Source organism: Hydrogenoanaerobacterium saccharovorans (genome assembly GCF_016901815.1).
Classification (GTDB): Bacteria; Bacillota; Clostridia; order Oscillospirales; family Ruminococcaceae; genus Avimicrobium; species Avimicrobium caecorum.
The window spans coordinates 56,924-114,594 of record NZ_JACSNR010000002.1 but is presented as its reverse complement, the minus strand read 5'-3'; the positions used below and the strand labels follow the sequence as shown (position 1 = coordinate 114,594).

53 protein-coding genes (2 of these 53 running past the window's edge) are annotated in these 57,671 nt (G+C 58.7%); 41 read left to right on the top strand and 12 right to left on the bottom strand.

The window, feature by feature from the left end:
• Window positions 1-559, top strand: partial view of a hypothetical protein gene (locus H9X81_RS02850; RefSeq protein ID WP_204719673.1) — the 3' portion only. It extends 404 nt beyond the left edge of the window; 559 of the gene's 963 nt are visible here — the last part of the coding sequence; its start codon lies off the left edge, out of view; the stop codon is at window positions 557-559.
• 78 nt (window positions 560-637) lie between these two features.
• Here H9X81_RS02850 and H9X81_RS02845 read toward each other — a convergent pair whose 3' ends face one another.
• Entirely contained in the window at window positions 638-1,594 is a 957-nt protein-coding gene (locus H9X81_RS02845) for an MATE family efflux transporter (protein WP_204719670.1), read from the bottom strand.
• A gap of 522 nt (window positions 1,595-2,116) precedes the next feature.
• On the opposite strand from H9X81_RS02845, the gene H9X81_RS02840 reads away from it, so the two are divergent.
• From H9X81_RS02840 to carB, 13 genes are all read left to right on the top strand, one after another.
• Entirely contained in the window at window positions 2,117-3,202 is a 1,086-nt protein-coding gene (locus tag H9X81_RS02840) for a PucR family transcriptional regulator (RefSeq protein ID WP_191393042.1), read from the top strand.
• An 86-nt stretch (window positions 3,203-3,288) separates the two neighbouring features.
• On the top strand, window positions 3,289-3,978 hold the full coding sequence (gene ftsE, locus H9X81_RS02835) for a cell division ATP-binding protein FtsE (RefSeq protein WP_177502563.1): 690 nt from the start codon (window positions 3,289-3,291) through the stop codon (window positions 3,976-3,978).
• Complete coding sequence (ftsX, locus tag H9X81_RS02830; RefSeq protein WP_204719668.1) at window positions 3,965-4,882, top strand: permease-like cell division protein FtsX; 918 nt, start codon at window positions 3,965-3,967, stop codon at window positions 4,880-4,882. Before ftsE ends, ftsX begins: the two co-directional genes overlap by 14 nt.
• 46 nt (window positions 4,883-4,928) lie before the next feature.
• The gene (locus tag H9X81_RS02825) at window positions 4,929-6,137 is read left to right on the top strand and encodes a murein hydrolase activator EnvC family protein (RefSeq protein ID WP_204719666.1); all 1,209 of its coding nucleotides are present in this window, start codon (window positions 4,929-4,931) and stop codon (window positions 6,135-6,137) included.
• A 204-nt stretch (window positions 6,138-6,341) separates the two neighbouring features.
• Window positions 6,342-7,688 carry a S41 family peptidase gene (locus H9X81_RS02820; protein WP_204719664.1) on the top strand — a complete coding sequence of 449 codons (1,347 nt, stop codon included), beginning with the start codon at window positions 6,342-6,344 and terminating at the stop codon, window positions 7,686-7,688.
• 198 nt (window positions 7,689-7,886) lie between these two features.
• Window positions 7,887-8,363, top strand: a complete 477-nt coding sequence (greA, locus tag H9X81_RS02815) for a transcription elongation factor GreA (RefSeq protein ID WP_177502569.1) — start codon at window positions 7,887-7,889, stop codon at window positions 8,361-8,363.
• Between the two features lie 142 nt (window positions 8,364-8,505).
• Window positions 8,506-10,476: a lysine--tRNA ligase gene (gene lysS / locus H9X81_RS02810; protein WP_204719662.1), complete on the top strand. Its 1,971-nt coding sequence runs from the start codon at window positions 8,506-8,508 to the stop codon at window positions 10,474-10,476.
• A 210-nt stretch (window positions 10,477-10,686) separates the two neighbouring features.
• Window positions 10,687-12,021: a putative ABC transporter permease gene (locus H9X81_RS02805; protein ID WP_204719660.1), complete on the top strand. Its 1,335-nt coding sequence runs from the start codon at window positions 10,687-10,689 to the stop codon at window positions 12,019-12,021.
• A gap of 307 nt (window positions 12,022-12,328) precedes the next feature.
• Window positions 12,329-12,853 carry a bifunctional pyr operon transcriptional regulator/uracil phosphoribosyltransferase PyrR gene (pyrR, locus tag H9X81_RS02800; RefSeq protein WP_177503128.1) on the top strand — a complete coding sequence of 175 codons (525 nt, stop codon included), beginning with the start codon at window positions 12,329-12,331 and terminating at the stop codon, window positions 12,851-12,853.
• 14 nt (window positions 12,854-12,867) lie between these two features.
• Entirely contained in the window at window positions 12,868-14,142 is a 1,275-nt protein-coding gene (locus H9X81_RS02795; protein WP_243423953.1) for a dihydroorotase, read from the top strand.
• 55 nt (window positions 14,143-14,197) lie between these two features.
• Window positions 14,198-15,127 carry an orotidine-5'-phosphate decarboxylase gene (pyrF, locus tag H9X81_RS02790; protein ID WP_191393048.1) on the top strand — a complete coding sequence of 310 codons (930 nt, stop codon included), beginning with the start codon at window positions 14,198-14,200 and terminating at the stop codon, window positions 15,125-15,127.
• Window positions 15,128-15,154: 27 nt separating this feature from the next.
• Window positions 15,155-16,246 (top strand): carbamoyl phosphate synthase small subunit, encoded by a 1,092-nt coding sequence (locus tag H9X81_RS02785; RefSeq protein ID WP_177502712.1) that lies wholly within the window; start codon window positions 15,155-15,157, stop codon window positions 16,244-16,246.
• 5 nt (window positions 16,247-16,251) lie between these two features.
• The gene (gene carB / locus H9X81_RS02780) at window positions 16,252-19,446 is read left to right on the top strand and encodes a carbamoyl-phosphate synthase large subunit (RefSeq protein WP_204719658.1); all 3,195 of its coding nucleotides are present in this window, start codon (window positions 16,252-16,254) and stop codon (window positions 19,444-19,446) included.
• 498 nt (window positions 19,447-19,944) lie between these two features.
• Here the strand turns inward: carB and trpS are convergent, their stop codons facing one another.
• Entirely contained in the window at window positions 19,945-20,955 is a 1,011-nt protein-coding gene (trpS, locus tag H9X81_RS02775; protein WP_204719656.1) for a tryptophan--tRNA ligase, read from the bottom strand.
• Between the two features lie 30 nt (window positions 20,956-20,985).
• Window positions 20,986-22,170, bottom strand: coding sequence for a PLP-dependent aminotransferase family protein (locus H9X81_RS02770; RefSeq protein ID WP_204719654.1), 1,185 nt, complete (start codon window positions 22,168-22,170; stop codon window positions 20,986-20,988).
• 195 nt (window positions 22,171-22,365) lie between these two features.
• On the opposite strand from H9X81_RS02770, the gene H9X81_RS02765 reads away from it, so the two are divergent.
• Both H9X81_RS02765 and H9X81_RS02760 read left to right on the top strand, forming a co-directional pair.
• Window positions 22,366-22,686 carry a hypothetical protein gene (locus H9X81_RS02765; RefSeq protein ID WP_204719652.1) on the top strand — a complete coding sequence of 107 codons (321 nt, stop codon included), beginning with the start codon at window positions 22,366-22,368 and terminating at the stop codon, window positions 22,684-22,686.
• Window positions 22,687-22,688: 2 nt separating this feature from the next.
• A complete protein-coding gene (locus H9X81_RS02760) occupies window positions 22,689-22,895 on the top strand; it encodes a helix-turn-helix transcriptional regulator (protein WP_177502707.1) in 207 nt (68 codons plus the stop codon).
• A gap of 44 nt (window positions 22,896-22,939) precedes the next feature.
• Here the strand turns inward: H9X81_RS02760 and gltX are convergent, their stop codons facing one another.
• On the bottom strand, window positions 22,940-24,400 hold the full coding sequence (gltX, locus tag H9X81_RS02755; protein ID WP_177502706.1) for a glutamate--tRNA ligase: 1,461 nt from the start codon (window positions 24,398-24,400) through the stop codon (window positions 22,940-22,942).
• 283 nt (window positions 24,401-24,683) lie between these two features.
• On the opposite strand from gltX, the gene H9X81_RS02750 reads away from it, so the two are divergent.
• A complete protein-coding gene (locus H9X81_RS02750; RefSeq protein ID WP_204719650.1) occupies window positions 24,684-27,008 on the top strand; it encodes a serine/threonine-protein phosphatase in 2,325 nt (774 codons plus the stop codon).
• Window positions 27,009-27,111: 103 nt separating this feature from the next.
• On the opposite strand, the gene H9X81_RS02745 is transcribed toward H9X81_RS02750, so the two are convergent.
• Entirely contained in the window at window positions 27,112-28,440 is a 1,329-nt protein-coding gene (locus H9X81_RS02745; protein ID WP_177503970.1) for a D-alanyl-D-alanine carboxypeptidase family protein, read from the bottom strand.
• A 355-nt stretch (window positions 28,441-28,795) separates the two neighbouring features.
• On the opposite strand from H9X81_RS02745, the gene H9X81_RS02740 reads away from it, so the two are divergent.
• Window positions 28,796-29,464 carry a metallophosphoesterase gene (locus H9X81_RS02740; protein WP_204719648.1) on the top strand — a complete coding sequence of 223 codons (669 nt, stop codon included), beginning with the start codon at window positions 28,796-28,798 and terminating at the stop codon, window positions 29,462-29,464.
• 122 nt (window positions 29,465-29,586) lie between these two features.
• On the opposite strand, the gene H9X81_RS02735 is transcribed toward H9X81_RS02740, so the two are convergent.
• From H9X81_RS02735 to H9X81_RS02720, 4 genes are all read right to left on the bottom strand, one after another.
• Complete coding sequence (locus H9X81_RS02735; protein ID WP_177502556.1) at window positions 29,587-29,997, bottom strand: hypothetical protein; 411 nt, start codon at window positions 29,995-29,997, stop codon at window positions 29,587-29,589.
• Between the two features lie 67 nt (window positions 29,998-30,064).
• Window positions 30,065-31,357, bottom strand: a complete 1,293-nt coding sequence (locus tag H9X81_RS02730) for a glucose-6-phosphate isomerase (RefSeq protein ID WP_204719647.1) — start codon at window positions 31,355-31,357, stop codon at window positions 30,065-30,067.
• Between the two features lie 112 nt (window positions 31,358-31,469).
• The gene (locus H9X81_RS02725) at window positions 31,470-32,639 is read right to left on the bottom strand and encodes a D-alanyl-D-alanine carboxypeptidase family protein (protein ID WP_204719644.1); all 1,170 of its coding nucleotides are present in this window, start codon (window positions 32,637-32,639) and stop codon (window positions 31,470-31,472) included.
• A 135-nt stretch (window positions 32,640-32,774) separates the two neighbouring features.
• Entirely contained in the window at window positions 32,775-33,338 is a 564-nt protein-coding gene (locus H9X81_RS02720; protein ID WP_204719642.1) for a pyruvate kinase alpha/beta domain-containing protein, read from the bottom strand.
• A 265-nt stretch (window positions 33,339-33,603) separates the two neighbouring features.
• Here H9X81_RS02720 and mtaB point away from each other — a divergent pair, with 265 nt between their 5' ends.
• Together mtaB and H9X81_RS02710 are read left to right on the top strand one after the other, a co-directional pair.
• Window positions 33,604-34,896, top strand: a complete 1,293-nt coding sequence (gene mtaB / locus H9X81_RS02715; RefSeq protein WP_204719640.1) for a tRNA (N(6)-L-threonylcarbamoyladenosine(37)-C(2))-methylthiotransferase MtaB — start codon at window positions 33,604-33,606, stop codon at window positions 34,894-34,896.
• A gap of 111 nt (window positions 34,897-35,007) precedes the next feature.
• Complete coding sequence (locus tag H9X81_RS02710) at window positions 35,008-38,712, top strand: phosphoribosylformylglycinamidine synthase (protein ID WP_204719638.1); 3,705 nt, start codon at window positions 35,008-35,010, stop codon at window positions 38,710-38,712.
• Here H9X81_RS02710 and H9X81_RS02705 read toward each other — a convergent pair.
• Complete coding sequence (locus H9X81_RS02705; RefSeq protein WP_204719636.1) at window positions 38,684-39,562, bottom strand: ATP-binding protein; 879 nt, start codon at window positions 39,560-39,562, stop codon at window positions 38,684-38,686. The genes H9X81_RS02710 and H9X81_RS02705 overlap by 29 nt on opposite strands.
• Window positions 39,563-39,709: 147 nt before the next feature.
• Here H9X81_RS02705 and H9X81_RS02700 point away from each other — a divergent pair, with 147 nt between their 5' ends.
• The 6 genes from H9X81_RS02700 to H9X81_RS02675 all read left to right on the top strand — a co-directional run bounded on the left by H9X81_RS02700 (window position 39,710) and on the right by H9X81_RS02675 (window position 44,994).
• The gene (locus H9X81_RS02700) at window positions 39,710-40,774 is read left to right on the top strand and encodes an efflux RND transporter permease subunit (RefSeq protein ID WP_204719634.1); all 1,065 of its coding nucleotides are present in this window, start codon (window positions 39,710-39,712) and stop codon (window positions 40,772-40,774) included.
• Between the two features lie 188 nt (window positions 40,775-40,962).
• Complete coding sequence (locus H9X81_RS02695) at window positions 40,963-41,472, top strand: YceD family protein (RefSeq protein ID WP_177502818.1); 510 nt, start codon at window positions 40,963-40,965, stop codon at window positions 41,470-41,472.
• Between the two features lie 31 nt (window positions 41,473-41,503).
• Window positions 41,504-41,698, top strand: coding sequence for a 50S ribosomal protein L32 (rpmF, locus tag H9X81_RS02690; RefSeq protein WP_204719631.1), 195 nt, complete (start codon window positions 41,504-41,506; stop codon window positions 41,696-41,698).
• A 229-nt stretch (window positions 41,699-41,927) separates the two neighbouring features.
• Complete coding sequence (gene der, locus H9X81_RS02685; RefSeq protein WP_177502820.1) at window positions 41,928-43,256, top strand: ribosome biogenesis GTPase Der; 1,329 nt, start codon at window positions 41,928-41,930, stop codon at window positions 43,254-43,256.
• 33 nt (window positions 43,257-43,289) lie between these two features.
• The gene (gene plsY / locus H9X81_RS02680; protein ID WP_191393062.1) at window positions 43,290-43,937 is read left to right on the top strand and encodes a glycerol-3-phosphate 1-O-acyltransferase PlsY; all 648 of its coding nucleotides are present in this window, start codon (window positions 43,290-43,292) and stop codon (window positions 43,935-43,937) included.
• Window positions 43,938-43,968: 31 nt separating this feature from the next.
• The gene (locus H9X81_RS02675; protein ID WP_204719629.1) at window positions 43,969-44,994 is read left to right on the top strand and encodes an NAD(P)H-dependent glycerol-3-phosphate dehydrogenase; all 1,026 of its coding nucleotides are present in this window, start codon (window positions 43,969-43,971) and stop codon (window positions 44,992-44,994) included.
• A gap of 146 nt (window positions 44,995-45,140) precedes the next feature.
• Here H9X81_RS02675 and rpmB read toward each other — a convergent pair whose 3' ends face one another.
• Together rpmB and H9X81_RS02665 are read right to left on the bottom strand one after the other, a co-directional pair.
• Window positions 45,141-45,329 (bottom strand): 50S ribosomal protein L28, encoded by a 189-nt coding sequence (gene rpmB / locus H9X81_RS02670; RefSeq protein ID WP_177502823.1) that lies wholly within the window; start codon window positions 45,327-45,329, stop codon window positions 45,141-45,143.
• 87 nt (window positions 45,330-45,416) lie between these two features.
• Window positions 45,417-45,860 (bottom strand): hypothetical protein, encoded by a 444-nt coding sequence (locus tag H9X81_RS02665; protein ID WP_204719627.1) that lies wholly within the window; start codon window positions 45,858-45,860, stop codon window positions 45,417-45,419.
• Window positions 45,861-46,028: 168 nt separating this feature from the next.
• Here H9X81_RS02665 and H9X81_RS02660 point away from each other — a divergent pair, with 168 nt between their 5' ends.
• The 15 genes from H9X81_RS02660 to def all read left to right on the top strand — a co-directional run.
• The gene (locus H9X81_RS02660) at window positions 46,029-46,919 is read left to right on the top strand and encodes a hypothetical protein (RefSeq protein WP_204719625.1); all 891 of its coding nucleotides are present in this window, start codon (window positions 46,029-46,031) and stop codon (window positions 46,917-46,919) included.
• Window positions 46,920-47,124: 205 nt separating this feature from the next.
• A complete protein-coding gene (locus H9X81_RS02655; RefSeq protein ID WP_204719623.1) occupies window positions 47,125-47,793 on the top strand; it encodes a site-2 protease family protein in 669 nt (222 codons plus the stop codon).
• 10 nt (window positions 47,794-47,803) lie between these two features.
• Window positions 47,804-48,601 (top strand): segregation and condensation protein A, encoded by a 798-nt coding sequence (locus tag H9X81_RS02650; protein ID WP_204719621.1) that lies wholly within the window; start codon window positions 47,804-47,806, stop codon window positions 48,599-48,601.
• Window positions 48,573-49,169, top strand: coding sequence for an SMC-Scp complex subunit ScpB (scpB, locus tag H9X81_RS02645; RefSeq protein ID WP_204719620.1), 597 nt, complete (start codon window positions 48,573-48,575; stop codon window positions 49,167-49,169). Before H9X81_RS02650 ends, scpB begins: the two co-directional genes overlap by 29 nt.
• Window positions 49,166-49,810: a DUF2953 domain-containing protein gene (locus H9X81_RS02640; RefSeq protein WP_204719618.1), complete on the top strand. Its 645-nt coding sequence runs from the start codon at window positions 49,166-49,168 to the stop codon at window positions 49,808-49,810. The genes scpB and H9X81_RS02640 overlap by 4 nt, the downstream gene beginning before the upstream one ends.
• 3 nt (window positions 49,811-49,813) lie before the next feature.
• Entirely contained in the window at window positions 49,814-50,221 is a 408-nt protein-coding gene (ytfJ, locus tag H9X81_RS02635) for a GerW family sporulation protein (RefSeq protein ID WP_204719616.1), read from the top strand.
• A gap of 64 nt (window positions 50,222-50,285) precedes the next feature.
• Window positions 50,286-51,437: a serine hydrolase gene (locus tag H9X81_RS02630; protein ID WP_204719614.1), complete on the top strand. Its 1,152-nt coding sequence runs from the start codon at window positions 50,286-50,288 to the stop codon at window positions 51,435-51,437.
• A 36-nt stretch (window positions 51,438-51,473) separates the two neighbouring features.
• Entirely contained in the window at window positions 51,474-52,328 is an 855-nt protein-coding gene (locus H9X81_RS02625) for a pseudouridine synthase (RefSeq protein ID WP_177502832.1), read from the top strand.
• Between the two features lie 4 nt (window positions 52,329-52,332).
• Entirely contained in the window at window positions 52,333-52,677 is a 345-nt protein-coding gene (locus H9X81_RS02620) for a hypothetical protein (RefSeq protein ID WP_191393070.1), read from the top strand.
• Between the two features lie 116 nt (window positions 52,678-52,793).
• Entirely contained in the window at window positions 52,794-53,672 is an 879-nt protein-coding gene (locus H9X81_RS02615) for a YicC/YloC family endoribonuclease (protein WP_177502834.1), read from the top strand.
• Window positions 53,673-53,687: 15 nt separating this feature from the next.
• Window positions 53,688-53,945, top strand: coding sequence for an extracellular matrix/biofilm regulator RemA (remA, locus tag H9X81_RS02610; protein WP_204719611.1), 258 nt, complete (start codon window positions 53,688-53,690; stop codon window positions 53,943-53,945).
• Window positions 53,938-54,552, top strand: a complete 615-nt coding sequence (gene gmk, locus H9X81_RS02605) for a guanylate kinase (protein ID WP_177502836.1) — start codon at window positions 53,938-53,940, stop codon at window positions 54,550-54,552. The genes remA and gmk overlap by 8 nt, the downstream gene beginning before the upstream one ends.
• A gap of 7 nt (window positions 54,553-54,559) precedes the next feature.
• Window positions 54,560-54,760: a DNA-directed RNA polymerase subunit omega gene (locus H9X81_RS02600; protein WP_243423951.1), complete on the top strand. Its 201-nt coding sequence runs from the start codon at window positions 54,560-54,562 to the stop codon at window positions 54,758-54,760.
• 92 nt (window positions 54,761-54,852) lie between these two features.
• Entirely contained in the window at window positions 54,853-57,252 is a 2,400-nt protein-coding gene (priA, locus tag H9X81_RS02595) for a replication restart helicase PriA (protein WP_204719609.1), read from the top strand.
• A 124-nt stretch (window positions 57,253-57,376) separates the two neighbouring features.
• Window positions 57,377-57,671 carry the 5' portion of a peptide deformylase gene (gene def / locus H9X81_RS02590; RefSeq protein WP_191393072.1) on the top strand. Its footprint extends 167 nt past the window's final position, so the window shows 295 of its 462 coding nt (coding positions 1-295); it begins with the start codon at window positions 57,377-57,379; its stop codon lies off the right edge, out of view.

Sequence of the window (57,671 nt, the reverse complement as noted above, 5' to 3'; positions counted from 1 at the left end):
GTGCTGTGTGGCAGGCGCCTATGAGCACCTCTGCCCGGACTGCTATGCAGCCCTCCAGCAGAGCAGAAACCAGGAGTCCATGCGGCAGGCCGGCAAGGGCGAGAACATCACCGGCGGTCTGGTGGGCGCCCTGCTCGGCAGTCTGGTGGGCGTGGTGAGCATCATCATCTTCAGCCAGCTGGGCTATGTGGCGGCCCTCTCGGGCGTGATCATGGCAGTCTGCACCCTCAAGGGCTATGAAATGCTCGGCGGAAACCTCTCCCGCAAGGGTGTGGCACTCTGCGTGGTGCTCATGCTGGCGATGACCTTCGTGGGCGACCGTCTGGACTGGGCGATCCTGGTGTCCCGGGAGCTGGGATACAGCTTCCTGACCTCCTTCCGCCTGATCCCCGCGCTCATTGAGGCAGACATCATCGAGGCCTCCTCCTACTGGACCAACCTGGTGATGCTCTATCTCTTCCTGCTGCTGGGCATGGTTCCCACTGTGCGCAATTCGCTGGTGTCCCGTGCCAACGCAAGCCGCATCTACCGTCTGGAAAAGTCCGGCACCCGGATGTAACCATCTGCCGGTGCAGTAAAAAATCCCCTTCCCGTGATTCCGGGAAGGGGATTTTTGGTTTATGGCAAGGGCCGGGGCTCAGCGCAGGGCGGGACGGACACGGTCATACCGTCCGGCGCCGTAGCTGGTGCTGAGGATGGGCTGGGCAGCCTGGGCCATGCCGTTGAAGACGCCCTTGCCCACATAGGCGATGTTGGAGAGCACCGAGAAGATGGCCACAGCCGCTTCGCCGCTGACCCGGAGCAGGGCGATGTTGAAAAGCAGGACGATGAGCCCGGCGGAGAGTTCCAGAATGCTGGAGCCGATGCCGTTCCGGAGCACCCGGACACAGGCGGCGGGGTCAAAGAAGTTCCGGGTCAGGTGCAGGTGGTTCTGGTGCAGGGCAAAGTGGAGCAGGTAGAACAGCACAGCCACACAGTGTCCGAGGATGGTTGCCAGACCGGCGCCGAACATGCCCATGCCCAGCTTCATGGTAAAGACATAGTCCAGCACGATATTGCAGATATTGCCGGTGGTGCCGGCGATCATCACCAGACGGGGGTTGCCGTCCGCCCGGATGATGACGCCCAGGGCGCCGGAGAAGATATAGGCAAAGGCGAGCAGGTTGATGGGACGCATATAGTCCACCACTTCGGTGAGGATGCGGTCAGTGGCGCCGAATACCCGGGCCAGCGGCACAATGAACACCGAGGTGAGCAGGGTCAGGGTCAGGCCCACAACTGCCAGCAGTACCATCGACTGGGTAAAGACCCGGTTGGTCTGCTGGGTCTGTCCCTGTCCGGTGAGGATGGAGGCAGTGGTGGCAGTACCGACGCCCACCATCAGGCTGAAAGCGGAAAAGAGGGTGAATACCGGCAAGGCCACATTCAGGGCAGCCAGGCCGTCGCTGCCCACAGCCGCCCCCACAAAGAACACATCTGCCATACAGTAGAAGGAATGGGCGATCTGTCCGATGAGGGTGGGGAGCAGATAGCGGAAGTAATCACTCTGCACCTCCCGGCGCACGGCCGGATCGATGGACACAGAAGCAGTCATGGAGCAAAAGACCTCTCTTTTTTCTGAAAATAGGGAGGCAGAAGAAGCCTTCCACGCCCGCACCCGAGATTCTACCACGGGGCAGACGAAAAAGAAAGTGGGATACCGGACGAAAAAATCCGGGGAAATACCGCCTATTTTGCCGGTCTGCACAAGCAGCCGGGGAAAATGCAGGGAGGCCGGGGGATAGCGTCAAATTGCACAAAGCATTCCCAGCACCTGCCCGTTCTGGAAAAAATTCTCTGCAATAATATCTAAAAAATCCTGCACAGTATAGTGGAATCTGTCAGAAGAAAGGGGGGAGTTTTGGGAACCTAAGCTTTGTGCTTCAATACAAAATCCAGGGAAATCCAGGCGCAAAATAGGCAATCTGCCGGAAAGTTAGCAAAAAATAGACAAAAACTTGCAACTTTTATCGTGGTTTCTATTGCAAAACAGGCGGGTTTTATGTACAATAGTGTGTGTATTGGCTATACTGACGAAAGTTTGCACTGAAATCATAGCGAAGAGGGGTAAAGAATTATGTCTAACCGGTTATTCCAGGGCATTATCCACCAGATGCGGGATTCCATCGACCGTGTGATCGGCGTTGTGGACGATACTGCTACCGTTATCTCCTGCAGCGATCTCACCCGCATCGGGGAGACCAGTGAATATCTCATGCTGGACATGGGGGAAAATCAGGATCTGTTTGTGCGGGATGGATATACCTACAAGCCGTTCGGTTCCAAGTCCAAGCCGGAGTTTGCGGTCTTTGTGGAGGGCTCGGACGAAATGGCTGCCCGGTACTGCGGCATTCTGGCTGTGGCATTGTCCGGCATCAAGCAGTATTATGACGAGAAGTATGACCGCAACAACTTCATCAAGAATGTAATCCTCGACAACATCCTGCCCGGCGACATCTATGTCAAGGCCCGGGAAATGCACTTCAATTCGGATGTGAGCCGGGTGGTTCTGCTGGTGCGGATCGTCTCCTCCAATGATATCTCCGCCTTCGATGTGATCCAGAACCTGTTCCCCAACAAGCAGAAGGACTTTGTCTTCAATATCAGCGAGAGTGACATCGTGCTGGTCAAGGAGATCAAGGCCGGCATCGATTCCAAGGACCTGGAAAAGCTGGCCCGTTCCATTGTGGATACTCTGGGCGGCGAGTTCTATACCAAGGTTGTTGTGGGCATCGGCACCACTGTTGTGGGCGTCAAGGATCTGGCCAAGAGCTTCAAGGAAGCACAGGTCGCGCTGGAAGTGGGCAAGGTATTCGATACCGAAAAGGCCATTGTCAGCTATGATAACCTGGGCATCGCCCGTCTGATCTATCAGCTTCCCACCACCCTGTGTGAAATGTTCCTCAAGGAAGTATTCAAGAAGGGTTCCATCGAGAGCCTGGATCAGGAGACTCTGTTCACCATCCAGAAGTTCTTTGAAAACAATCTGAATGTATCGGAAACTTCCAGAAAGCTGTTCGTACACCGCAATACCCTGGTTTACCGGCTGGAGAAGATCAAGAAGCTCACCGGTCTGGATCTGCGGGAGTTCGATCACGCCATCATCTTCAAGGTTGCCCTGATGGTCAAGAAGTATCTGACAGCCAATCCCGTCAAGTATTGATCCCGCTGCGGGAACCAGCACCTGACAGTTCTGAAAAAGACCGTATAATCCCAAATGAGTCATTGTCTGCAAGGCGGTAATTGAGTGTGATTAAACTGACAAATGTATCCAAGCGGTACCCTTCCGGAAATCTGGCACTCGACAATGTGAGTTTGGATATCGATAAAGGCGAATTTGTGTTTATTGTCGGCTCTTCGGGAGCGGGCAAGAGTACGCTGATGCGCCTTTTGCTTCGGGAAGAAACTCCCACTTCCGGCCGTGTGATTGTAAATGGTCGGAATGTAGGGGAGATGAAGCGGCGTGATATCCCCTATTTCCGGCGGACGCTCGGCGTGGTGTTTCAGGATTTCCGCCTGATTCCCACAATGAATGTGTATGACAATGTGGCCTTTGCCCTGCGTGCCACCAATGTATCCAATAAGGATATCCGGCAGCGTGTGCCCTATATTCTCAATCTGGTGGGCCTGCAGGGAAAAGCCCGCAGCATGCCGGAGCAGATCTCCGGCGGCGAACAGCAGCGTGTGGCCCTGGCCCGGGCGCTGGTCAACAATCCGGATCTCATCCTGGCGGACGAGCCCACCGGCAATATCGACCCGGAACTCTCCTATGAGATCGTGGAACTGCTCACCGAGATCAATAAAGTGGGTACCACCATTGTGATGGTCACCCATGAACATGAACTGGTTGCGCAGTTCGATCATCGCATCATTCAGATCGAAAAGGGCCGCCTGGTGGCGGATACCGGCAAAATAGGAGGTCACAATGGGAGGAAGTAGTATCGGGTACCTTCTGCGGGAAGGCGCCCGGAATATCTATGCAAACAAACAGATGTCGGTGGCAGCCATCGGTGTACTGGTGGCCTGTATGCTGCTGATCGGTGCTTCCATTGTGTTCAGCTTCAATGCCAACAGCTTTGTAGGCTATGTGGAAGCACAGAATGAAGTAGTGGTGTTCCTCAAGGATAACCTGAGTGACGACCGCATTTCCGAAGTGGAACAGCAGCTGAAGAATACCGAGAATGTATCGGCAGTCCGGTTCATCAGCAAGGAAGAGGGTCTGAACAGCTGGGTACAGTCCATGAGCGGTGTGGCTGAAAACAGCGAGGAGCTGTTTGCCCCCCTCTATGAGGACAATATCATGCCCGATTCCTTCAGCGTGACCATCCGGGATCTTTCCCAGCTGGACGCCACCGTACAGGTGCTGTCCGATTACGATGATGTGGACTATGTCCGGGCGCCGGAACAGGTGGCCCAGACCATCACCATCATCAAGCATGCTGTCAACCTGGGCGGCGCAGCCATTGTGCTGCTGCTCATCGGCGTGGCATCGATGATCATTGCCAACACCATCAAGATCACCGTATTCAACCGCCGCAAGGAAATCAGCATCATGAAGTATGTGGGCGCAACGGATATGTTTATCCGCCTGCCCTTTATTGTGGAAGGGCTTCTGCTCGGCCTGCTCTCCGCTTCGGTGGCCTTCCTGCTGATCTGGGGGCTCTATTCCCTGCTGGTACACTGGCTGGCAGGCGAGGGTGTGGGCTGGCTGACCTTCCTCACCGAGAACCTGGTGCCCTTCGGCTCTATGGCACTGCCGCTCATGGGCTGCTTCCTGTTTGTGGGAGTTGCCATCGGCACCCTGGGCAGCATAATCTTTGTGCGTAAATACCTGAAAGTATAACGGCGGCCATTCCCCCGGGGATGGACAGAAAAAGAGGCGATACCCCATGCATCAGACATACAGACGGCTGATCGCGCTGACACTCTGTGCCGGCCTGATCACCACAGCATTCAGTACACAGTCGGAGAAGCTCTGGCAGGTGAGCTATGCGGACACCACCGTGAGCTCGGATGACCAGGCGCAGATCGACGACCTGAACAACCAGTATGAAGAACTGGAGGAACATCAGAAGGAGATCCAGGCGCAGATCGACGCAGCCAAGAGTGAAAAGGACAAGTATCTGGCAGAGAAGAATCAGCTCAATGGTCAGATCGACAATACCCAGGCGCAGATCAATGTGCTCACCGACAAGATCACCCTGCTGGACAATATGATCGCGGAGAACAACGCAAGCATTGCGGATCTGGAAGAGGAGATCGACAAGGATTATGAGATCTTCCGTCAGCGGGCCCGGGCTTCCTATATGTCCGGGGACAGCAGCACCATCAGCCTGCTGCTGGGTGCTGACAGCTTTTCCGACTTCCTGATGAAGGCGGACATCACCGCCCGGGTAGCGGAAAATGACCGGGAGATCATTGCCGGCCTGGAAGCCAACATTGCGGAGCTGGAAAAGCTCCAGGAGGAAAATGAGGCCAACAAGGCGGATCTCAACGAGTCCAAGGGTACCCTGGACGAGAAGAAGCAGCAGCTCAATGGTCAGGTGAGCCAGATCCAGGGGCAGATCGAGGACATCGATGCCCTGCAGAAGCAGTATGAGGCCAACAAGGCAGAGATCGACAAGATGATGGCGCAGGTACAGAGCGAAATCAACGACATCTATGCCTCCTATGAGTCCCAGGGCGAATATACCGGCGGCGTCATGACCTGGCCTGTACCCGGTTACACCGGCATCACCAGTTACTATGGCTGGCGCTTCAACAACACCGACTTCCACACCGGCATTGATATTTCCGGCTCCAATATCTACGGACAGAATATCGTGGCGGCAGCGGACGGCGTTGTCATCAAGGCCCAGGAGACCTATGTCCAGGGCGTAGGCTATGGACGGTACCTCATCATCGACCATGGCGGCAATATCTCCACCCTGTATGGTCATACCAGCCAGCTGCTGGTATCCGAGGGCGATCATGTCACCCGCGGACAGGCCATTGCCAAGGTGGGTTCCACCGGCTGGAGTACCGGCCCGCATCTGCACTTCGAGGTGCGTGAAAACGGTACCGCTGTCAATCCGCTCAGCGGCTATCTCAAGCCCTGATCACACAGAACAGCATGTTCAGACAGGCTGCGGCTTTCCCCGTGGGAGGCGGCAGCCTGTTTTTCATGGGAAAATCCCGGGTGTTCACAGAATTTTTACCTTCGGGGCACAGATTCTGTCCCCAAGGCTGTGGAAACTGTGTTATACTATACCGGTAGATCTCTGCCGTCCCATGCGGCAGAACCAGAGGCAGGAGTTGAATCAATGAACAGAAAAATTTCACTGGGCGTCGCCATTGCGCTGATGTCCCTGGCAGCGGCGGTAGCCATTGTCATTACGGCAGGCTACTCCATGTACGACTTCAACGGCCGGATGCAAAGCCTGCGGGAAAGTGAAGTCATGTACAGCAAACTCAATGAGATCGACGGATATGTCCGTCAGAACTTTTATGGGGATATTGATGAGGAAGAACTGATGAATGCCGTAGCCAAGGGCTATGTCAGCGGCCTGGGCGACAAGTATGCCCGGTATATGACCCCCGAGGAATATCAGGCACAGATGGAAGCCTATGAGAGCCAGAAGGCCTCCATCGGCGTCAGCGTTGTCATGGACCCCAGCGGTTATATGAAGGTCATCGAGGTCTTTGCCGATTCCCCGGCAGAGGAAGCCGGCATTGAAGTGGGCGACCTCATCGTGGAAGTGGAAGGCACCATGGTCACTGCCGATAACTATTCGGAACTGAGCACCTCCATGGGCGGCGAGGAAGGCTCCACCCTGAATCTGGTGGTCCGCCGGGACAGCCAGGACGATGATGTGGAGATCGTCCGCCGGAATATCGAAGTGCCCATGGTCACCTGGGAACAGTACGGCGATGTGGGCTACATCAGGATCAAGGAGTTCCACAACAATACTCCTGCCCAGTTCAATACTGCCCTCAAGCAGCTCACCGGCAATGGCGTCAAGGCGCTGATTTTTGATGTGCGCAACAACCCCGGCGGCACCATTGACTCGGTGGTGGATATGCTGGATACCCTGCTGCCCGAAGGCGATCTGGTATCGGCTACCTATCACGACGGTCACACCGAGGTGCTGGGCACCAGTGACGCCGATGAGGTGAACCTCCCCATGGTGGTAATCACCAACGAGAATACCGCCAGTGCGGCAGAGCTGTTCGCCCAGGCCATCAAGGATTACAACAAGGGCCGTACCGTAGGCACCCAGACCTATGGCAAGGGCGTAATGCAGACCATCTATCCCCTGAGCGACGGCGGCGCCCTGAGCATCACCGTAGCCAAGTACAATCCCCCCAAGAGCGAGAACTTTGACGGGGTAGGCGTCAAGCCGGATTACGCGGTGCAGCTCACAGCGGAACAGCAGCGCAACTTCTATGAGCTGTACGAGGAGACCGATCCCCAGCTGAAGAAGGCACTGGAGCTGGCGGAAGCGGTGATCAAGACCGGCGGCTTTGACGGCCTGAGCGAGATCCCCGAGAGCAGCTCGGAGGAGGAGACCGAGGAGGATACCTCCAGCGAAGAGGAGACCGCTTCGGAGGAGACTTCGTCGGAGGAGGAGAGCAGCGAAGAGAGCTCTTCCGAGGACGAAGCTGCATAAGCTCCAACTGAATACCAAGGGAAAAATCCCACAGGCGGCAGATTCCAGTATCTGCCGCCTGTTTTGCCAAAATAAATCACCGGGAAGTGCGGATCAGACAGCTTTCGCACTTGACACCGGGGACTGATTTTACTATAATACTGATATTATGCGTCGCAGGACGCACATTTGTTTGACTGAACTGCACCAGAAAGGGTGATTGCTTTGGATAAGATTTTGATGACACAGGAGGGCTTTGACAAGCTCCAGGAAGAACTGCATCAGCTGCGCACCACTGGTCGTGCGGAAGTATCCGAGAAGATCCGTATAGCCCGTGGATTCGGTGACCTGTCCGAGAACAGTGAGTATGATGAGGCCAAGAATGACCAGGCTGTCATGGAAGCCCGCATCGCACAGCTGGAGGAACAGCTCAAGCATGTGGAGATCATCGACCATGATGATATTGCCACCGATGCTGTATCGGTTGGTTCGCTGGTCAAGATCCTGGATGTGGAATACGGCGATGAGATGACCTATCGCATTGTATCGTCCCTGGAATCGGGCGGCGAAGGAGAAACCATCACCGATAAGTCGCCGGTAGGCCAGGCTCTGCTGGGCCATAAGGTGGGCGAAGTGGTAGAGGTTCAGGCTCCGGCTGGCGTGATCAGCTTCAAGATCCTGGAAATCTCCCGGTAAAGAACAGTGTTTTGACAGATGCGGACAGAAATGTCCGCATTTTGTGTTTCTATGGGAAAAAGTCAAATTCCGCCGCTGGACAAACGGCTAAAACATGATAAAATAAAAAGGTAACGTTAATTATACAGGGAGTGTAAAATAGATGAGTGAACGGAACAATACCCCCGTACAGGAGGAAGTTCAGACCGGCGAGAGCCTTTCGGAACTGCTCCAGATCCGACGGAACAAGCTCAATGAACTGATGGAATCGGGTCAGAATCCCTATGAGATCACCCGTTTTGATGTAGATGCCCATGCCAAGGAAATTGTGGATGGCTTTGACAATGGCTTTGAGGGCCGTCATGTATCCATTGCCGGCCGTATTATGAGCTGGCGTGATATGGGTAAGGCCAACTTCATCGACCTGCAGGATGGCAGCGGCCGCATCCAGATCTATGTAAAGATCAATGAGATCGGCGAGGAAGCTTTCCGTCAGTTCGGCAAGTGGGACCTGGGCGACATCATCGGCGTGGAAGGCGAAGTATTCCGCACCCGCCGGGGTGAGATCTCGGTGAAGGCTGAAAAGCTGACCCTGCTCTCCAAGAGCCTGCGTCCGCTGCCGGAAAAGTGGCATGGCCTTAAGGACACCGATGCCCGGTACCGTCAGCGCTATCTGGACCTGATGGTGAACCCCGATGTGAAGAAGACCTTCATCACCCGTTCCAAGTTCATCAAGTTCATGCGCAGCTATCTGGACGATATGGGCTATATCGAAGTGGAAACCCCGGTGCTCAATACCATTGCCGGCGGTGCCGCTGCCCGTCCGTTCATCACCCATCACAATACGCTGGACATTGATATGTATATGCGCATCGCCACCGAGCTGCCGCTGAAGCGTCTGATCGTGGGTGGTATGGAGCGCGTCTATGAGATCGGACGCATCTTCCGCAATGAGGGCATGGACCCCAAGCACAACCCCGAATTCACCACGGTGGAGCTCTACCAGGCCTACACTGATTTCCATGGCATGATGGATATTGCCGAGGGCATTCTCTCGGGCGCTGCCAAGGAGATCCTGGGCACCTATGAGATCCAGTGGCAGGGCGAGACCATCGACCTGACCCCCGGCTGGCGCCGTCTGACCATGGTAGAGGCCGTACGGGAGTATGTGGGCATTGACTTTGATGCCATCACCGACGATGCTGAAGCTGTGGCTGCTGCCAAGGCCGTGGGCGTGGAGCTGGCTGAAACTGCCGACAAGACCTGGGGCAACGCACTCTATGCCTGCTTCGATCAGAAGGTAGAAGAGAGGCTGATCCAGCCGACTTTCATCACCATGTATCCGGTGGAGGTATCCCCGCTGACCAAGCGCAGCCCCAAGGACCCCCGCCTGACCGAGCGGTTCGAGCTGTTTGTCTGCCACAGCGAGCTGGCAAACGCCTATTCCGAGCTCAACGATCCCATCGACCAGCGTCAGCGGTTTGAAAAGCAGGTGGAACTGCGTGACCGCGGCGATGATGAAACTGAGATGCTGGATGAGGACTTCCTCATGGCACTGGAATACGCCATGCCGCCCACGGGTGGTATGGGCATGGGCATTGACCGTGCAGTCATGATGCTCACCAACTCGGATACAATCCGGGAAGTAATTCTGTTCCCCACCATGAAGCCGCTGGGCACCGGTGACCGCCGGGAGGAAAAGGCAGCAGCTGCCGCTCCGGCTGCGGTTCCCATGAAGGAAGCAGTCACAGAGCCGACAGACTTCTCCAAGGTGGAGATCGAGCCGCTGTTCCAGGATATGATCGACTACGAGACCTTTGCCAAGTCGGATTACCGGGTTGTGAAGGTCAAGGCCTGTGAGGCAGTGCCCAAGAGCAAGAAGCTGCTCAAGTTCGTGCTGGACGATGGCTCGGGTGAGGACCGTGTGATCCTCAGCGGCATCCATGAGTACTATGAGCCGGAGGAGCTGGTGGGCAAGACCCTGATTGCCATCACCAACCTGCTGCCCCGGAAGATGATGGGCATCGACTCCTGCGGCATGCTTATCAGCGCCGTACACAGTGAGGACGGCAAGGAAGGGCTCAATCTGCTGATGGTGGACGACCGCATCCCCGCCGGCGCCAAGCTCTACTGAGTGATCCCCTGATATGAACCAATCAAGCGAATCGGAGAGATCCTTCTCCGGTTCGCTTTTTTGTATGCCGGTAAAAATGTCTGGATTGTGAATGATTCATGGACAGCAATTCACAGGATTCTGGAAATGTTCAGCCCCAGGTTACAACTTTTATGCCAGAAAAAGGTATACTGTGTTGTGTTGGCTGTATGTGTATAAGGAGTGTTTTTTATGGATTCGCTGTATCTTGCATTGGGGCTCTTCTTCCTCTATTCCTTCTTCGGATGGCTGGCTGAAGTCGCCTTCTCGGCTGTGAGCCGCAAAAAGTTTGTCAATACCGGTTTCCTCACCGGCCCGGTCTGTCCCATCTATGGCGTGGGCATCCTGTTTATCCTGCGCTTCCTGGAACCACTGCGGAATGATCTGTTCTTCCTCTTTGTGGGCAGCACCGTCGTTGCCACCGTGCTGGAATATGCCACCAACCGCTTCCTGGAAGGCCTCACCGGTACCAAGTGGTGGGATTACAGCCGGTTCCGCTTCCACTTCGGCGGCTATGTCTGCCTGCCGTTTTCCGCCTTCTGGGGCGCGGGCGCTGTGGCCATCGTCCGCTGGATCAACCCCCTGGTTGTCCGGCTGGTGCAGCTGATCCCCGTTCCCGTCGGTCGGGTGATCCTGCTGGGCTGTGTGATCCTGCTCGGCCTGGACCTGATCGCCACCGCCGGCACCATGGTGCGGATGCGCCGTCAGTTTGCCCTTACCCCCGAGCAGATGGAGGCCCTGGAACAGGCTGCCAGCCTCCCGGGACGGCTCAGCGAAGCCATCCTCGGACGCATCCAGCGCCGTATGGAGCGCACCGTTCCCCAGCTCTCCCGGCATGAGGAAGCTGCCCGGGCCTTCCGGGAACACCAGAAAGCTGCCAGCGGCGTCTTTGCCTATGGCTGCGGCTTCTATAAGCTGGTATGGCTCTTCGGCATCGGCGCTTTCCTGGGTGACATCATCGAAACCATCTACTGCCATGCTACCGCGGGGGTGTGGATGAGCCGCAGCAGTGTGCTGTACGGTCCGTTCAGCATCGTGTGGGGACTGGGCGCCGTACTGATGACCGTCATGCTCGAACGCCTCCGCCACCGGGACAGCGTCGCTGTCTTTCTGGCAGGCACTGTTCTGGGCGGCGTGTATGAATATGTGTGCAGCGTCTTTACCGAAGTGATGTTCGGAACGGTGTTCTGGGATTACAGCGCCTTCAAATTCAACCTCGGCGGACGCATCAACCTGCTCTACTGCTTCTTCTGGGGCATGGCGGCAGTGGTGTGGATCAAGGGAGTCTATCCCTTCCTGTCCGACCGCATCGAACGCCTGCCCATCCGGCTGGGCCGGGTGCTCACCTGGGTCTTTGTGGTGTTCATGTCGGTGAATATCACCCTGTCCGGCCTGGCTCTGGCCCGGTATTCCCAGCGGGCTTCGGGCGTGGATACACCGCCCACTGCCCTGAGCACCTTCCTGGACGAACACTATCCCGATGAGCGGATGCGGCGGGTCTATCCCAATGCTGTCCACACCGACTGACCGCTCCGGCAGATTGCCTTAAAATCTGCTTATTCCGGGACGGAACTTCTATGGAAATTTCGTCCGGAATCCGCAATTTTTTATAGACAAATGGCGGATGGGAGAGTATAATAAGGACAAAGCAAAACCTTTAAGTTGGTCCCGTGAGGCTGACAAGGAATCGGCTGCGTCGAATAGAGAACAGATCCTGTACGGAACACCGGGGAAGTTTCCCGGGATTCCGGAGTGATTTTGGATAGCTGAAGCCTTATCTGCCATGCGGATAAGGCTTTTTCTTTTTGCAGCCGGAGGGGAGGAAACCGCAGTTATGGCGGAAAAAACCGTAATTATGGACGCCCAGGCCATCAGCCGGGCAATTACCCGGATCTCCTTTGAGATCGTAGAGCGCAACCGGGGTGCGGAGGATCTGTGTCTGATCGGCATCCGCAGCGGCGGCGCCGTACTGGCCCGTCGGATCGCTGACCGCATCGGAGAGATCGAAAACCGTCCGGTGGAATGCGGGGAACTGGACATCACCCTGTTCCGGGACGACGGCAGCGCGCCGGAGGGCTATGAGGACCATTCCCGCCTGGATTTCTCCATTGACGGGAAGCGTGTGGTGCTCATTGATGATGTAATCTATACCGGACGCAGTGTCCGGGCTGCCATCGATGCCATTATGAGCCGGGGACGCCCCCGGAACATCCAGCTGGCGATCCTGGTGGACCGGGGCCACCGGGAGCTGCCCATCCGGGCGGACTTCATCGGCAAGAACCTGCCCACCTCCAAGGAGGAGATGGTGGAGGTCCAGGCAGACGGCGGTCCTGAGGACTGCGTAGCCATTGTAAAGTGACAGGAGGGAAGATTTTGAGCAGTATCCTGATTCGCAATGCCCGGGTACTTTCCCCGGCAAATGACCTTGACCGTGTGATGAATGTCTATGTGGAAAACGGCGTCATCACCGAACTGGACAGCACCCGCACCCAGGCGGACACCGTCCTGGAGGCAGACGGTCTGGTGCTGGCTCCCGGTCTGGTGGATATGCATGTCCATCTGCGGGACCCGGGCCTGACCTATAAGGAGGATATCCTCACCGGCTGTGAAGCGGCAGCCCGGGGCGGATTCACCTCAGTGGTATGCATGCCCAATACCAATCCCCCCATTGATAATACCGATACCATCCGCTACATTCTGGAAAAGGCGGAACATGCCAAAGCCCGGGTCTATCCGGTGTGCACCATCACCCGGGGCATGAAGGGCACCGAGCTCAGCGATTTTGCGGCGCTGAAGGCAGCCGGAGCGGTTGCCGCCAGTGATGACGGCAAGCCGGTAGCCAATGCCGCAGTGATGCAGGCGGGTATGGAAGCCTGTTACAAGCTGGATCTGCCGGTGGTGAGCCACTGCGAGGATCTGGACATCATCGCCGGAGGCATCATCAACAAGGGTGCTGTGTCCGAGGCGCTGGGGGTCAAGGGCATGGACCGCACCAGTGAGGACACCATCACTGCCCGGGAAGTGACCCTGGCAGAGAGCACCGGCACCCGCATCCACATCTGCCATGTGTCCACCGAAACTTCGGTGGCGCTGATCCGGGACGCCAAGAAGCGGGGCGTACAGGTCACCTGCGAGAGTGCTCCCCACTATATGCTGCTCACCGACAAGGAACTGCTGCGGCGGGACGCCAACTGGCGCATGAATCCCCCGCTCCGGGAACAGCGGGACTGCGAAGCCATCATTGAGGGCTTCTGCGATGGGACCATCGATGCGATGATCACCGACCACGCTCCCCACTCCCCGGAGGAGAAGGCCGACTTTGAAAAGGCCCCCAACGGTATCATCGGCCTGGAAACCAGCTTCGCAGCCAGCTGCACAGCTCTGGTGGCCTCGGGCCGGATGAGCCTGGCCCGGCTCATTGAACTGATGAGCGTCAATCCCTGCCGGATTCTTTCGATCCCCGGCGGCGAGATCAGGGTGGGCGGCCCGGCAGACCTGGTGCTGCTGGCCCCGGAGGAGCGCTGGACCTTCACCGAGGCAGACATCGGCTCCAAGTCCCGGAATACCCCGTTCCTGGGCACCGAATTCACCGGCCGGGTACACTGCACCATCAAGGGCGGCGAGATCACCTGGCAGCTCAAGAAGTAAGCGGACACGCCCTGGCGTGTGATCATAAAGACTGACAAGACGGAGGAGAAGAATTATGTCATTTGACCGACTGATCCGAAAGATCGTGGAAACCAAGAACCCCACCGTAGTGGGTCTGGACCCCAAGCTGGAATATATCCCCGAAGAACTGAAGGCAGAGGCCTATGCCAAGTACGGCAAGACCCTGGAAGGCGCTGCTGAAGCCATTCTCAGCTTCAACAAGGGTATTATCGATGCCATCTGTGATGTGGTTCCCGCCGTCAAGCCCCAGTGCGCTTTCTATGAGCGGTTCGGCTGGCAGGGCATGAAGGCACTGGCTGAAACCATTGCCTATGCCAAGGAAAAGGGCATGTTCGTCATCATCGACGGCAAGCGCAATGACATCGGCTCCACTATGACTGCCTATGCAGTGGCCCACCTGGGCGATGTGGAGGTGGAAGGCGAGGTTTACACTCCCTTCGGCGGCGATGCCCTCACTGTAAACGGTTACCTGGGCACCGATGGGATCTCTCCGCTCACCGACATCTGCGTCAAGAAGGACGCCGGTATCTTTGTACTGGTCAAGACTTCCAACCCCTCTTCCGGCGAGCTGCAGGACCGCAGCCTGGAAGGCCGTCCCCTCTACGCCGCCATGGGTGAGATGTGCGAGAAGTGGGGCGAGAGCTGCATGGGTGAGCTGGGTTACTCGGCTGTGGGCGCTGTGGTAGGCGCTACCTATCCCGAGCAGCTGGCTGAGATGCGCAAGGCCATGCCGCACACCTTCCTGCTGGTACCCGGCTATGGTGCCCAGGGCGGCGGCGCCAAGGATGTCATCGGCGCCTTTGATGAGAAGGGCCTCGGTGCCATCGTCAACTCCTCCCGTGCGGTTCTCACTGCCTGGCAGAAGCAGAACCGTCCCGGCAGCGAATATGCCGCTGCCGCCCGGGACGAGGCGATCCGCATGCGGGACGACATCACCCAGTACCTTCCCGAAATCCGACTCTAATTCCCAGACACAGGAGGTCTTTTGAGTATGAGCGAAAATCGTAAATCCGCCGCGCTGATTCTGGCCGACGGGACTGTTTACCGGGGTGTGAGCTTCGGCGCTGCCGGCACTGTCTTTGGTGAGATCGTATTCACCACCGGTGTATCCGGCTTCCAGGAAACCCTGACTGATCCCTCCAATTTTGGTCAGATCGTGGTGCAGACCTTCCCGTCTGTGGGCGGCTACGGCGTCAACAAGGACGACTATGCCTCCGACCGCTGCCATCTCAGCGGCTATGTGGTACGCAGCGTCACCGAGCTGCCTTCCAACTACAAGATGACCGAAACCCTCGGTCAGTTCGTGACTGAGCAGGGCGTTGTGGGCATCGAAGATGTGGATACCCGTGCCATCACCCGGCATATCCGGGACTTCGGTTCCATGAACGCCATGATCTCCACCGAGCATCTGGAGCCCACCGCTGAGGTGCTGGAACAGATCCGCTCCTGGAAGATGGAAAAGGCTGTGGAAAGCGTTGTGTCTGCCGGCGGCGAGTACCCGGCAGCAGAGGAGAAGAAGCATGTCTGCATGGTGGACTTTGGCCGGAGAAACGGCTCGGTGGCTGCCCTTAACCACTATGGCATCGGCGTGACTGTCCTGCCCTGCACTACTCCGGTGGAGGAGCTGCTGGCAGTGAAGTGCGATGGCTATGTCCTCTCCGAGGGCCCCGGCGATCCCGCTGCCTGTGAGAAGTATCTGCCGGCAGTCAAGGCTCTGATGGAGTCGGGCAGACCGGTACTGGGCCTGGGGCTGGGTCACCAGCTCATGGCACTGAGCCAGGGCGCTGCCTGTGAAAAGCTGCTCCATGGTCACCGGGGCGCCAACCAGCCGGTGAAGAACCTGGAGACCGGTCATGTGTATGTCACCACCCAGAACCACAGCTATGCGGTCAAGGCGGACAGCCTGCCGGCCTTTGCAAAGGTCACTGAAAAGAACCTCAACGATGATACCACTGCCGCCATTGTCTATGATGGAATGCCGGCCTTCTCGGTACAGTACAATCCCGAGAGTGTGGTAGGCGGTCGGGATAAGGGCGCCGTATATCGCCGGTTTATGGAACTGATGTCGACAGGGAGGAACTGAGTACAATGCCGCTGAGAAATGATCTGAAGAAAGTAATGGTAATCGGCTCTGGTCCGATCATCATCGGTCAGGCTGCCGAATTTGACTATGCCGGTACCCAGGCCTGCCGGGCCCTCAAGGAAGAGGGACTGGAAGTGGTACTGGTCAACTCCAACCCTGCTACCATCATGACCGATAAGGCCATGGCAGACAAGGTCTATATCGAACCGCTGACCCTGGATGTGGTCAAGCGCATCATTGAAATTGAAAAGCCCGATGGCCTGCTCTCCACCCTGGGCGGACAGACCGGCCTGACCCTGTCGATGCAGCTGGATAAGGACGGCTTCCTGGCGGAACACAATGTGCGTCTGCTGGGTGCCAAGCGCTCCACCATCGATAAGGCAGAGGACCGCCAGATGTTCAAGGACACCATGGAGAAGATCGGTCAGCCCTGTATCCCCTCCAAGGTTGTGGAAAATCTGCCTGATGCCATCGCCTTCACCGAGGAGATCGGCCTGCCTGTCATCATCCGTCCGGCCTTCACCATGGGCGGTACCGGCGGCGGTATTGCCACCACCATGGAAGAACTCCATGAGATCGCTGAAAATGGTCTGCGTCTGTCGCCCATTACCCAGATCCTGGTTGAAAAGTGCATCTCCGGCTGGAAGGAGATCGAGTTCGAGGTCATCCGGGACAGCGTGGGCAACTCCATCACCGTCTGCTCCATGGAGAACATGGACCCTGTGGGCATCCACACCGGTGACTCCATCGTAATCGCTCCGGCAGTGAGTCTCTCCACCGAGGAGTTCGGCATGCTGCGGGAAGCTGCCATTGACATTGTAAACGAGCTGGGCGTTGAGGGCGGCTGCAACTGTCAGTTCGCTCTGGAGCCGGGCTCCAAGGAATATGCCGTCATTGAGGTAAACCCCCGTGTATCCCGTTCGTCGGCACTGGCTTCCAAGGCCACCGGTTATCCCATCGCCAAGGTTGCCACCAAGATCGCCATCGGCTACCGTCTGGACGAGATCCGCAACGCGGTAACCGGTTCCACCTGGGCCTGCAACGAGCCCACTGTGGACTACATCGTCTGCAAGTTCCCCAAGTGGCCCTTTGATAAGTTTGTATACGGCAAGCGTACCCTGGGCACCCAGATGAAGGCCACCGGTGAGGTAATGTCCATCGGTTCCAGCTTCGAGCAGGCCATTATGAAGGCGGTCCGCTCCATCGAGCTGGGTCTCGACACCCTGCGTCTGCCCAAGAATGCCGACAAGACCGACGACGAGATCCGGGAACTGCTGCATGTGCAGGACGACGAGCGTATCTTCGCCGTATTCGAGGCACTCTACCGCGGCATCGACTTTGATACCATCTATGCCGCCACCAAGATCGACAAGTGGTTCCTGGGCAAGCTGTGGAACCTGGCCCGCATCGAACATGAGCTGGAGAAGGGCAGCCTGGACAACGAGCTCTATCTCGAGGCCAAGGACGCCGGCTTCCTGGACAAGACCATCGAGCGCATTTCCGGCGTGAGCTGCGCTCCGTATCACCGCAAGGCTGCCTACAAGATGGTAGATACCTGCGCTGCGGAATTCCAGGCCCAGACCCCTTACTTCTACTCCACCTTTGATGAGGAGAACGAGGCGGAGATCTTCCTGGAGCGCAACAAGAACGACAAGAAGAAGGTCCTGGTATTCGGTTCCGGCCCCATCCGGATCGGACAGGGCATCGAGTTCGACTACTGCTCGGTACACTGTGTCTGGGCGCTGAAGGAGCACGGCTACGAGGCTGTCATCATCAACAACAACCCCGAAACCGTATCCACCGACTTCGATACCTCCGACCGTCTGTACTTTGACCCGCTGACCCCCGAAGATGTGGACAGCGTTCTGGAGATCGAGAAGCCCTGGGGTGCTGTGGTACAGTTCGGCGGTCAGACCGCCATCAAGCTCACCAAGCATCTGCAGGAGAAGGGCGTGAATATCCTGGGTACTTCGGCAGACAGCATCGATGCCGCCGAGGACCGGGAGCGCTTCGATGAGGTGCTGGAGCAGTGCGGTATCCCGCGTGCCAAGGGTACCACCGTATTTACCACTGAGGAAGCAGTCAAGGCTGCTGACGAGCTGGGTTATCCGGTGCTGCTGCGTCCGTCCTATGTACTGGGCGGTCAGAATATGATCATCGCCTATTCCGAGTCGGATGTCCGGGAGTACATGGGTATCATCACCTCTCATGAGATCGAGAACCCCGTCCTGGTGGACAAGTACCTCATGGGTACCGAAGTGGAAGTCGATGCCATCTGTGACGGCAACGACTATCTGATCCCCGGTATCATGCAGCATATCGAGCGTGCCGGTATCCACTCGGGCGACTCCATCTCGGTTTACCCGGCCCAGACCCTGAGCCAGAAGGTCCGTGCCACCATCATCGACTACACCGGTCGTCTGGCCCGTGCGCTGAAGGTGGTCGGCCTGGTGAACATCCAGTATGTGGTTTATAACGGCGAAGTTTATGTCATCGAAGTAAACCCCCGTTCTTCCCGTACCGTGCCCTATATCAGCAAGGTTGCCAATGTGCCCATGGTGGATCTCGCCACCAAGGTAATGCTGGGCGAAAAGCTGGCTGACCTGGGTTATGGCACCGGCCTCTATCCTCAGGGCGACTATGTAGCTGTCAAGGTACCGGTGTTCAGCTTCGAAAAGCTGCACGATGTGGATATTCAGCTCGGACCGGAGATGAAGTCCACCGGTGAGGTACTGGGCATTGCCAAGACCTTTGAGGAGGCTCTCTACAAGGGCCTGGTAGCAGCCGGCTACAAGATGAAGAAGGAAGGCGGCGTGCTGATCTCGGTGAAGGACGGCGACAAGCAGGAGATCATCGAGGTGGCAGACCGGTTCGAGCGGCTGGGCTTCACCATCTACGCTACTGCCGGTACCGCCAAGACCCTGAACAGCAACATGATCGCTGCCAATGTGGTGCGCAAGATCGAGGAGCCGTCGCCGAACATTCTCGACCTGTTCGAGGAGAACAAGATCGACTACCTGATCTCCACCAATGCCACCGGACGCAAGCCGGCTGAGCATTCGGTGCAGATGCGCCGCAAGGCTGTTGAGCGGTCCATCGCCTGTCTGACTGCCGTGGATACTGCCATGGCTCTGACCGAGTGCCTGCTCATGGATACAACCATCAACGATGTGGACCTGGTCGACATCACCAAGATCTGATGATCCCATCGCATAGAAAAAGCCGTCCCCGGCCGGGGACGGCTTTTTTGATGGCAGCGGGAACCGGGTGCGGCATGTGGAGAAATAATGCCTGCCACAGGTCACCCGGCAGCTCCATTGAGGCAGGGGAGAGGTGTGACTGGCTCTGACAGGCTTTTACTGCGCACAGAAGCCACTATACAGATTAGAATAACCGGATAGAATATCACAGATTTTCGACTGTGGACAGCATTTGCAGGACGGCTTTCCATGGCCCCGCTGGGGGACAGACAGACTCCGGATGCGCAGTCCGCAGAATGCCGCTTGCGCCCACCCCACGGGTCTGAGGATTGCTGCCCAGATGGCATTTGCCAACGCCGGCAGCATGTGGGCAGCGGGGCTGGCCTGCACAGCACATGGAACAGCAGCCCGGCTCCATACAGGCAAAGGTCTGCTGATCCAGCAAAAAACAGGGCGGAACTGTATATTCCGTCCTGTTTTTTACTATTCGTATAGAGGTCAGCGGATAAAGCCGATCTTCTTGTAAACCTTGCTCAGGGTCTTCTGGGAAACATACAGGGCCTTGTCAGCACCAGCATGGTAGAAGCCCTCCAGCTGGGTCTTATCCGAACGCAGCTCGGCAAAGCGATCCCGGATGGGCTTCAGGTGGTCTGCCACTGCTTCGCCCACAGCCAGCTTGAAGTCGCCATAGCCCTTGCCGGCAAACTCTGCCTCTGCTTCGGCAATGCTCTTGCCGGTTACCACCGAGTAGATGGTCAGCAGGTTGTTGATGCCGTCCTTGCCCTCGGCATAGCGAATCTCCATATCCGAGTCGGTGACCGCACGCTTGAACTTGCGCACAATGGTATCCTTGTCATCCAGAATGGTGATGAAGGCGTTGGGGTTCTCGTCCGACTTGGACATCTTCTTGGTGGGTTCCTGCAGGGACATGATCTTGGCGCCCTCATTGGCAGCGGGGATATAGCCGTCCGGCACTACGAAGGTATCGCCATAGGCCTGGTTGAAGCGCTGGGCAATGTTCCGGGTCAGTTCCAGATGCTGCTTCTGATCCACACCCACCGGTACCAGGTCAGCCTGATAGAGCAGAATATCCGCTGCCATCAGGGTGGGGTAGGTGAACAGACCGGCATTGACATTGTCAGGGTGCTTCTGGCTCTTGTCCTTGAACTGGGTCATACGGCTCAGTTCCCCGAAGGGAGTATTGCAGTTGAGTACCCAGGCCAGCTCGGCATGGGTCTTGACATGGCTCTGGATAAAGGCAGTGCTGCGGTCGGGATCAATGCCGCAGGCCAGCATCAGGGCATAGGCATCCAGGATATTCTTGCGGAACTGCACCGGGTCCTGCCGCACAGTGAGAGCGTGCATATCCACGATGCAGTAGTAACAGTCATAGTCGTCCTGGAGCTTGACCCAGTTCTTGAGCGCGCCCAGATAGTTGCCGAGTGTCATCACACCGGTGGGCTGAATGCCCGAGAATACAACCGGCTTTTTCTGATTCTGATTATCCATGGTATTTATTCCTCCAAAATCGTCATTGAATTACAGAGAATGGGTGAGCCGGCCCAGGATCTCCATACCCCGGAGAATGGCCTCATCCGAAGGGGTGGAGTAGTTGAGCCGGAAGCTGCGGCTGATGGTTTCCGGTTCGGTCATGAATCCGGCTCCGGGCACAACCAGCACACCGGCTTCGGCGGCGGACGCGGCAAACGGCTGGGAATCACAGCCCTCAGGCAGGGTACACCAAACAAACAGGCCGCCGTCCGGCTCGGTGCGGGTCACACGGCTGTCAAAGCAGCGGTCGAATGCATCGAGCATCAGCGTACTCTTGCGGCGATATACTGCGGCCAGGCCGGCAAGGTGCGCATCCATATCCTGTTCGGTGAGGAACCGGTAACAGATCTTCTGCGCCAGGATATTGGAATGGACATCACAGGCGCTTTTCAGGGTAGTATACTGTGCGATGAGATCCCGGTGGGCAAGGACATAACCCGTGCGCACTCCCGGAGCCAGGATCTTGGAAAAACTGCCCATGTAGATCACATGACCGGTTTCATCCAGGCTCTTGATGGGCGGCAGGGCTTCCCCACGGAAGCGGAGATCGCCATAGGGGTTGTCCTCCAGGATCAGAATGTCATACTGCACTGCCAGTTCATAGACCCGGCGGCGCTTTTCCATCGACATGGTGATGCCGGTGGGATTCTGGAAGTTGGGAATGGTGTAGAGGAAACGGATGGGACCGCCTTCCCGCAGAGCGGCTTCCAGTGCGTCCACATCGATACCGTCCTCCTGCATGGGCACACCCCGGAGCCGGGCTCCCGCAGCACGGAAGGCATCCAGACAGCCCAGGAAGGTGGGCTCCTCACAGAGGACGATGTCGCCGGGATCGCAGAGAATCCGGGCGGTGAGATCACCGCCCTGCTGAGCGCCGGAGACGATGACACAGTCATCAAACTCCCTGCCGCAGCCATAGCGGGACCGCATCCAGTCGGTCACAGCCCGGCGCAGGGACGGGTCGCCCTGGGGGACACTGTACTGGAGCGCCTCCAGAGGCTCCTCCTCCAGAATCCGGCGGGTGATGTCCTGTACCGCGGCGATGGGATAGGCCTCGGGTGCGGGATTGCCTGCTGCCAGCGAAATGATGGCGGGATCAGCACCCATGTCCAGGATTTTATTGGCGGCGGTGGGCCGCAGCGATCCGGCATGGGCGGAACGATGGAACTGCATTTTCCTCAACTCCTTTTGGCGGAAATCCGCCGGAAAATACTGTTTCTATTGTAGCACAAACCCGGGTGGAAGAAAAGTAGAAACCGCTTTAGCGGGGCAACTTTCAAAAAATGTAAAAAATATTTGACATTCCTCCTTTGGTGTGATACAGTAAAGATGTAAAAAGTATTTGACATCTTGAAGGAGGAATGAAGAATGAATACAGCACAGGCAATGCCCTGGTGGGGCTGGCTTTTCTTTGCGGGATTCTTTCTGCTGCTGGGGCTGACCGGGGTGATGTTTGTTTCCATCCTGCGCCAGGGCGATGAACGCCGCAGGCTGATCCTGCTCCATGCCGGGAGCACCAGTTTTTCCGCCTTTGTGGGAATGCTGCTGCTGGAGATCATTCTGGGTGTGGCGGGAAGCATCACCCAGGGCATTCCCATGGGGGAGAAGAATCCGCTGGTGCTGCTGATGACAGCGGCGCTGGTCTACTGTGTTTCCCTCTGCTACTATAAAAGACGGTACGGTGACTGACTATGAAGAACCAGATCCGGGATCTGCGGCGGGAACAGGGGCTTTCCCAGGAGGAACTGGCCCGGCGCTGCGGCGTATCCCGCCAGACCATCAACGCCATCGAGAACAACAAGTATGACCCCACCCTGGCACTGGCGTTCCATCTGGCTGCGGAGCTGGGGGTGCGGGTGGACGAACTGTTCACGCCCGACAGCTCTGCCCAGGCATAACAAAAAGGCTGGAAGAAATTCCAGCCTTTTTCTTATGGGTTGATTCAGCGGTTTTCCAGCTTTTCGATGCCCTTCTTGAGGCGCTTCAGGCTCTCCTCCTTGCCGAGGATCGCAGCAATTTCCACGCCGCCGCCGGGGGTGAACTGCTTGCCGCTCAGGGCAATGCGCAGCGGCCACAGCAGGTAGCCGTTCTTGACGCCCAGCTTGGCAATCAGGTCGAACATGGCAGTATGAACAGCCTCGTCTGAGAAGTCGTCCATGGCCTCCATCACCGGCAGGATCTGACGCAGGATCTCCAGCGAGGTCTCCTCGTTGGTCTTCATCTTCTTGCTCACATAGAGGTCGGTGGAGTAGTCGGGCAGCTCGTCAATGAAGTCCAGCTGCTCGGGAATATCGCCCAGAACTTCGCAGCGGGGCTGCAGCAGGGAAGCGATGAGCTTGGTATCCACATCTTCCCGCTTTACACCCTTGCGAATCCACGGCAGAGCCATATCATGGAACTGCTCGGGGGTCAGGGCACGGATATACTCACCGTTGAGGAAGCGCAGCTTGACGGTATCGAAGATCGCCGGGGACTTGGAAATGCCATGGATATCAAAGGCCTCGATCATCTCCGGGAGGGAGAAGACTTCCTTTTCACCCTTGGGGCTCCAGCCCAGCAGCAGGATGTAGTTGAGGATGGCTTCCTTGAGGTAGCCCTGAGCCACCAGATCCTGATAGGAGGCGTCACCGTTGCGCTTGGAGAGCTTGTGGGTGGCGTCCTTCATAACCGGCGGGCAGTGCATATAGATCGGGATCTCCCAGCCGAAAGCCTCATAGAGCAGGTTGTACTTGGGGGCGGAGGAGAGATACTCACTGCCGCGGATTACATGGGTGATGCCCATGAGATGGTCGTCCACAACGTTGGCAAAGTTATAGGTGGGGAAGCCGTCAGCCTTCAGCAGGACCTGATCGTCCAGGGTGCTGTTTTCCACCGTGATGGAGCCATAGACTACATCATCAAAGGTGGTAGTGCCTTCCAGCGGCACCTTCTGACGGATTACATAGGGTTCGCCGGCATCCAGCTTGGCCTGAACCTCCTCGGGGGTGAGGTTGCGGCAGTGGCGGTCATACTGGGGAGCAATGCCCGAAGCCTTCTGCAGCTCCCGGACCTCCTCCAGACGCTCCTTGTCGCAGAAGCAGTAGTAAGCGGCGCCCAGCTCTACCAGCTTGAGGGCATATTCCTTATAGATGCCTATGCGCTCACTCTGTACATAGGGGCCTACCGGGCCGCCGATATCCGGACCCTCGTCCCACAGCAGGCCGGTGTCCCGCATGGTGTTGTAGATAATATCCACGGCGCCTTCCACCTGACGCTCCTGGTCAGTATCCTCGATCCGCAGGATCATTTTACCGCCCATGCTCTTGGCAGTAAGATAGGCATACAGGGCTGTCCGCAGGTTACCGACATGCATATAGCCGGTCGGACTGGGGGCAAATCGGGTGCGTACATGGTCAAATTTCATGGTCAAAGCCTCCGTTTTGGAATGTTTATTGACAGGCGGCTTGCAGAAACCGCACAAAAAGATACTTACTAATAATACTATCTCTCAGGGGTATGTTTGTCAAGAAAAACCATTCGTTTTCCCGGGGACACACCGGGTTTCGACACCGGGTTCTGACTGCTTTCGCACTATACAAAAAGTTATAATCAGGCTGTAAAATACTATAAATGGACAGGCCTGCCCGGATTCCGGGAAATTTTTGACCGGAAACGGACAGGTTATGCACAGAAACAGGTGAAAGCGTATGCAAAACAGAACCGATTATGCCGGGCTTCCCATCCGGGACAGGCTCAGGCAGACCGCCGGACAGTACCGGCGCGCATTGGAAATGGCAGCAGCTGCCGCCGGAGGCGCTGTCTTTGCCGGAGCGCATATCCTGGGCGGGATTGCTCCATTCGGGGTGGCGCTGGCTGCCGCGGTGCCGGAGGGACTGTTCCTGCCGGCGCTGTTCGGGGCGCTGTTCGGATACCTCTGGTTCCCGGCGCCGGGCAGTGCCATGGAATATGCCGCTGCCATCCTGCTGCTGGGCGGGGTGCGGTGGACCCTCTCCAGCGGCAGCCTGTGGAAACGCATTCCCCAGGCGCCGGCTGTGCTGGCTGGGGGCTGCATGCTGGTGGGAGGGGTGGCTGCGGCCTTCGCCCTGGGCGGTGACCCCTATCGTCTGCTCATGGCAGTGGCAGTGTCCATGCTGGCAGCGGGCAGCGCCTGGTTTTTTGCCCGGTCCTTTGTGATCCTCCGCAGCCGGGTGGCCTCCGCTTACCAGGAGGAACTGGGCTGCCTCTATGTCACCTTTCTGCTCATTGCCGCCGGACTGGGTCAGGTCGCCGTAGCGGGGATCTCCGCCGGACGGGTGCTGGCCTCCGCCGGAGTGCTGCTCTTTGCCTTTGCCGGGGGGCCCGCTGCCGGAGCCGTGCTGGGAGTGGGCGCCGGCCTGGTGGCTCTGGCACTGGGCAAGGACACCGCCTTCCTCATGGGCAGTTATGCCGCCGGCGGCCTGCTGGCAGGGATGGCGAACCGGTTCGGGCGCATTCCCACGGCGCTGTGCTATCTGGCGGTGACGGCACTGGTCTCGGTGACCTCGCCATCCTCCCGGATGATGCAGATCGCTCTGGCGGAAAACCTGCTGGCCTGCCTGATCGTGCTGGTGCTGCCGGGCAAGGTGGTGCGGTTTGTCCAGCCCGCCCGGGAGAATGCCGCCGGGGAGACCTCCGCCGAGCGGATGGCTCTGCGGATGCAGATGGAGCGGTTTGCCCAGGCGCTGCGGGAGATCGGCGACACCACCCGGGAGGTATCCCGGAAGCTGGGCAGCATGCACCTGTGCAGTGTGGAAGATGTGTGGCAGCAGACCATGGATACTGTCTGTCGGAAATGTCCCCGGCGATACCGGTGCTGGCAGAGTGAATTCGACCAGACCATGGACGCCGTGAACAACTGTATGCTGATCCTGCGCCGGGACGGTCAGCTGGAGAGCGGACAGATCCCCGAAACGCTCCGGAGTGTCTGCCGGGCGCCGGATGAGCTGGCAGCTGCCCTGACAGCGGGTTATGCCCGGTACCAGGCAGAGCTGGGCAGCCGCCGGAAGGTCAGTCAGATCCGGGGTGTGGTCACCGATCAGTTTGAAGGGCTGGCTATGCTGGTGGAGGAGCTGTCCGGACGGTGGGAGAACTTCTGCCGCCGGGACGCGAAACTTGAGGAGAAGGCCCGGAGCTGTCTGGCAGCCCAGGGACTGGACCCGGGGGAGATCTGCTGCAATCTGGACCGGGAGAACCGACTCCTGATGGAGTGTGAGATCAACCCCCTCAAACTGCCGAGGCTGGACAAGACAGCCCTGGCTCTGGAGATGGGGGAGCTGCTGGGACGGGATCTGGAACTGCCCCAGGTGCGCACAGTGGGCGGACATGCCTACCTCAGCTGGCAGGAGCGGGCAGTCTATACGGTGGACTGGGGTTCCAGTCAGCTCACCGAAACGGGGTCGAGGATCACCGGGGACGCCTACCGCAGCCTGACCACCGACACCGGACGGTTTGTGCTGATTCTTTCGGACGGCATGGGCACCGGCGGCAATGCGGCGGTGGACAGCGCCATGACCTCCGATCTGCTCCGGCGGCTGCTGGAAGCGGGGGTGGGCTGTGATGCCGCCCTGAAGATCGTCAACTCGGCGCTGCTGCTCAAGAGCGGGGAGGAGACCCTTGCCACCGCCGATGTGGCGGCAGTGGATCTCTTCACCGGGCGGGCAGAGTTCTATAAGGCCGGTGCCGCTCCCACCTTCCTGGTAAAGAACGGACGGGCCGGGTATGTGCAGTCTGATTCGCTGCCGGCGGGCATTCTGGAGGGCGCCGCCTTTGAAAAGAGCAGCCTGACCCTCCGGGAGGGGGACCGGCTGGTGCTGGTGTCGGACGGAGTCACAGCCACCGGAGCGGACTGGGTCAAGTCCCAGCTGGAAGCCGGGGCGGAACTCTCGGCCCAGCAGCTGGCGGAGGATCTTGCCAGGACTGCCCGGGAGCGTCAGCAGCCCGGACGGGAGGACGACATCACTGTCCTGGTGGCGGATCTGTTCCGGGCGGACTGAGCCGCACGCCTCTGACAATAGAAGAAAACACCGGGTTTTCCCTGCGGAAAGCCCGGTGTTTTTTATACGCATTGTTGAATTTCTGCGGTATTATACTGAGAAATCAGCCCCGGCGGCGGTAATAGCGGTTTTTATTGCGGCCCCGCAGGACGGTGATGGTGATATAGGCAATGATGCTCAGGATCACAAAGACCACAATGAACTTGGCAAGGAAGCTGCGGAACAGACGCTTGAACTGATCGATGAGGGTGGCGATCAGGCTGGCGTCCACATCTTCGGCTGCCACAGCCGGGACACTGCCGATCTCCTCACCGGCGAGCATCAGGCGGATGGTGCCCACCTGGTCGCCCTCCTTAATGGGGGCATTCACCACGGCGGGCAGATCCAGTTCCATGGTAATGGAGCTGGCTTCGATCTCATTGGGGAGCAGGTCGGTGAATACTTCACCGCTCTTGATGAGCAGGTAATCCTTGCCGCCCCGGGCGAGCTTCAGCGGGACTTCGCCCACACCCACATCCTTTTCGATGAGGGTCTTGTTGGAGAAGGAGCTGAACGCCCAGTCATAGAGCTCAATGGTCTGCTTGAAGACCATGTTTTCCTCCAGCTTTTCGCCATTGGAATCGTACTGGGGCGCACCCATCATCACCATCAGGTAGTGATAGCCGTCCTTTTCCGCGGTGCTCACCAGACAGCGTCCGGCTTCATCGGTGGTACCGGTTTTGACGCCGGTTGCATAGGGATAATAATAGGTACTGCCGGGCGAGATCAGGAAGTTGGTGGTGTTCCAGTGCAGGGGATTGCCGTTCTGATCCTCTCCGGCATAGTAGTAGTTGGTGGAAACGATCTCCCGGAAGGTTTCATTCTCCAGGGCTGCCATGGTGATCAGATACATATCATAGGCAGTGGTGTAATGGTCATCGTCATGCATGCCGCTGGCGTTGACAAAGTGGGTGTTGACCGCTCCGAGTTCCGCGGCCTTTTCATTCATCATCTCGGCGAAGTAGTCCAGGCTGCCGTCGCCCACATAGTCGCCGAGCATCATGGCGGCTTCGTTGCCCGAGGGGAGCAACGCCGCATAGAGCAGTTCCCTGGGGGTGAAGGTCTCGCCCCGGAGAATACCTGCCAGCGAAGCGCCGGTGCCGCTCAGGGCATTCTGGATGTAGAGCTTGAGCTCGATCTGCGGTGTGTCCAGATCCGGGATATTTTCCAGTGCCAGCAGGGCGGTCATGATTTTGGTGGTGGACGCCGGATAGACCTTTTTATCGGCGTCCTTTTCATAGATCACCTTGCCGGTATCCAGATTGATGAAGTAAACCGCTTCGGCATCCACATCGAAGCCCGGATCATAATCGGCAAAGGCTGGTGTGATGGCAGAAAGTCCGGTGATTACAACAGCCAGCAGCAGACTGGCGACAGTTTTGAGTTTACGCATCCGTTTGATATTCCTTTCCCACGGCTGAATGAATATGATATAATGACCGGTATGCAGTCATAATAATGGGCCTCTGAGGTCCGGTACCTGTCCTGGACAGGGCAGATGAAAAAGATGCCCCTGTTTTTCCATGAGGCGAAAAACATGGTATAATAGCTGCATCGGACTGTTTCTCCCCAGAGAGGGAAACGGCGGTACAATGACCGCTGTGCCGGCATATGGCATCTCCGGCGGGATTTTCACCGGGATTGTTCCGGGCACAGGAAAACAGTCAATACAATATCATTATAGCAAACCTGCCCGGGGATTAAAAGCCGGGTAAAAATTTTTACAATTCCCCGGGAGGGATGGAGCTTTGATTTATGTAACAGGTGATCTGCACGGTGATCCGGCACGGCTTTCGGACAAGGCGCTCCGGCGGCTGAAAAAAGGGGATACCCTGCTGGTATGCGGGGATTTTGGCTTTGTATGGGATGGGAGCCCGGCAGAACTGAAGCTGCGCCGGAAGATCGGCAAGCAGAAGTACACCACCATCTTTGTGGACGGCACCCATGACAACCTGCCCATGATCCGGAAGTTCCCGGAGGAGGAATATGCCGGCGGCACAGTGCGCCGCATTGAAGGGAATCTGCTCTATGCCGAACGCGGGACGATCCTGACGCTGGAGGGGAAGAAGGTATTCTTCCTGGGCGGCGGAGTCAGCGAGGATATGGATGAGCGTCTGGAGAGCGGCACCTGGCACAGTGAGGAGATGCCCACAGCCGAGGAGCTGGCAGCCGCGGAAGAACGCCTGACCCAAAGCGGCGGGGTGGATCTTATCATCACCCATCAGCCGTCCGACCGGATGCGCATCTTCCTGGGCGGCGACCGCACCGAAATCTCGCCCCTGGGGGCCTTCCTGGACCGGGTGGAACAGGAGATGCAGTTCGGCAGCTGGTATTTCGGACGGCTGCACAAGGATAAAAAGATCCCGCCCCGGCAGCAGGCGGTATTCCGGGAAGTAGTCCCGGCAGAACAGCGGTAAACAGCATAAAAAAGCGGATCGTCCGGGGAGGACGGTCCGCTTTTTTCACAGGGGGAGATTGACACAGAAAAACAGCGCAGCCGCAGGGCCGCGCCGGTTTTTCCATACGGTTCTGAATTAGGTCAGATCACATATTTACCAAGCGCTGCAGGGAGAGCAGAGGGATCAGCCGAAATAGTGAAGGTAATGGCAAAGCCTTCCTTCGCAGCTGTGGCGTCCAGCCGCTCGATCATCTTCGCCAGTTCGGTGAGGTCATCGCCGGCGATCTTCAGGGTCTGGTCCACAAAGATATCAGTTGTGTCGTAATTTGCGGCATACAGACCGGTCAGGAACCCATAGAGGCCATCAAAATTGCCAACCTCATAGTCGTCCATGTCGATCAGGCGTACCCGGCGGTCCAGGTCATTGTTGAGCTTGGTGGTCTTTTCCACGCAGATCACATCGCCCTTTTCCGCTGCCACAGCCTCATTGACCATTTCAATCAGTCTTGTGGTCTTGCCGCTGCCTTTCAGTCCAACGATCAGTCTAATCATAGTAAATTCCTCCCTGTCACTTTAATTTGTATATCCGCTGTAACGAATACAGTGATTACAACAATCTTTATTTTGCCTCTGTTCCGGTATAGCCCGGCTTGCCCAGCAGACGGAACATATTGCGCTTGTACTGTTCCACACCCGGCTGGTCGAAGGGATTGATCCCCAGCAGATACCCGGATACAGCACAGCTCAGTTCGAAGAAGTAGAAGAGTTCGCCCAGGGTCTGCGCGTCCCGTCGGGGTGCGGTGACCAGCGTCACCGGTACGCCGCCGTTCCAATGGGCTTCGGCAGTCGCCATCAGGGCAATGCGGTTGATCTCGCCAAGGCTTCTGCCTTCCAGATAACCCAGACCGTCATGGTCGCTGCCCAGTACCGGAACGGTGAGACCGCAGCCGGTATCGGCAAAGTCCAGCACTGTTTCACACAGGATGCGCTGGCCCTCCTGGATGTACTGTCCCAGAGAGTGGAGATCGGTGGAAAACTGCGCCGAAGCGGGGAACAGCCCCTTTCCGTCCTTGCCGCAGCTCTCTCCGTACAGCTGGATCAGCCACAGGGAAAGACCGCTGGCGAAAGGTTCATAGGCGCCGAAGAGTTCCACACTTTTTCCCTTCCGGGAAAGAATATCCTGAATCGCGGCATAACGGTATGCCGGATTGAGAAGCAGATCATGGTCCGGCTCATCATAGAGCCGCTGTGCGGTGCGGGCACCTTCCATCAGGGCCCGGATGTCATGTCCCGCGGCGGCGATGGGAAGCAGTCCCACCGGAGTCAGTACCGAGAACCGTCCGCCCACATCCCGGGGGATTTCGAACCGGCCCCAGCCCTCTTCCTCACACATCTGCCGGAGAATACCGCTGGCAGGATCGGTGGTGCACCAGATCCTGCGGGCAGCCTCGCTGCCATATCGCCGCTGCATCAGTTCCAGAACCAGCCGGAACGCAATGGCCGGCTCGGTGGTGGAACCGGATTTGGAGATGACATTGACGGCGATCTCCCGGCCTTCACACCGGGAGAGGACCTCCGAGAGATGGGAGGGACTCATATCGTTGCCGAGGAACAGCACTTCGGGGCCATTGGCACCGGGCAGGAAGTCCAGTGCGGCCTTGGCACCGAGATAGGAGCCGCCGATGCCGATCACCAGCAGGATGTCCGCCTCTTCCCGGATTGTCCGGGCTGCGGTTTCCACAGCCGAGAGGAGTTCCTCTCCGGTATCACACGGGAGGGTGCGCCAGCCCTTGGGCTGTCCGTCCGGAGTGTGCAGGCGCTCCCGCGCTGCCGCAAGCCGTCCGGTATACGCGTCCAGTTCCGACTGGGTAACAAAGCCGCTCAAAAACTGTTCATCTAAAATCAGGGACATCTTTTTTACTCCTTTGTGCTTTAACACTATTCTACTCTATCTTGTTCATTTTTTCAAGATATACTTTACTCCCCTGAATCATTTTATTGATTATTAACAAATAATTCTTGATTTACTCTACATCAGCCCCGCAAAGGGCGCTCAGGAGCCGACAGAACGCCGTACCGAATTCCATACGGGGCACTGCCTGGGAGGCGATAATATCATATTCTGTCAGAGCCTCGCCGTCAAGGAGGACTTTGACGCTTCCCAGCACCTGTCCCTCCTCCACCGGCGCCTCCACTTCGGGCAGGAGTTCCGCTTCGCAGGTCAGGTCGTTCCGGCGGGCCTTCTCCACCAGAATGCCCTCCGGAGCGTCCGGCACCGGGGTCACCGTGGGTTCAGTTCCATGGCGCACCGGTACCGGCGAGAGCTGACCCTCCACTTCGGGAGCCGGGGCCAGGGCATAGCTTGCGAAGCCATAGTCCAGCAGGCTCTTGGCGCTCTCAAAGCGGGTGTCGCTGTCCGGGGCGCCCAGGATCACGGCGATGAGGGTCATGCCGTCCCGCTCCGCCACCGCGCAGACACAGCAGCCGGCATCGTCGGTGGTGCCGGTCTTGAGCCCGATGCACCCGTCATAGAACCGCACCAGACGGTTGGTGTTCACCAGCTCGGTTTCGCCGCCCCGGAGGGTATCCTGCCAGACAGTGGTGTAGTCGGTGATCCACCGGTGCTGAAGCAGTTCCCTTGCCATGACTGCAATGTCCCGGGCGGTGGTGTAGTGGCCCTCTTCGTCCAGCCCGCAGGCGTTAACAAAGTGGGTGGAGTCCATGCCCAGCTGTGCCGCCTTCTGGTTCATCTTATCGGCGAACATGGCTTCGGTGCCCGCCAGGTGTTCTCCCAGGGCCACAGCGGCGTCATTGGCGGAGGCAATGGCAGTGGCCCGGAGCATCTCGTCCACCGTCATGGTTTCATAGGGCTCGAGCCAGATCTCCGATCCGCCCATGGAGGAGGCATAGGGGGAGGTGGTGACAGTGTCGTCCAGGGAGATCTGCCCGGCGTCCACCGCCTCGCAGACCAGCAGCATGGTCATGATCTTGGTGATGGAGGCCGGAGCATGGCGGTCATCGGCATTGTATTCAAACAGTACCCGTCTGCTTTCCGCTTCCATCAGCAGGGCGGAGGCACAGTCCAGAGGGGCATTCTCCTCTGATTCAGCGGCCCAGGCGGTGGGAAGGGTGGTTCCCGTCACCGCCAGTGCCAGCGTCAGAGCCAGCAGAGCTCTGCACAGGTGTTTTTTCATAGGTCAGCACTCCTTTGTCCGCAAAAAAATCGGATACGATCCCTTTATATCTATGCGGCAAAGGGGACAAATAGCTGTGATCCCCGGCAGGAAAAAGAAAAAAGACAGCCCGGGAGCTGTCTTTTTCGGGAGGGGTCAGGAAATTCTCGGCTTGCAGATGATGTCGATGACCTTGGTTTCAAAGAGGTTGTTGGAGTGGCCGGGGATCAGGCTGATGACATAGTCGGCGCCATGACCGCAGCCGCCTACCGCCAGGATCTCCTCGCCGTAGGGAACAGCGCCGTTGTCCATAGCCATCAGGGAGATCTCCACGCCCACCTTCATGCCCTGTCCGAGCATCTTGAGGGTGTCCGCCATGAGGATAGCCGGGGTGACGCCGCCGTACTTGTTGACGATGCCCCGTTCCGCACCTGAGAGGGCATGGGTGGCAGTGATGACAGTCACGCCCTTGTCGGTGAGTTCCCGGCGCTTTTCGGGGGTCATTTCACACTGACCGGGGCCCAGGTCGCCATAGCAGTGGGTGACATTCACAAAGTGGACATCCACACCTGCCTTGGCAAAGGTGTCCATGAAGATGTCGGTGGTATAGCCGGTTTTGGAGGCGATCACCACATGTTTGATGCCGTGTTCCCGGGCATAGTCACAGGCCAGCCGGGCAGCTTCGGGAGTATTCTCCCAGCCTTTGTTTGCGAAGACCATACGCTTCCTTCCTTTCCGTACCGCTTGGATTTGTCTTTATCATAGCACAGCCCCAAAGAAATTGACAGCCCGGGAATGGGGAAATCGCTTAAAAGCTGCCGGGAAATTTCCGGTTTTGTGTGAAACTGTCCAAACTGCCGGGAAATGCGGCCCGGAATGCCCGGTGAGATTGTAATTTCCTGCCGGATTGTTTATAATCTAAGGTAGGACGGCAGAAATAACAGGATTTTTGCCGCCATTTTGATTTCCCACATGGAGGTGGACGATGAAGGCCGCATTTTATACGCTGGGCTGCAAGGTCAACCAGTATGAATCCCAGGCCATGGAGGAGCTGTTCCGCCGCCGGGGGTATGAGATCGTACCGCCGGCACAGGAGGCGGATCTCTACATCGTCAACTCCTGCACCGTCACCTCCTCCGGTGATAAAAAGACCCGGCAGATCGTCCGGCGGCTGCGCCGGGAACATCCGCTGGCAGTGGTGGCTCTCACCGGCTGCCTGCCCCAGACCGATCCCCATGCCGCCGAGGAACTGCCCGAAGCCGACCTGGTGCTGGGCACCCGGGAGCGCCGGGCGGTGGTGGACGCGGTGGAGGAGTACCTCACCCACCGGCAGCGGCTGGTGCGGGTGCTGCCCCATGAGAAGAGCGAGCCCTTCGAGCCGCTGGAGGCCCTGGGGGACGAAGATCACACACGGGCCTTCTTAAAAATCCAGGACGGCTGCACCCAGTTCTGCGCCTACTGCATCATACCCTATGCCCGGGGGCCGCTGCGCTCCAAGGAGCTCTCCGCTCTCCGGGAGGAGGTAGCGGGACTGGCGGCGGCAGGCTACCGGGAAGTGGTGCTCACCGGCATCAACCTCTCCCTCTACGGACGGGAGCTGGGGCTGCGTCTGCCCGACGCGGTGGAGGCAGCGGCCTCGGTGCCGGGCATCGACCGGGTGCGCATCGGTTCCCTGGAGCCGGAACTGCTCACCGATGCGGACATCGCCCGGCTGGCGGCAATGCCGCAGCTCTGCGGGCAGTTCCATCTCTCGCTCCAGAGCGGCTGTGACGCCACTCTGGCCCGGATGAACCGCCATTACACCACCGCCCGCTACCGGGAGATCGCCGGGGCGCTCCGGGAGAAGTTTCCCGGGTGTGCCATCACCACCGATGTGATCACCGGCTTCCCCGGGGAGACTCCCGAGGAGTTCGCAGAGACCTGCGGCTTTGTCCGGGAGATGGGTTTCGCCATGGTACATATCTTCCCTTATTCGGAGCGCCGGGGCACAGCGGCTGCTTCCATGCCCGACCCGGTCCCCATGGAGGAGCGCCGCCGCCGGGCTTCGGAACTGGCGGAGATCACCGCCGGCAGTGCCCGGGCGTTTTACGAGGCCCAGGTGGGCACCGTGCAGATGGTGCTGATTGAAAAGAAGCGGGAGCCGGACTGGGTCCGGGGCTATACTCCCAACTACACCCCGGTGCGGGTCCGCTGTGCGGATGACCGCCGGGGAGAGCTCCTTCCGGTCCGGATTACAGAGGCCGGCCCGGAGGGCTGTACCGGCGTCTTTGCCGGATAACAGAGCCGTTTCTCCCTGACAGGACAGGGATTAACGATATAGAACAGGAAAAACAGTGCAAAACAAAAAACGCCGCTTTCGGGGCGGCAGAGGTTTAAGGAGTTGTGCAATATGTCTGTTTACAGGATCTATGTGGAGAAGAAGGAACCCTTTGCCGTGGAGGCTGCCGGGGTTCTGGCGTCGCTCCGGAACGATCTCGGGCTTTCGAAGCTCCGCCATGTCCGGCTGCTGAACCGGTATGATGTGGAGGGCATCAGCCGGGAGGTATTCGATTCGGTGCGGGATACCGTCTTCTCCGAGCCCCCGGTGGATATGGTCTATGACGAGCTCCCTGCCGGTGACGGCAAGGTCTTTGCCATTGAGTACCTGCCCGGTCAGTTCGACCAGCGGGCCGATTCCTGCGCCCAGTGCATCCAGCTCGCCACCCTGTGCGAGCGTCCCACCGTGCAGAATGCCCGGGTCTATGTACTGGAGGGCGACATCACCGATGAGGAACTCGAGCGGATCAAGACCTATCTGATCAACCCGGTGGAATCCCGGGAGGCTTCGCTGGAGATGCCTGAGACCCTGGAGGCCCGCTATGCTGTTCCGGAGACCGTTGCCACAGTAGAGGGCTTTACCGCTCTGGACCGGGCCGGTCTGGAGGAGTTTATCCGTACCCAGGGCCTTGCCATGGATCTGGACGACGCACTCTGCTGTCAGGCCTACTTCCGGGATACCGAGCACCGTGACCCCACCATCACCGAGGTGAAGATGATCGACACCTACTGGTCGGATCACTGCCGGCACACCACCTTTGCCACCCAGATCGACGATGTGAAGATCGGCTGTGACTACATTGCCGAGGAATACAAGAACTATCTGGAACTGCGGGGTACTGTCCATGCCGGCAAGAACAAGCCGGTGACCCTGATGGATCTTGCCACCATCGGCGCCAAGGAACTGCGCCGGGCGGGCATTCTCACCGACCTGGACGAGAGCGAGGAGATCAACGCCTGTTCGGTGAAGATCACCGTGGATCACGACGGCAAGGCTGAGGACTGGCTGCTGATGTTCAAGAATGAAACACACAACCACCCCACCGAGATCGAACCCTTCGGCGGTGCTGCCACCTGTCTGGGCGGCGCCATCCGTGACCCGCTGTCGGGACGCAGCTATGTATACCAGGCCATGCGCCTCACCGGTGCGGGCAATCCCCTCACCCCGGCTTCCCAGACCCTGCCCGGCAAGCTGCCCCAGCGCAAGATCGTCACCACCGCTGCCGCTGGTTACAGCTCCTACGGCAACCAGATCGGTCTGGCTACCGGTCATGTGGCAGAGGTATATCACCCCGGCTATGTAGCCAAGCGTATGGAAGTGGGCGCAGTCATGGGTGCTGCTCCCGCTGACGCTGTGGTACGGGAAGTTCCCGCCCCCGGCGATGTGGTGATCCTGCTGGGCGGCGCCACCGGACGGGACGGCTGCGGCGGTGCCACCGGTTCCTCCAAGAGCCATACCGCCCAGTCGCTGACCACCTGCGGCGCAGAGGTGCAGAAGGGCAACGCGCCCGAAGAGCGCAAGATCCAGCGCCTGTTCCGCAACCCGGAGGTCACCCGTCTGATCCGCCGCTGCAACGACTTCGGTGCTGGAGGTGTATCGGTTGCCATCGGCGAGCTGGCAGACGGCCTGGATATCCAGCTGGACCGTGTGCCCAAGAAGTATGAGGGCCTGGACGGCACCGAGCTGGCAATCAGTGAGTCCCAGGAGCGTATGGCAGTGGTGGTTTCGGCTGAGAACGCTGACCGCTTCATCGCCGCTGCCGAGAAGGAGAACCTCTCGGCTACCCCCGTGGCAGTGGTGACCGACAAGAACCGTCTGGTTATGCACTGGAACGGACGTACCATCGTGGACCTGTCCCGTGACTTCCTGAACTCCAACGGCGCTGCCAAGCATATTTCGGTGGAGGTAGCTGCCCCCGCCCTGCGTCAGCCCGAGCAGGAGACCGGTTCGGCCTCCGAGCGCTGGATGCAGCGGGTCGGCTCGCTGAATGTGGCCTCCCAGAAGGGCCTGGTACAGCGCTTTGACTCCACCATCAGCGGCGGTACTGTGCTGCTGCCCTTCGGCGGCAAGCACCAGTTGTCCCCCTCTCAGGTGATGGCTGCCAAGATCCCCGTCCTGGACGGCAAGACCACTACCTGCTCGATGATGGCCTGGGGCTTCGATCCCTACCTGTCCGAGCAGAGCCCCTACCACGGCGCCATGTATGCCGTGATCGAATCCATTGCCAAGCTCACCGCAGCCGGTGCGGATTGGCGGCACTGCTGGCTCTCCTTCCAGGAGTACTTCGAGAAGCTGGGCCGGGACGCTGACCGCTGGGGCAAGCCCTTTGCCGCTCTGCTGGGCGCGCTGCGGGCACAGCTCGAGCTGGGTGCCGGCGCCATCGGCGGCAAGGATTCCATGAGCGGCAGCTTCGAGGACATCCATGTTCCTCCGACTCTGATCTCCTTTGCGGTTTCCACCCAGAAGATCGACCGCATTATCTCCACCGAGTTCAAGGCGGCAGGACATCCGGTTTATCTGTTCGCCCCCAGGACTGACGAAAACGGCCTGCCTGACTTCGAGAGCCTGCGCACCATGCTGGACACTGTCCGGGACCGCATTGCGGACGGCACAGCGGTAACCGGCTGGGCAGTGGGTGCCGGCGGCATCTGCGAGGGCATCACCAAGATGGCTCTGGGCAACGGCATCGGCTTTGCCTTTGAAGAGGGCACCGATGTGGACCGTGTCTTTGCTCCGCTGCACGGCGCTATCCTGCTGGAGTGCGTGGGCGAGTGTGACGGCGGCGAACTGCTGGGCCACACCACCGAGGACTTTGCGATTCGTCTGGACGGCGAGACCATCGGCGGCCTGGATATGCGGGGCCGCTGGGAGGAGACCCTCCACAGCGTCTATCCCTACCACATGCCCACCCCCAAGGAGGCTGCTCCGGAAGTGCGCTGGGACGGCGGCATGGTGATCGCTGCCAGCGAAAAGTTTGCCAAGCCCCGTGTGCTGATTCCCGTATTCCCGGGCACCAACTGCGAATACGATGTGGCAAGAGTCTTTGCCATGGAGGGCGCTGTCCCCGAGATCTTCGTGGTGCGCAACCGTACCTCCGCTGAAATCGAGGAGTCGGCTAACGCCTTCGCCCAGCTGATCCGTCAGAGCCAGATCGTCTCCATCCCCGGCGGCTTCTCCGGCGGCGATGAGCCGGATGGCTCGGGCAAGTTCATCACAGCCTTCTTCCGCAGCCCGGCTGTCACCGAGGCAGTGATGGAGCTGCTCCGGAACCGGGACGGCCTGATGAACGGTATCTGCAACGGCTTCCAGGCTCTGATCAAGCTGGGTCTGGTGCCCTACGGCGAAATCGTGGACATCAAGGCCAGCGATCCCACCCTCACCTTCAACAAGATCGGACGCCACCAGTCCACTATGGTGCGCACCAAGGTGGTTTCCAACCGGTCTCCCTGGCTGAGCGAGTGCGAACTGGGCGGTGTCTACACTGTGGGTCTGTCCCATGGCGAGGGCCGGTTCGTCTGCAGCGAGAAGCAGTTTGCCGAGCTGGTAGCAAATGGTCAGATCGCCAGCCAGTATGTGGATCTCAGCGGCAAGCCGAGCATGGCAGTGGAATACAATCCCAACGGTTCGAGCTACGCCGTGGAGGGCATCACCTCGCCGGACGGCCGTGTATTCGGCAAGATGGCGCACTTCGAGCGCTTCTCCGAGGGCGTATACCGCAACATTGAGGGCCACAAGTATCAGCCGGTCTTCAAGGGCGCTGTAAAGTACTATAAGTAAAAAAAGATCCGTTCCCGGCTGACCGGAAACGGACTGTGGCAGGAGCCGTGGGTTTTCCCCGAACAGGGGAGACCCACGGCTCCTTTTTTATGATTGACCTGATTTGGCACAGAGCCGCCGGGAGGCGGGCTGCACCGGCAGCCGCACCGAAAAAACAGGAGCCCTCGCCCGGGGCGCTGCGCACCGAGATGGAGCCGCCGTGCAGGTCGGTGATCTGCTTTGCCAGCGCCAGCCCGAGGCCGGTGCCATTGGTGCTGTGTGAGGCGTCCCCCTGGTAGAACTTTTCAAAGATGTGCTTCTGTACTTCCCCAGGCATTCCGATGCCGGTATCCGAGATTGAAACGGTCACCCAGCCCGGTTCGGTGGTGATCCGGGTGGTGATGGTGCCGCCGCCCGGCGTGAATTTGATGGCGTTGGAGTAGAGGTTCTGCCAGATCTGCCGGCACAGTTCCTCCGAGCCGGTACAGCGCACCTCCGGCAGCTCCAGATCCAGTTCCAGATGCTTCCGGGTCCAGTGAGGCTCCAGTTCCAGCAGGCACTGCCGGAGCTGTTCGTCCAGGGAGAATTCCCGGTAGCCGGGCAGTTCACTGCAATGGTCCAGGCTGGAGAGGTGCAGAATGCTGCTCGCCATCCGGGAGAGCCGCCGGGAGCTGTCCAGAATCTCCTGAGTATACTGGCGCTGTTCCGCCGCGGTGATGTCCGGTTCCCCCAGCAGCACCGCATAGCCCTCAATGGCGGTGAGCGGCGTCTTGAGCTCATGGGATACCCCGGCAATGAAGTCCTCCCGCAGGGTTTCCACCATCCCCAGTTCCTCCACCATGGCGTTGAGGTTCCGGGCAATCTGCCGCACCTCCAGAATGGGGCTGTGGGTGTCGCACCGGATGGCGGAATCCTCCGCCGCGGAAACACCGGACGGGGAGGGGGAAGCAGCCCCGGAAACCAGTCCGGAAGCCGGTGACGCAGCTCAGACTGCCCCCAGTGAACAGAAGGAGGCTCAATGATGTTTTCTCTGCCGGATTTTTCAGTCAAGCGGCCGGTCTGCGTCTTTATCTGTCTGGTCAGCCTGATTCTGTTCGGTGTTTCCTCGGTCTTTGAGATGCCGCTGGAGTCCACGCCGGAGATGAATATGCCCACCATGACCATTATGACCAGCTATCCCGATGCCTCGCCGGATGAGGTGGACGAGATGGTCACCCAGAAGATCGAATCGGCTCTTTCGGGCATCACCGAAGTGGAGTCGATGACCTCCACCTCCAGTGAGGGATCTTCCATGATCATGCTGGAATTTGGCTACGATGTGGACACCGATGACAAGTACCAGGACATCACTTCCGCCCTGGCTTCGATGCTCGGCGCCCTCACGCTGGTACCGCTGCTCTTTGTGAAGATGCGTCCGAGAGAAAAGCTCACCTCCCGTTCCCATGTGATGATGCATGTGCTGGAGGGCAAGTATGAAGCTCTGCTGCGCCGGGCGCTGCGGGCCGGAAAAACTGTGGTGGCCTCTGCCATTGCCTGCCTTGCCATAGCGGGCTTCCTGTTCACACAGATCGATATGGAGCTGATGCCCGCCGGCAGCACCAACACCATCAGTGTTTCGGTGGGGACCCGCTCCGGATTGGATCTGGAGAACACCAACGCCATTATGGAAGAGATCGAGAGCATGATCAGCGAAGATCCCGATGTGGAAAGCTACTCCCTGCGTGTCAGCGGCGGAGGCGGCGGCATGGGCATGATGGGCAGCAGTTCTGCCGGTTCGGTGTCCATCACCCTCAAGGACGATGCCTCGGTGGATACCGACACCTATGTGCAGAACCTGCGTGAAAAGACCAGCGGCCTGAAAAACTGCTCGGTGGAGGTATCCAAGCAGGAGTCCATGTCCTTTGGCAGCAGCGGTGTGGAACTGCGGCTGAGCGGTCCGGATCTCGGCGACCTGGAGACCGCCTCGGAATCCATCCGGAAACGGCTGTCCGGCATGGAGGAGTTCGACAGTGTGTCCACCTCCCTGACCGATGGTTCGCCCCGGGCCAAGATCGAAGTGGACCCGGTATTGTCCGGCGCCTAATGGGGCAGAGGGGAGAAACCCGGCTGTTTTGTTTCTTCGGAAAAAGAACAGGAATTTTGCCGGAAACCGCTTGACAAAGGGAGTTTCTCTATATATAATATTTGAGTACCATCTGGTTTTGCGGTGTTTTTGCGCCCAAAATCAAGGTGGATCGAGTGTTTTACCGGAATGGGAGGAGGGTTCAAACGATGGTTCTTCAGCTGAAAGACCTTTTCGACAGGGCTGGGGAAAAGCAGTCGTTTGAATACGATCTGGACCTGTCGCATCTGCGGCACGGAGCAGGGCATCCGCTGGTAAAGCCGGTTCATATCATAGGTACGGTGGAAAACAGAACGGGCATAGTTACTTTAGGTTACCTGGCCACGTTTACGCTAAATACGCTGTGCGACCGCTGCTTGACCCCCGTTGAGAGAGATCTCTCTATGAACTTTGAACACATTCTTGTGCATGAGCTGGCCGGCGAAGACGAGGAGGAATTCATCGTCTGTGGGGATTATACCCTGGACTTGGACGAGCTTGTGGCAATGGACATTCTTCTTGAGCTACCAACAAGGATCCTTTGCAGGGAAGACTGCAAGGGGCTATGTCCGAAATGTGGAACGAACTTGAATGAGTCGACCTGCAACTGTTCTCAGGAAAAAGAGGTGGACTCCCGTCTGAGCGTGCTTCTTACGCTCCTTGACGAAAATGAAGATTAAACCATTTATTTTGATTTGAGGAGGCGCCATCATGGCAGTACCGAAGAGAAAGTCGTCCAAAGCAAGAAAGAACAAGAGAAGATCCAATGTCTGGAAGATCAGCGCTCCTGCGTTCAGCAAGTGCCCCAACTGCGGCGTACTGACTGTTCCCCACAGAGTCTGCAAGAACTGCGGCTTCTACAAGGGCAGAGAAGTGATCAAGATGGATCCCGAAGTAAATGCCTAATCGCATTGCCGGATCTGTTTTATAACGAAAGATGATAGAAGCCGGGCAATCCCTGTTCGATTGCCCGGCTTTTTGTCTGCATTTTCTCATCATACAGCCGGAAAAGGTGTTAAATCGCCGGATTTTATGGTATACTCAGAATGATCGTATGAAAATGCAGGAAATGATTCTCCCGGACAGTCTGCAATCCATGGCTGTCCTTTTATAAAGAAGAAGGAGGGAAATGCTTATGGCGAAACCGATTATTGCCATTGTGGGACGTCCCAATGTGGGAAAAAGCACCCTGTTCAACAAGCTGGTGGGCCAGCGTCTTTCCATTGTAAAGGATACCCCCGGCGTGACCCGGGACCGCATCTACTCCCCCTGCGAATGGCGGGGCAAGGAGGTCATGCTGGTGGATACCGGCGGTATCGAACCCTATTCCAATGATGTGATCCTCTCCCAGATGCGCCGCCAGGCCCAGCTCGCCATCGAGAGCGCTGATGTCATCGTACTGGTCACCGACCTGCGCACCGGCGTCACTGCCAACGACCAGGAAGTGGCCTCCATGCTGCTCAAGAGCGGCAAGCCGGTGGTGCTCTGTGTCAACAAGGTGGATACCATCGGCGATGTTCCGCCGGAATACTATGAGTTCTACAACCTGGGTCTGGGTGATCCCATTCCCGTTTCCTCGGTTCATGGTCATGGCACCGGTGACCTGCTGGACGCCTGCTTCGAGCACATCGACTTCGAGAACCGGGAAGAGTATGACGAGGAGTACATCAAGGTTGCCATCATCGGCAAGCCCAATGTGGGCAAGAGCTCGCTGGTGAACCGCATGACCGGTCAGGAGCGGGCCATTGTATCCAATATTGCCGGCACTACCCGGGACGCCACCGACAGCATCCTGGAAAACGAACACGGCAAGTATGTGCTCATCGACACCGCCGGTATCCGCCGCAAATCCCGTGTGGATGACGACATCGAGAAGTACAGCGTCCTGCGTGCCTATATGGCAGTGGACCGGGCGGATGTCTGCCTCATCGTCATCGACGCCACTGAGGGCTTCACCGAACAGGATTCCAAGGTGGCAGGCTATGCCCATGAACAGGGCAAGGCCAGCATTGTGGTCATCAACAAGTGGGACGCCGTGGAAAAGGACGGTAAGACCATGGATGAGTACCGCAAGAAGCTGGAGAATGACTTCTCCTTCATGAGCTATGTGCCGTTCATCTTTATTTCGGCGCTCACCGGTCAGCGGGTGGACAAACTCTACGACCTGATCAACTATGTCTGTGAGCAGAATGCCCGGCGTATTTCCACCGGTATGCTCAATGATATGCTGGCCTATGCCACTGCCCGGGTACAGCCCCCATCGGATAAGGGCAAGCGGCTGCGGCTCTTCTATATCACTCAGGCTTCCACCAAGCCGCCGGCCTTTGTGATCTTCTGCAACAGCCTGGATCTGTTCCACTTCTCCTACCAGCGGTATCTGGAAAACCAGATCCGGGAGACCTTCGGTCTGGACGGTACCCCGATCCGCATCATTCCCCGGGAGCGGGGCAAGGACAGCAAGTAATACAGGCTGTAAGGAAAGAGGGTTGATTTCTGTATGTTTGGTTCCGATGTGCTTCTTGCCATGGGACTCTCCTTTGTGCTGACCTATCTGCTGGGCAGCCTGAATTTTGCGGTGATCGTGTCCCGGCTGCTCTACCATGACGATGTGCGCAACTACGGCAGCGGCAATGCCGGCATGACCAATATGCTGCGCACCTACGGCAAAAAAGCAGCCTTTCTCACCGGCCTGGGCGACTTCTTCAAGGGCACCGCGTCGGTGCTCATCGCCCGGACCATCATCGGTTCCCTGGGTGTGGAACTCCCCTTTGACGGGGGCTGGGTGGGCGCCATCGGCGTGCTGCTGGGGCATCTGTTCCCGATCTTCTTCCACTTCAAGGGCGGAAAGGGTATCCTGGCAGCCTGCGGCGCTATCCTCCTGATGAACCCGGATCTGTTTGTGGTGCTGTTCATCGGATTTGTGCCCATCGCCTTCATCACCCGGATCGTTTCGCTGGCTTCGGTGCTGGGCGCTTCGGCCTACCCGATCCTGGTGTACATAAAATGCCGGCTGATCGGGCGGCCTCCGCTGCTGGATGTGACCTTCGCGCTCATCTGTGTGGCGCTGATCCTCTATATGCACCGGGAGAATATCAAGCGCCTGCTCAATGGCACCGAGAAAAAAATCGGCCGTCCCGGAAAGTAAACTTCCGGCGCCGCTGTTTGGAGGAATGAATATGGCAAAACTGTTTATTCTGGGCGCCGGTGGCTTTGGTACGGCGCTGGCTGTGATGTCCCAGGCAAACGGACATGAGGTGACCATGTGGTCCTACCGGGAGGACGAAGCGGCACAGCTCCGGACTGACCGGGAAAACCGCCGTCTGCTGCCGGGTGTGAAGATCCCGGAGGAGATCGCCATTGTCACCGATTTCGCTGCCCTGGGCGAAGCGGAGCTGGTGCTCATCGCTGTCCCCAGTTCGGCAGTGCGGTCGGTTTCGGCCCAGCTGCATGGCAGACTGGCTCTCGGAGCTGTGGCGGTCTGCGTATCCAAGGGCTTTGAGCCCGAGACCCTCAAGCGGATGGATGAGGTCATCGCCGAGGAGCTGCCCGAGAATCCCTGTGTGATCCTCTCGGGACCGAGCCATGCCGAGGAGGTCGCCAAGGGAATCCCCACCACGGTGGTGGCAGCCTGCCGGGATCTGGATATGGCAGAGCGGGTACAGATGACCCTCTCGGGCGACACCTTCCGCATCTATGTCACCGATGATGTCATCGGCGCAGAGCTGGGCGGCGCCCTCAAGAATGTCATTGCGCTGGCAGCCGGTGCCCTGGACGGTCTGGGTCTGGGGGATAACACCAAGGCGGCGCTGATGACCCGCGGCCTCACTGAGATCGCCCGTCTGGGCGTGGCCTGCGGCGCCCGTACCGAGACTTTCGGCGGACTGTCGGGCATGGGGGACCTGATCGTGACCTGTACCAGTATGCACTCCCGGAACCGGCGGTGCGGTATCCTGGTGGGACAGGGCCTCTCGGGCGCTGAGGCAGTCAAGCAGGTGGGCATGACCGTTGAGGGCTACACCAACACCAAGAACGCCTATGAGATGGGCCGCCGTCTGGGTGTGGAAATGCCCATCACCAACGAAGTGTACAAGGTGCTGTATGAGGGCAAGGATATCCGTCAGGCCATTGCCGACCTGATGGGCCGTCCCCGCCGGCACGAATCGGAATACACCTGGCTGCAGGAGGGAAATCTCTCCCGCTGAGCCGGAATCAGAAATACAAAAAGGACTCCCCTCGGAAAAAAGAGGGGAGTCCTTTTTTGCATAGGAGAGTAGGAGAGTCTGCCGGGCAAACAAAAAAGCTGTCCCAGGAATCGGAACAGCCTTTGTGTTACAGTATTGAGCGTTCGTTAGATGGCGCGGGTTACCTTGCCGGAACGAATGCAGCGGGTGCAGGCGTGAATGTACTTGGGAGAACCGTCTACCATAGCCTTAACTCGTCTTACATTGGGCTTCCAGGTCCGGTTGGATCTTCTATGAGAATGGGAAACCTTAATGCCGAAAGTTACACCCTTACCGCAGATATCGCACTTTGCCATTTGTCTGCACCTCCTTCTGGGTATCGGTAAAGTCAACATTGGTATTCTATCAGATTTCCAGAAGAAAAGCAAGCCTTTTTTGAAATTTTAATACTCGCCTTTTTCCAGTGCCTCCACGGAACGGAGATGGATTTTATAGCGCAGGGATTTGCTCTCATAATCCTCCCGTGTGATGCCCATGGCGATATGCATGAGCAGCGAGAGCTTGGCGCAGCTGGTGTCCACAACGCCGAGCAGCTGCTCCAGCACCACATAGTGGGGCTTTTTCCCGTTCCAGGGGCGTTCGTACAGTTCTTCATTCCGGGGCGTGCGGGGCAGCAGATAGGCTGTAAAGACAAAGTCATCCATGCTGCGCCGGGGCCGGTTATCGACCGAGTGAAAGCAGTTAAAGCGCAGCATCCGGTCCAGCGAATGGGAAAAGGCGCTGATGGGGACTTCCTCGGCGTCATAGTGTTCCAGGATAAACCGCTGGTAATCCGCAAAAGCGGGAGGCGCCTCCCGGAACCGGAAATCAGGGCCAAAGGGTTCCATCCTTCTGCCTCCTCTCTGAAATACTGTGGGAATAATTCTGTTGTACCACGGGGCGGAACAAAATGCAAGGCTTTGCCGGAAACCGCTTTGCATTCCCTGGCGGATGTGATAGGATAAAATCAGAGAAGCGGCTGCCGCTGCGCAGCCGATTAAAAAGGAGGAGTTCCGATGCGATCCAAATGGTTTGCCATGATGCTGGCGATTTCCCTGCTGCTCACCGGCTGCACCGGGAGCGGAGATCCTTCCCCAGCCGCAGATGACGGCGGCGGGAGCAGTCAAGCCGCAGCCCGGACCGAAACCGAGTGGGGCAGCACCGATGCCGTGCTGCACACCTACGATGGGGAGGTACAGGCGGCGACCTTCTGCCTGACCGGAGACGGAGAGCGGTCCCCGGCACTGGAGGCCGGGGAGTTTGACACCGGCTTTCTGGAAGGGCTGGGCGCCCTGACGCCCCAGACCCCGCCGGAAACCGTGGACTGGATCCAGACGGGGGTGGAGCTCACCATCACCGATGACGGCGAGGACTATGTCTACCGGGTGCTGCTGGACGGCGGGCTCTGCACCGAGCAGAACGGACAGACCTACTGGCTGGGAATGGATCAGCTGGCGTTCTCGTTCCAGCGGGGAGTGTCCGGGTTTATTGCGGCGGCAGAGTCCCGGGTGGAGCGCACTGAGCTTGCCTGGCCCGAGGACGAGCCTGACGCCTGGGGCACAGAGCCTGCCGGGCCGCTTGCGGTGCCGGAGGGCAGCACCCTGAAGCTCTGTGTGTGGAACTGGGAGGATCAGCCCCTGTTCCTGACCCTGAAAGACGGGGAGCGGGCAGAAGAGCTGACAGCGGCGCTGGAAAGCGTCACCGAAACGGTGCCGTTTGAGCTGGTCACCGGCGGGACGATCTATTATATCGCCGCGGAAACACCCAAGGGGACTTTGTACTATATGTTCCGGGGGACGGACGAGCTCTTTGACTACCAGAACCAGGTGATCTGGAAGGTGCCGGAGGGCGTATTTGACCAGTGCCTGGCGCTCTATGCGCAGGAGATGGCCTCCCAGCTGAACTGAACCGGAACGGGGACAGCGGCGAAACAGCTGCCCTTTCCACCAACTGAATTCCCATTTGTGGAAAACTCTGTCTGCCGGAGGGCAGGCGGAGTTTTTTCTGTCCCGGGCGGAAGGAGGAAAAATCACCGGGAATGGTGGAAAAACCAGCGGGTTTATGCTACAATATATCCTGTGACAGTATCTGATTTTTTACGGGAGGAACCCCATGGACAATACAATGATGATCAATCTCCTCAGCCGGGCGGCAGTGCTCCTGCTGCTCCTGCCGGTGCATGAGTACGCCCATGCCCGGGTGAGCTATGCCCTCGGGGACCCCACTGCCGCCAATGACGGACGGCTCGACCTCAATCCGCTGGTGCATCTCGATCCTGTGGGATCGCTGCTCATGCTGCTGGTGGGCATCGGCTGGGCCAAACCGGTACCGGTGGACCCCCGCTATTACAAGAATCCCCGTCGGGATATGGTCATCACCGCCATGGCTGGCCCCTTTGCCAACCTGATCATGGGCTTCCTGTTCCTGATCCTGGCACAGGTTTCGCTGGGATTTTGGGTCCGGGGCTATTATAACGGCGCAAATGTGGACACACTTTATTATATGGTGCTGATCCTGCAGACCATCGCCTCCATCAGCGTATCGCTGGCAGTCTTTAACCTCCTGCCGGTGCCGCCGCTGGATGGCAGCCGCCTGCTGGAATATCTGCTGCCCCGCCGCTGGCTGATGACCTATTACCGCTATGCCAGAGCCATCAATACCATTTTTTTGTTTGTGCTGCTCTTTACCGATGTGTTTACCAACATCATCTACTATTTCACCGGGTATATCCTCGATGGCATGTATGCCATTACGGCCTTTATCCCGGAGCTGATCGTGTAGGGGGCGCCAGATGGAGAAACTTTCCTTCCGGGCCGGTGAGGTGGAAGGCCCTCTTGACCTGATCCTTACCCTGATTGCCCGGCACAAGCTCAATATCTACGACATCGAGATTTCCACCCTGGTGGAACAGTATACTGCTGCTGTGCGTGAGATGGAGGAAGCAGACCTGGAAGTGGGCAGCGAATTCATCGAGATGGCAGCCAGGCTGGTCTATATCAAGACGGTGGAACTGCTTCCCAAGCATGAAAAGGACGAGGACCCCCGCCGGGAACTCACCGGACAGCTGTTGGAATACCAGGCCTGCCGTCAGGCGGCGGCACTCCTGGGTGCCCAGAGCCGGATGGGCAGTGTGTTTACCCGACAGCCCATGCCGCTGGATGTGGACCTCACCTACCGGCTCAGTCACTCCCCGGCACTGCTCCTTGCGGCATACCGCAGTGCCCTGGGCAAGGGCGAACGGCTCAAGCCTCCGCCGGCAGAGGTGTTCCGTCCGCTGGTGGCAGCCCGGTTCGTATCGGTGGGCTCCCGCATTGTTTCCATCCTGCGCCGGCTCTATCATTCCAGCCGGGTGAGCTTTGCCGGGCTCTTTTCCCACAGCCGGGAACGCAGTGAGATGGTCGCCACCTTTCTGGCCCTGCTGGAACTGATGAAATCCGGACGGGTGTGCCTAAATGACGACGGCGATGTGGAAGTGACCGATTACCGCAGCCTGACCGATGAGGAACTTGCAGAAGCGGACCGGCAGTTTGCCGCACCGCAGACAGAGCAGGAGGACGAAGATGAACGAGAAACAAATACCGCTCTTTGATGCCGGGGACCGGCGGATTCTGGCAGTGCTGTTTGCAGCCGGGGAACCGCTGGAACTGGAACGGCTTGCCGAGGGGCTGGGAGTGGACAAGGCTGCCATGCGCCAGACACTGGAACGGCTCCGGGGCAGGCTCCGGGAAGCCGGGCTCCCCTTTGAGCTGCTGGAGCTGGAGGAGAATGTCCAGCTTGCCACAGCGGAGGAATACGGCGACCTGATCCGCTCGGTGCTCAGCCAGAAGCGCAGCACTCCGCTGTCCCAGTCGGCGATGGAGGTGCTGGCGATCATCGCCTACAACCAGCCGGTGACCCGTGCTTTTGTGGAGCAGATCCGGGGCGTGGATTCCAGCTCAGCGGTGAATTCGCTGGTGGTACGGGACCTGGTGGAGGAAGCCGGACGGCTGGAACTGCCCGGACGACCCATCGCCTACCGGACCACTGCCAATTTCCTGCGGTGCTTCGGGCTGCAGAGCCTGGATGAGCTGCCGGACATCACCGCGGCGGCTCAGGCACAGGAGCAGCTGGAACAGCTCTCCCTGACCCCGGCAGACGGACAGGGGGAAGAGCCGTGAAATGGCTGCTGCTGATCCCGGTCCTGCTGGTTGTTCTGCTCTGGCTGCCGCTGAGCGTCCGGGTGCGCTATAATTCCCGCCTGACGGTCTGGGCCGGGGTGGGGCCACTGCTGGCCCGGGTCTATGAGACCACCGGGGAATCCCCGGAACCGCCCAAGCCGGAACCCGGACAGAAGCAGGACACACCAAAGGAAAAGAAGAAAAAGAAATCCCTGTTCCCGGAGAAGGTGAATGCCGGGCTGGTGCTGGATCTGGCGGCATCGCTTCCGGCGCCGCTGGCAAAACTGCTCCGGCGGGTGCATATCCACCATACCGCGGTGCGGGTTCTCACAACGGGCAGTGATGCCGCAGAGGCAGCTGTCCGGGCGGGACATACCAGTGCCGCCGTATACAGCGTCTATCTGGCGCTGGGACGGATCTTCACCGTGGATTATCCTGAGATCCTGATCCTGCCGGATTTCTTCCGGGAGGAGGACAATATCTATGCCGAAAGCCGTGTTACCCTGCGGCCCGTGGCACTGCTGGCCTTTGGAGCCGGATTTGTGATCCGGCTGGTGAAGCGCCGGCAGGAACGTGAACAGACCAATGACAGTTCCGCCCAGGCGGCAGGAGCTGATCCCAATGAAACTGAGGTGCAGTAAATTATGGACAGCAAAGTAAAAGGACTGATGGGCGACAGCTTTGAAAACCTGCGGACGCTCATTGATGTAAACACCATTATCGGCGATCCCATCACCACCCCCGACGGCACCACCATTATTCCGGTGTCCAAGGTCACCTTCGGCTACGGCATGGGCGGCAGTGACCTGCCCACCAACAAGCGAGAGGCCTTCGGCGGCGCCACAGCCGGCGGCGTGACCATCCAGCCCATCGCCTTCCTGATTGTCAAGGACGGCAATGTGCAGCTGGTACAGCTGGCAGGGGAAAACAACACCGCGGAACGTGCCATGAACCTGGTGCCCGATGTGGTGGACAAGATCTCGGGGCTGTTCTCCAAGAACACCGCGGAACCTCATCACAAGCCGGAACCCACCGCCGCGCCCCAGGAATAAGCTGGGATAAGCAGGGATAAAATCATTCGCCCCGCCATAAAAATGGTGGAGAGGCGGTGATTTTGTGCAGAAAAAGTTTCTTTGTGCCGCAGCGGCGGCAGTGGGGCTCCTGTGGGGGAGCCTGGGGTTTTCCTATGGGGAAATGACCGTAGCGGTCATGGCCGGGGATCTGGAAGTGAATGCCGAAGCGGCAGTGGTCATGGACGCGGACAGCGGACGGCTGCTCTACGCCCAGAACCCGGATAAACGGCTTGCCAATGCCAGTACCACCAAGATCATGACAGCGCTGCTCACTCTGGAGCAGCCCGATCAGGACCGGTACTTTACAGTGGATTCCGATGCTATCCAGGTGGAGGGCACTACCATGGGCCTGCAGCCCGGGGACAGTGTGACCCTCCATCAGCTGGCGGCGGGCATGCTGCTGCCTTCGGGCAACGACGCAGCCAACGCGGCGGCGGTGGAGATTGCCGGGAGTGAAGAGGCCTTTGTCCGGCTGATGAATCAGCGGGCGGCAGAGCTGGGCCTTGAGAATACCCAGTACCGCAATCCCAGCGGACTGGATGCCGAGGGGCATTACTCCTCTGCCCGGGATCTGGCGGCTCTGGCGGCCCATGCTCTGGAAAACGAGGACTTTGAGGACATTGTATCCAAGCAGGAGATCCGCATGGCCTTTGGCAATCCCCCTTATAACCGCAGTCTCTATACCACCAACAAGCTGCTGGAACGCTATCCCTATGCCATCGGGGTCAAGACCGGGTATACCGATGACGCCGGGCTCTGTCTGGTGACAGCGGCGGAAAAGGACGGCACCCGGCTGATCATCGTCACCCTCAATGGCAAGGACGATGTGAATACCCACATGCGGCTGTATGAGCACTTCTTCCCGCTGCTGGCCCGGGTGGACCTCTCGGGCTTTACCGAGGGGCTCAGCGTACCGGTGACCGGCGGTACCCGGGACAGTGTGGCGGCGGTTCCCGCAGCCGAGCCGGAAGCGGCCCTGCTGGAACGGGAATATGACGAGCTCACCCGGGAGGTGGAATTGCCCCGGTTTGTCTATGCGCCGGTGCAGGCCGGTCAGGTGCTGGGGGAGATCCGTCTGCTGAGCGGCGACAAGGTGGTATGGCAGTCTGCTCTGATGGCGGACAGCGATGTGCCTGCCCTCACCCGGGAACGCCAGGGAATACTGGAATTTATCGGCTCGCTGCTGGGGCGGTGACGCCGTGAGAAGATAAAAAGAGTCAGGAGAATGAACATGGAAAATAAAGCACGCATCCAGAAGGTGCTGTCCGATCAGGGAATCCTCTCCCGCCGGCGCACCGAGGAACTCATCAAGGAGGGACGGATCACCGTCAACGGACGCCCGGCCCAGCCCGGCCATCCCATCGACATCCGCCGGGATATTGTTGCCATCGACGGCGAACGGGTCTGGTTCCAGAAAAAGAAGAAAAACTACTATGTAATGCTCCACAAGCCCCGTGGGTATGTCACCACCATGAGCGATGAAAAGGGCCGCCGCAGTGTGGCTGACCTGGTGGCGGACTTCCCGGTGCGGCTCTACCCGGTGGGACGGCTGGACAAGGACAGTGAGGGCCTCCTGCTGATGACCAATGACGGCGACTTTGCCAACACCCTGATGCACCCTGCCAACCACATCGGCAAGACCTATCGGGTCACAGTGCGTCCGGGCATCAGCGAGGATCAGCTGGTGAAGCTCTCCTCCGGTGTGCTGCTGGATGACGGCTACACCACCCAGCCTGCCCAGGTGCATGTGCTGGATCAGCAGCCCGGCCGTGTGGTGCTGCAGATGACCATCACCGAGGGCAAGAACCGGCAGATCCGCCGGATGTGCGAGGCAGTGGGACTGGAGGTGGCCCGTCTGAAGCGCACCTACATCGGCCCGGTGAAGCTGGGCATGCTCCAGCCGGGTGAGTACCGGGAGCTGACCCCTGCGGAACTGAGTGCCATCCGGGGCTACATGAACAAGGCAGTGAACCGCCGGCAGAATGCCGAAGGGGAAAAGGCTGCGGCAGAGCGGGGCAGCCGTCCGGCAAAGAAGGCTCCGGTGAAGCCCGCCGGCAAGGGCCGTACCCCGCTGGGACGGAGGTAAGGCCATGCTGAAGATCGAACTGGAGCAGTCCGGGAACACCCTGCTCTGCCGGGCGACCCAGCGGGGCGAAGAGCTGGGCCGGGCCGAGGCGGAGATCCGGGAGGATACTGTCTGGTACCGGAGCGGCTGGCTGGAGGACCCCGAGGACTATGGCCTGCTGGATGGTCTGGTGCGGGCAGCTTTTGATGCGGCCCGTTCTGCGGGTGTGAAGGAGTATTTCGTCTCCGGCGAGGCTGCCGGGGAGTATCGCCGGGCCTTTGAGGTGTACGATTACGCGCTGGATCAGGCCGAGGAACTGGAACGGTTCTTCGGACGGCACAGCTGCAAGGGTCAGAGCAGCGGTTTTTAGCGGAATTTCCGGCTTTGTGAATTGACAAAGCCATTGCCAGACGCTATTATAATAGGATAGGACTGAGAAAACACAGACGGCAGACCTGCATCTGCCGGCAGGACAGAGGTGCTGCAATGATACAGAGTATGACAGGATTCGGGCGCTGTCAGAAAACGCTGGGCAGCCGGGACATTACCGTAGAAATCAAAGCGGTGAACCACCGGTACCTGGAATTTTCTTCCCGGCTTCCCCGGAGCCTTGGATTTATCGAGGACAAGCTCAAGGCACAGGTACAGTCCCGGATCGCCCGGGGCAAGGTGGAGGTTTCGGTCACTGTGGCGGAGCAGAAGGGCTCTGCTTCCCGGGTTACCCTCAATGAGGGACTGGCGCTCTCCTACCTGGAAGAGCTGCGGATCTTCGCCCGGAAAAACGGTCTCACCGATGATCTGACCCTTTCGGATTTCTGCCGGCTTCCGGATCTGTTCACCACCCGTATGGCGGAAGTGGACGAGGATGCCCTGTGGCGGGATATTTCGGAAACAGCCGACGGCGCCCTGGACAGCTTTATTGCCATGCGCCGGCGGGAGGGCGAAAAGCTCTCGGCAGACCTGGCAGCCAAGCTCTACAATATCCTCACTCTGGTGGAAGCAGTGGAGCGCCGCAGTCCTGAAACGGTGGAAGCCTACCGGCAGCGCCTTTACAAGAAGCTCGGCGAACTGCTGGCGGACCGTCAGATTGACGACAGCCGGGTGCTCACCGAAGCAGCCCTGTTTGCGGACAAGGTGGCAGTGGACGAGGAAACAGTCCGGCTGCGCAGCCACATCGATCAGTTCCGGCATATCCTCACCCTGGAGGAACCGGTGGGCCGCAAGCTGGATTTCCTGGTGCAGGAGATGAACCGGGAAGCCAATACCATCGGCTCCAAAGCGCAGGATGCTGAGATGGCCCGCATTGTGGTGGAACTCAAGAGCGAGATCGAAAAGGTGCGCGAACAGATCCAGAATATTGAATAGGCGGTGTATCCCGGAATGAAGCTCATCAACATAGGATTTGGAAATATGGTGTCTGCCAGCCGTCTGGTAGCCATTGTCAGCCCGGAATCAGCGCCGATCAAGCGCATTATCCAGGATGCCCGGGAACGCGGCACCCTGATCGACGCTACATATGGGCGTCGGACCCGTGCGGTGATCATCACCGATTCCGACCATGTCATCCTCTCGGCAGTCCAGCCTGAGACGGTGGCAAACCGACTGGACGACGAAGACGAGGATGGGGACGATGAATAATACAAGAGGCCTTCTGGTCGTGGTGTCCGGGCCGTCCGGCGTGGGCAAAGGCACGATCATGCGTCCCTTTATGGAGCGCAATCAAAATGTAAAATATTCCGTTTCTGCTACAACCCGGGCTCCCCGGGAAGGAGAGATCGACGGAGTGAATTATCACTTTGTCACCAAGGAACAGTTCGAGAACCTCATTGAAAATGATGAGATGCTGGAATATGCCCGTTACAGCGGCAATTATTATGGTACTCCCCGGTTTGCGGTGGAAAAGAACCTGGCTGCGGGACTGGATGTGGTTCTGGAGATCGAGGTCAAGGGCGCCCAGCAGGTACGCCGGCGCTGTCCCGAGGCCATTTCGGTATTCATTATGCCGCCGTCCTTCCAGGAGCTTTCCAACCGTCTGCACGGTCGGAACACCGAGAGCGAGGAGAAAATCATGGAGCGGCTGGATATTGCCCGCAGCGAAATGCAGCTGGCCTATGACTATGATTTTATTCTGGTAAACGATGATGTGGACGAGGCGGTACGCCAGCTGGAAGTGATTCTGGAAGCCGCCAAGGCCATGCCCAAATATATGAAAGACTTTATTGATGAGGTGAATAACAATGCTTAGACCTGCCATGTCTCAGATTGTAAAGAAAGATGAAAGCGCATACGAATTCGTGATCGAAGTAGCCCGCCGTGCCCGTGAGATCGTCAACGAAGCCGAGGAGCGGGGCGAAGTACTGGATGTCAAGCCGGTACAGCTGGCTGTGGAGGAATTTGCCAGCGGTTATCCCCGGACTCCCATCCGTTACATCGGCAGCGACGACGAGCAGTAATCCCCAAAACCGAATCAATCGTTAGAAGCAATACCGGCCGGGATTCTCAGCCGGTATTTCTTGTGTCAGGGAGCAGGAAAGGAGTATGAGCGATGGCACAGATTGCCGCTGTGGCTGTGGATAAGGCCACCCCGCAGTTTGACCGGGAATACAGCTATCTGGTGCCGGACGGCCTGCCGGTCCAGGTGGGCTGCCGGGTGACTGTCCCCTTTGGCCGGGGCAACCGCCGCCGGCTGGGACTGGTGCTGTCCCTGAGCCAATCGGAGGACACTGCCCGACTCAAGAAGATCGCCTCCTTGGTGGACCGTCAGCCGCTCATCGGGGAGGAACAGCTCGGCCTGATGCGCTGGCTGCGGGAACACACCTTCTGCAGCTGGTTTGACGCGGTGCGGGTGCTGATCCCGGCGGGACTGGGTATGGATCTGGAGGATCAGTTCCTGGCGGAGCCGGGAGCGGAGCTTCCCGCCGATGCCCCCAAGGGAGCGGAAAAGCTGCTGGAGGCCATCCGGGCCGGACAGGGCAAGACCCCGGAGCAGCTGGCGGAGGAGACCGGTGAGAAGGACCTGCACCGGCTGCTGCGATACCTGATGGAGTGCGGAGCGGTGCGCAGTGAGATCAACGACCGCCGCCGGGTACTGGATGAGCGGGTGACCATGGTGCGCCCGGCACCGGACTTTGAGCCGCGGAAACCCCTGACCAAAAAGCAGGAACTGGTGCTGGCAGTGCTGGAGGAATTCGGCAGTGTTTCGGTGAAGGAGCTGTGCTATTACAGCGGCGTCACCCGGATCGTGGTGGAAAACCTGCGGAAAGCCGGGGCGGTGGAGCTCTATGAGCAGATCGTCTACCGGGACCCCTATGCCGGACGGGACGAAGAATCCCAGGCGGAACCCATTCTGCTCACTGATGCCCAGCAGGCCGCCTATGATACCATCCTGGCAGGGGACCCGGGCAAGCCGGTGCTGCTCTATGGCGTCACCGGCAGCGGTAAGACCCAGGTGTTCCTGCGGCTCATCGACCAGACCCTTGCCGAAGGGCGGCGGGCCATTGTCATGGTGCCGGAAATCAGCCTGACCCCCCAGGTTATCGAGCGGTTCCGCTCCCGGTACGGCAGCCGCACGGCGGTGCTGCACAGCTCCCTCACCATGGCGCAGCGCACCGATGAGTGGCGGCGCATCCGGGACGGCGGGGCGGATATTATCATCGGCACCCGCAGCGCTGTGTTTGCCCCGGTGGAAAACCTCGGCCTCATCGTCATTGACGAGGAACAGGAGCGCACCTATCAGTCCGAGTCCTCCCCGCGGTTCCGCACGGCGGAGGTGGCACGGGTGCGCTGCCGGTACCATGGGGCACGGCTGCTGCTCTGCTCGGCTACGCCGTCGGTGGAGAGCTATCATGCCGCCCGCACCGGGCGCTATACCCTGGCCCGGCTCACCGAACGGTATTCGGGCCAGCTCCCCGATGTCACCATCGTGGACACCACCCGCACCGAACGGGTGGGGGAGATCTTCTCGGAACCTCTCTGCGCCGAGCTGCTCAAGAACCTCGAGATGGGCCAGCAGTCCATTCTGCTGCTCAACCGCCGGGGCTATCATACGGTGATGAAATGCTCCTCCTGCGGCGAAGCGGTCACCTGCCCCAACTGCTCGGTGGCGATGACCTACCACCGTCAGAACGGACGCCTCATGTGCCATTACTGCGGCCACACCCAGGAGGTCCCGGCGGTCTGTCCCCACTGCGGCAGTTCGCTGGTACGGTTCAGCGGTATCGGCACCCAGAAGGCCGAGGAGGAGCTCCAGCGGCTCTTTCCCCAGGCCCGCATCCTGCGCATGGATGTGGATACCACCATGTCCCGGTTCGCCTATGAGGAGAAGTTCGGCGACTTTGCCGCCGGGAAGTACGACGTCATGGTGGGCACCCAGATGGTCTCCAAGGGGCTCAACTTCCCCCAGGTGACGCTGGTAGGAGTGCTGGGCACCGATATGTCCCTCTATTCGGACGACTTCCGCAGCTTTGAGCGCACCTTTTCGCTGCTCACCCAGGTGGTGGGCCGCAGCGGACGCTTTGACCTCCCGGGCCGGGCCTTCATTGAAACCGCCCAGCCTCACAATCCGGTCTTTGCGCTGGCATCGGCCCAGGACTATGAGGCCTTCTACCGGGAGGAGATCCTCTTCCGGAAGGTGAACCTCTATCCGCCCTTCTGCAGCCTGCTCACGGTGCAGTTTACCTCGGTGTCCGAGGCGGACTCCCACGCCGGAGCCAGACTCTTTGCCCGGCTGTTCACCCGGCTGGCTCAGGCGGAATATGCCGACCTGCCCATCCGGATGCTGGGCCCTGCCGGGGATACCCTCTACCGGGTGGCAGGCAAGTACCGCTGCCATCTGATCCTCAAATGCCGCAATGACCGCCGGATGCGGGAGCTGACCCGCCGGGTGCTGGAACAGTTCTATGCCCAGGCGCCGGCAGGGGTGCAGGCCATCCCCGATCTGGACTGACTGCCCCAAATGTTTGACAACAGCCCCCTTTTTCTTCCGGGAAAACTGTGGTAAAATAAAATATATATGACCTGTCTGACCGACAGCAGCAATACAAACTGACCGATAAGAAGGGATTAACGATATGGCAATTCGAGAAATTCGCAAGTATGACGATCCGGCGCTGTATAAAGTCTGCCGCCCGGTGGAAAAATTTGATGAGCGGCTGGGCGAACTGCTGGACGACATGGCGGAGACCATGTATCAGGCCAATGGTGTGGGACTGGCTGCGCCCCAGGTGGGTATTCTGCGCCGGGTGGTCGTTATTGATGTGGGCGACGGCATCATCGAGCTGGTGAACCCCCGCATCCTGCGCACCGCCGGCAGTGAGACCACCAGCGAGGGCTGTCTTTCCTTCCCCGGGGAGTATGGCCTGGTGG

Bases quoted from the DNA above. Each gene is read 5' to 3' on its own strand.
- H9X81_RS02845 (WP_204719670.1), bottom strand. From the start codon at position 1,594: ATGACTGCTTCTGTGTCCATCGATCCGGCCGTGCGCCGGGAGGTGCAG.
- H9X81_RS02840 (WP_191393042.1), top strand. From the start codon at position 2,117: ATGTCTAACCGGTTATTCCAGGGCATTATCCACCAGATGCGGGATTCC.
- ftsX (WP_204719668.1), top strand. From the start codon at position 3,965: ATGGGAGGAAGTAGTATCGGGTACCTTCTGCGGGAAGGCGCCCGGAAT.
- H9X81_RS02825 (WP_204719666.1), top strand. From the start codon at position 4,929: ATGCATCAGACATACAGACGGCTGATCGCGCTGACACTCTGTGCCGGC.
- H9X81_RS02820 (WP_204719664.1), top strand. From the start codon at position 6,342: ATGAACAGAAAAATTTCACTGGGCGTCGCCATTGCGCTGATGTCCCTG.
- lysS (WP_204719662.1), top strand. From the start codon at position 8,506: ATGAGTGAACGGAACAATACCCCCGTACAGGAGGAAGTTCAGACCGGC.
- H9X81_RS02805 (WP_204719660.1), top strand. From the start codon at position 10,687: ATGGATTCGCTGTATCTTGCATTGGGGCTCTTCTTCCTCTATTCCTTC.
- pyrR (WP_177503128.1), top strand. From the start codon at position 12,329: ATGGCGGAAAAAACCGTAATTATGGACGCCCAGGCCATCAGCCGGGCA.
- pyrF (WP_191393048.1), top strand. From the start codon at position 14,198: ATGTCATTTGACCGACTGATCCGAAAGATCGTGGAAACCAAGAACCCC.
- H9X81_RS02785 (WP_177502712.1), top strand. From the start codon at position 15,155: ATGAGCGAAAATCGTAAATCCGCCGCGCTGATTCTGGCCGACGGGACT.
- carB (WP_204719658.1), top strand. From the start codon at position 16,252: ATGCCGCTGAGAAATGATCTGAAGAAAGTAATGGTAATCGGCTCTGGT.
- trpS (WP_204719656.1), bottom strand. From the start codon at position 20,955: ATGGATAATCAGAATCAGAAAAAGCCGGTTGTATTCTCGGGCATTCAG.
- H9X81_RS02770 (WP_204719654.1), bottom strand. From the start codon at position 22,170: ATGCAGTTCCATCGTTCCGCCCATGCCGGATCGCTGCGGCCCACCGCC.
- H9X81_RS02765 (WP_204719652.1), top strand. From the start codon at position 22,366: ATGAATACAGCACAGGCAATGCCCTGGTGGGGCTGGCTTTTCTTTGCG.
- H9X81_RS02760 (WP_177502707.1), top strand. From the start codon at position 22,689: ATGAAGAACCAGATCCGGGATCTGCGGCGGGAACAGGGGCTTTCCCAG.
- gltX (WP_177502706.1), bottom strand. From the start codon at position 24,400: ATGAAATTTGACCATGTACGCACCCGATTTGCCCCCAGTCCGACCGGC.
- H9X81_RS02750 (WP_204719650.1), top strand. From the start codon at position 24,684: ATGCAAAACAGAACCGATTATGCCGGGCTTCCCATCCGGGACAGGCTC.
- H9X81_RS02745 (WP_177503970.1), bottom strand. From the start codon at position 28,440: ATGCGTAAACTCAAAACTGTCGCCAGTCTGCTGCTGGCTGTTGTAATC.
- H9X81_RS02735 (WP_177502556.1), bottom strand. From the start codon at position 29,997: ATGATTAGACTGATCGTTGGACTGAAAGGCAGCGGCAAGACCACAAGA.
- H9X81_RS02730 (WP_204719647.1), bottom strand. From the start codon at position 31,357: ATGTCCCTGATTTTAGATGAACAGTTTTTGAGCGGCTTTGTTACCCAG.
- H9X81_RS02725 (WP_204719644.1), bottom strand. From the start codon at position 32,639: ATGAAAAAACACCTGTGCAGAGCTCTGCTGGCTCTGACGCTGGCACTG.
- H9X81_RS02720 (WP_204719642.1), bottom strand. From the start codon at position 33,338: ATGGTCTTCGCAAACAAAGGCTGGGAGAATACTCCCGAAGCTGCCCGG.
- mtaB (WP_204719640.1), top strand. From the start codon at position 33,604: ATGAAGGCCGCATTTTATACGCTGGGCTGCAAGGTCAACCAGTATGAA.
- H9X81_RS02710 (WP_204719638.1), top strand. From the start codon at position 35,008: ATGTCTGTTTACAGGATCTATGTGGAGAAGAAGGAACCCTTTGCCGTG.
- H9X81_RS02700 (WP_204719634.1), top strand. From the start codon at position 39,710: ATGATGTTTTCTCTGCCGGATTTTTCAGTCAAGCGGCCGGTCTGCGTC.
- H9X81_RS02695 (WP_177502818.1), top strand. From the start codon at position 40,963: ATGGTTCTTCAGCTGAAAGACCTTTTCGACAGGGCTGGGGAAAAGCAG.
- rpmF (WP_204719631.1), top strand. From the start codon at position 41,504: ATGGCAGTACCGAAGAGAAAGTCGTCCAAAGCAAGAAAGAACAAGAGA.
- der (WP_177502820.1), top strand. From the start codon at position 41,928: ATGGCGAAACCGATTATTGCCATTGTGGGACGTCCCAATGTGGGAAAA.
- plsY (WP_191393062.1), top strand. From the start codon at position 43,290: ATGTTTGGTTCCGATGTGCTTCTTGCCATGGGACTCTCCTTTGTGCTG.
- H9X81_RS02675 (WP_204719629.1), top strand. From the start codon at position 43,969: ATGGCAAAACTGTTTATTCTGGGCGCCGGTGGCTTTGGTACGGCGCTG.
- rpmB (WP_177502823.1), bottom strand. From the start codon at position 45,329: ATGGCAAAGTGCGATATCTGCGGTAAGGGTGTAACTTTCGGCATTAAG.
- H9X81_RS02665 (WP_204719627.1), bottom strand. From the start codon at position 45,860: ATGGAACCCTTTGGCCCTGATTTCCGGTTCCGGGAGGCGCCTCCCGCT.
- H9X81_RS02660 (WP_204719625.1), top strand. From the start codon at position 46,029: ATGCGATCCAAATGGTTTGCCATGATGCTGGCGATTTCCCTGCTGCTC.
- H9X81_RS02655 (WP_204719623.1), top strand. From the start codon at position 47,125: ATGGACAATACAATGATGATCAATCTCCTCAGCCGGGCGGCAGTGCTC.
- H9X81_RS02650 (WP_204719621.1), top strand. From the start codon at position 47,804: ATGGAGAAACTTTCCTTCCGGGCCGGTGAGGTGGAAGGCCCTCTTGAC.
- scpB (WP_204719620.1), top strand. From the start codon at position 48,573: ATGAACGAGAAACAAATACCGCTCTTTGATGCCGGGGACCGGCGGATT.
- ytfJ (WP_204719616.1), top strand. From the start codon at position 49,814: ATGGACAGCAAAGTAAAAGGACTGATGGGCGACAGCTTTGAAAACCTG.
- H9X81_RS02625 (WP_177502832.1), top strand. From the start codon at position 51,474: ATGGAAAATAAAGCACGCATCCAGAAGGTGCTGTCCGATCAGGGAATC.
- H9X81_RS02620 (WP_191393070.1), top strand. From the start codon at position 52,333: ATGCTGAAGATCGAACTGGAGCAGTCCGGGAACACCCTGCTCTGCCGG.
- H9X81_RS02615 (WP_177502834.1), top strand. From the start codon at position 52,794: ATGATACAGAGTATGACAGGATTCGGGCGCTGTCAGAAAACGCTGGGC.
- remA (WP_204719611.1), top strand. From the start codon at position 53,688: ATGAAGCTCATCAACATAGGATTTGGAAATATGGTGTCTGCCAGCCGT.
- gmk (WP_177502836.1), top strand. From the start codon at position 53,938: ATGAATAATACAAGAGGCCTTCTGGTCGTGGTGTCCGGGCCGTCCGGC.
- H9X81_RS02600 (WP_243423951.1), top strand. From the start codon at position 54,560: ATGTCTCAGATTGTAAAGAAAGATGAAAGCGCATACGAATTCGTGATC.
- priA (WP_204719609.1), top strand. From the start codon at position 54,853: ATGGCACAGATTGCCGCTGTGGCTGTGGATAAGGCCACCCCGCAGTTT.